The following is a 57,671-nucleotide window of genomic DNA, read 5'->3' as shown; positions in this document are numbered from 1 at the left end:
TATTGATATTGAGTGTAATGGCGAAGGCGTACTATTTTCTATTGGCTTAGTCGGAAAAGGCATTGATAAAGTCTTAATGATAGGGCGCCCAGAGCCAACGGCTCATCTAGATTATCAAATCAATTGGTGTGAAGATGAAATAGATCTTCTTACTCAGTTTGAAAATGAAATTCAGCGAATTGATCCTGATGTACTGATTGGTTGGAATGTTATTGAATTTGACTTCAGTGTGCTTCACGCAAGAGCTGAGGCGTTAGGTATATCTCTAAAGCTTGGTCGCAACAAAGAAATAATGCGCGTGCGCTCGGGAAACATTACTCGCATAACAATGCCTGGTCGCGTAGTTATTGATGGTATTGATACCTTAAAAAATGCCACTTATCACTACGACAGTTTCAGTCTTGCCAATGTAGCGAGTATCGAACTTGGTGAAGAGAAGCTGATCAGCACAGATAATCGTCTTGAAGAAATTATTCGCCAGTTTAATGAAGACAAACTGTCTCTTGCTAATTACAACAGGCAAGACTGTATTTTAGTTCTGCGGATTTTTGAGAAATTAAAATTACTCGATTTTGCAGTTGTAAGAAGCCAACTCACCGGACTTGAATTAGAACGAATGGGCGGCTCAGTTGCGGCTTTCACTAACCTTTATCTGCCGCTACTGCATAGAAGTGGCTATGTAGCCCCTAATTTAGGCGATCATGGGTTAAGTTTTGACAGCCCAGGTGGTTATGTTATGTCATCGCAGCCGGGCCTATATAAGAATATCTTGGTGCTTGATTACAAAAGCCTCTATCCATCAATAATGCGTACATTTTGTATAGACCCTCTGGGACTAATTGAAGGGTTAAAAAAGCCAGATGACGCAATCGAAGGCTTTAACCAAGCACAGTTTTCACGTACTGAGCACCATCTACCTGAGCTTATTCGTGAACTTGCAGCAACAAGGCAAATGGCCAAAGATAAAAACCAACCTATGCTCTCGCAGGCAATTAAAATCATCATGAATAGCTTATATGGTGTACTTGGCTCTAAAGGTTGTCGCTTTTATGACCCGAGATTGTCGAGTTCAATTACTTTGCGTGGCCATGAGATAATGCAAACAACTAAGCAATGGATAGAGGAGTGGGGCTACAACGTCATTTATGGTGATACAGATTCGACCTTTGTTAAGCTTGATGATGATCTAAATTCACTAAACTGTAATGAAATCGGTACGAAACTGGCGGAGAAAATTAACAAACGCTGGCAGCAGGTTTTGCAGAAAGACTATAAAATAGACAGCTTTTTAGAAATTGAGTACGAAACTCACTATAGCCCATTTTTTATGCCCACTATTAGAGGCAAAACAATGGGTTCAAAAAAGCGTTATGTAGGAAAAGTCGAAAAAAATGGTGCTTCAAAATTAGTTTTTAAAGGTATGGAAACCGTAAGGAGTGATTGGACAGAACTTGCTCATGAGTTTCAAACAGAATTATTTGAGATATTATTTGCTGAAAATTATAGCCAAGAATTAATTTTTCAAGCCTTTGATAGGTATGTTAAAAAACTATATGCAGGTGAGTTTGACGCTAAGTTAATCTATCGCAAACGCCTGGGTCAGCATTTAACTGATTACCAAAAAAACATCCCTCCCCACGTTAAAGCAGCGAAACAGTACTTAGCTGACAATCCTCATCTTGGATTTCAGCGTGGACAAATAATTAAATATGTTTACACCGCTAACGGCGCTGAGTACTACACAGGTCACCATAATTACGATTATGGCATTTATGTTAACAAACAATTGTTGCCAATAGCTGAAATGATTGTTGTTGATTTAGGTACTAAAGTTTCGTCACTAAGTGACCGTCAGATACAGCTTTTTTAGAAAAATTAACATTTTTTTGACTCTTTGTTGCGATGAATGATCGGTAAGCTCAGTTTAAACGCTTATTTGTGTGTTTTTTGTCCACAAAACAAGAAAAAGTAAACTTTTTGCTGCTTCATTAAAAAATTGTAAATAAAGGGCTGGATATTTTGTTTTATTTGTTTATTATTTGTTTGTCGCAGTCCTGATGCGATACAAATAATAAACAAGCTTATGCTAAATATAGCCACAATATAGTGGTCCAGGGAGAATCAAATGTTAAATAATAAAGTTTCAAAAGCAGTTCGCTTAGCGCTTGCTTTTGGTACAGCTTCAACAGCTGCGTTTTCTGTAAACTCTTATGCTGCTGAAGAAGAAGCAGTAGAAAAAGTTGAACGTATTGAAGTTACAGGTTCACGTATCAAACGTACTGATATCGAAACTGCAAGCCCAGTACAAGTTACAACAGCTGAAGAAATCGAAGTAGCTGGTTTCACTCGTGTTGAAGACATGATGAACAGCTTGCCTCAACTAGAAGCTTCAAGCACTGCATTCCAATCAAATGGTGCTTCTGGTACTGCTACTCTTGATTTACGTGGTATGGGTTCACAGCGTACTCTAGTACTTATCAACGGTCGTCGTATGCAAGCTGGTGGTATCTACAGCCAGTCTGCTGATATTAACCAAATTCCAGCTGCACTTATCAAACGCGTTGACGTTATGACAGGTGGTGGTTCATCAACTTACGGTGCTGACGCGGTAGCGGGTGTTGTAAACTTCGTGATGGACGATCAGTTCGAAGGTTTCGAAGTAAACCTTGGTTCAACAGCTTATCAACACGATAACGACAACGAGTACATCCAAGGTTTAATGGATGACCGTGATTTTGATTACCCTGATGGAAGCTCAGGCTTTGACGGTTCATCGTTTGATTTCTCTGCTACTTTAGGTGGTTCATTCGATAGCGGTAAAGGTCATGCTGTAGGTTATTTCACTTACAACAAACAAAACGAATTACGCCAAGGCGCACGTGATTACTCTTCATGTGCTCTTAATGCTGCAGGTACAGCGTGTGGTGGTTCTGGTAACGCGGTAGTTCCTAACTTCTATATCTCAGGTGTAACTGACACAGGCGCATTTGATTGGGATGATTACGATTACTGGACACTTGGTTCTGATAGCAGCTTCATTCCTTCAAGCGGTAACGTTTATAACTACGCACCAGTAAACCACTTTATGCGTCCGGATGAGCGCCACACAATGGGCTTATTCGCTAACTATGAAGTAAACGATAACTTCCACCCATTCATTGAAGCTATGTTCATGCGTGACCGTACTTCTGCACAAATCGCAGAATCGGGAACGTTCTTTAATGAAAACTACGTAATCGATTACGATAGCCCTCTTCTTACAGATGCACAGCGTCAAAACCTAACTGACCGTTTCGGTTTAACTTCTGGTGACCAATTTGCTACTTACATTGGTAAGCGTAACGTTGAAGGTGGCCCACGTGTTAACCAACTTGAGCACAGCTCATTCCGCTTAGTACTAGGTAGTAAAGGTGAAATCAGTGACCTTTGGTCATATGAAGCGTTCATGCAATATGGTTCAACTTCTTCATCTTCTGCATACGAAAATGACTTCTTCGGTCCACGTATCAGTACTGCGCTTTCTGCAAATGGTGAAGACTGTGCCGCAACTGATGGCTGTATCCCTTACGAAGTATTCACATACCAAGGTGTTTCTGCTGAATCAGCTGGCGCATTAACTGGTACTGCGATTCTTAACGGTGTTACTGAACAGTTCATCGTAAGTGGCTTCGTAACAGGTGAATTTGAATTTGGTCTTCCTTCTTCAGATTACCCACTTGCTGCAGTATTCGGTGCTGAGTACCGTGAAGAAACATTTGGCCGTACAGCGGATGAAGTTTACGCACAAGGTCTATTACTTGGTCAAGGTGGTCCTACTAAGAGCCTTAACGGTGAGTACGATGTAACTGAATTCTTCGGTGAGTTAAGTATTCCTATCGTTGAAGGTATCACTGGTGTTGAAAGTCTATTAATTGACTTAGGTTATCGTTGGTCTGATTACAGTACTTCAGGTTCAGAGCCTACTTATAAAGTAGCAATGAACTGGGACGTAACTGAGAACTGGAAAATCCGTTCAAGTTACAACCGTGCTGTACGTTCTGCAAACAACGGTGAGCTATTCGCTCAACAAAGCCAAGGTTTATGGGCAGGTGTAGATCCATGTGCGACTGCAACTCCAGAACTTAGCCAAGCAGCTTGTGCTAACACAGGTATTACAGCGTCTCAATACGGTAACGTAGGTAAGAGCCCTGCAGATCAGTATAACGGTTTCTTCGGTGGTAACCCTGATCTAAGCCCTGAAATCGCAGATACAATCACTCTAGGTGTTGTTGGTAACCCATTTGAGAGCTTTAACTTCTCAATCGATTACTGGGATATCGACCTTGAAGATGCAATCGGTGCAATTGACCCAGAGTTAATCGTTCGTCAGTGTGGTCTAACAGGCGATGCTCAATTCTGTGATAAGATTGAACGTACTCCTGGTAGCGGCAGCTTATGGATTGGTTCTGGTCAAGTTGTAGCAACAAACACTAACTTAGGTAACATTCATTTTGAAGGTGTTGATTTAAGTGCTAACTATGACATGGAAATCGGCGGTGGTACACTTTCTACAAGCCTAATCGGTACTTACATGATGACTAAAGAATATGAAGATATTCCAGGTGTAAGTGAACCGTATGACTGTGTTGATACACTAGACAATGGCTGTTTCCCACAACCAGAATGGCGTCATGTTCTAACTGCAAGCTACGACACAGGTAGCTGGTGGAAAGCTACTGCTAAATGGCGTTACTTCAGTGCAGTTAATGACTACACAGGTTCTGACACTTTAGTTCAAGACGGCATTGGTTCACAAAGCTACCTTGACCTTAAAGGTTCATTCACTATCAATGATTACACTCGCGTACTTGTTGGTGTGAACAACGTATTAGATAAAGAGCCACCACTAGTAGGCGGTACATTATCTACAAATGGTAACGCAGTTGCTGGTTACTACGACACTCTAGGTCGTTACTTCCACGCAAGCGTTTCATTAAAATTCTAATTTGAATTAATTAATGTATGATAAAGCGAGCTTCGGCTCGCTTTTTTTATGGGGAAGCTTTTATATGGGGAAACAATGACATCAGAACAACACGCGTTTACCCAAGCTGTTGCTTTACTTCAGCAAGGTAAAGTTAGCCAGGGGATAGAATTATTAAAACCGTTAACACATAACAATGAGTTTGCTGAAAAAGCGTTACAGATCCTTTTCAAAGTAGCTATGCGGCAACAAGATACTGAAACAGCCATTGCCTATTGCCAAAAACTGGTATCGATAGCTCCAAAAAAGTTTGATTATGTACTGACCTTAGTACAATTAAGTATAAGTTGTGGTGAGTTCAAAATTGCAAAAAGCGCGCTATTACCTTTATATGAGACAAATCCGCAGCAAGCTGATATTTGCTTTCAGCTAGGAAAAATAGAAGGAAAGCTTGATAACTACGATTCAGCGATGCGCTTCTTTGAACAAGCTCTAACATTATCTGAGCAGTTTAAAGCACCCGCTTTAATAGAAATTGCTTTTATGCATAATGAGCAATTACATCAACCCGATGATGCCGTACGTTACTTACAACAAGCGATTAGTCATGATGCAAATAATCTTCAAGCTCACTTTTCATTGGCAAATATTTACGAACAGCTTGGTGATAAAGAGAAAGCGAAAAAAGGCTTTCAACAGGTTTTAAAAATAGATGCATTTAATGCGATGGCTCAAGCAAGATTGGCCGATATTGAAACCTTCACTGAGCGCGATGCAATTGACTATGAACAAGCAAGCTTAGCCATTTTAAAGCGAGAGTCAGATGACATAGCATGTGCTGATATTTATTATGCACTTGGTAAAGTATTTAATGATTGTAAAAACTATCAGAAAGCTTGGCATTATTATGTAAAAGCTAATCATTACAATAAAAAGTATTTACCAGCCTATGATCGGCAATCTGCTGAGAAGATTACTGACTACACCTTAGCTCGTAATATTGCTCTGCAAGAAGCGAATAGTTCAATAACACCCATTATAATTTGTGGTATGTTTCGTTCTGGCTCAACACTAATTGAACAAATCATCAGCTCTAACGAGCAAATATCGGCAGGTGGTGAAATTGCCTATTTACATTCATCGTTATTCAATTTGATTGGCGATGAAAAGACACTTGTTAATAAGGCTAAAGAGCCTGAATTTATTGATGGTTATAAAGAACAATTAACTTTAAGAGCTGAAGGTGCGCTTTATGTAACAGATAAACGCCCTGAAAATTACCTTTACTTAGACATTATCAAGCAGCTCTATCCAAAAGCTAAGATTATATGGACAGAGCGAGATATTAAAGACAATAGCTTGTCAGCTTTTTTCCAGCATTTGGGTCCGAGCTTAAACTATGCTGTATCCCTAGGTGATACTCTACATCACTATGAGCAGCAGCAACGTATTAAGTCACATTGGCAGTCGTGTTTCAGTAATGATATTTTTACTCTGAATTACGATCAGCTCGTTTGCTCACCCGAGCAGATTTTAGAACAACTGTTTCGCTTTCTAGGGCTTGAATATACTGATGAAGCCCAGCGATTTCACAATAAATCTGGCACTGTAAGTACAGCGAGTGTATGGCAGGTTAGAAAGCCACTTTATAAGTCATCCTCAGGACGATTTGCAAATTACCTTGAACACATACAGGCCGATGAAAAATCCTACCAAGATGCCAAAGCGCTGTTAAATAAGTAATTGGTAATAAAAAAGACCATCATTTAGATGGTCTTTTTTATTATTTTAAGGGCATGATATCACACGGAATAGTTAGCCGAGGGCTAGTACTTTTTAGTTGGTATGTACCATGCCAAATATAGCTTGGAAATATAATAATTTGACCTTCCTCAGGGCATATTTCACGAGCTATAGACTCACGCTCACCTAAGTTAAGACTGGTTTCTCCTAGCTTAAGCCAGCCATTTTTAGTTTCATCATCTTTACTCATCTCATTAGGAATAGAAATATAGCTCGGCGCTGATAACCAACCTTGAGGGTGGATATGATTAGCATGAAAACCGCCTTCTTCTAGTTTCACCGACCAACTACCTCTGGCAACAAAGCGTTTATGATTACGCGCTAATAGAGGGTGGTTAGCATCCTCTGGTAGCTGCATCAGGTATTGATTAATGCATTCATTCATAGATGACTTAAATAAATCAATAAGTTGGTTTGAACGGTGTAACAAGTGACCTTGTGTTTGGCTGCCACTGCGCACACTTTGATCTAATGGTTGTAGTTTATTTGTGTGAAGGCTGATCATTAGCTCCTGCAACTGCTCATTAAAATCAGCAAAGGTCTTAAAGCCAGGCGGAGCAGGTAGCTCCATCACTTTAACGAATTTATCTAGGTCAGTTAACCAGTGATATTTATCATTATTTGATAGTCGCCAAGCAATACTTAAATATGCCCAAAGCTCTTGGTTGTGAGGATTAAATTTTACTGCGGTTTCTAAATGAGAGATCGCTGAGCTGTAATCGCCTTGTTGTATGTAAAAGTTTGCTAAATCAATACAGTAACGAGCATTTTGTGGGGCTGCTTTAACGAGTTGCTGAAGGAGTGAAAATGCTTTTTCTTCGTCACCTGTTCTATCTAGAATTATACTGTGTGCATGATGTAAATCTAAATTTTGTGGATGGTTTCGTGTTGCATCACTGCTTACTAATAATGCTTCTTCCAGCTTATCTAGTTGCAGTAGTTGGCCAATTTGAGAGTGGATCAGAACAGGGTTTGCATCATAATTTTTGAAAGTTTGAGCATATGAACTCATTAATTGGCTCTGCGAGTGCTCCCAGTAGAGCTTGTTAAGGCTTTCATGCGCTGGTACATAGTTAGGAGCAAGTTCTAAGCATGCCTTAAGGTGAGCTTGTGCTTGTTCATATTGCTGTAAATCATAGTATGTACAACCAACTATGTAGTGCAACTCGGCACTTGGTTGCTGTTTTAAAAGCATTTGCAAAAGCGCTAAGGCCTCGGCAAATTGACCTAAATTTCGATAATTACAAGCATGTTTATAAACGAAATGAAATTGCCCCTTTAATTGAGCTGGCAATTTTGTTTGAAAATACTCTTCGATACGTTGTAAGTCACCAAAGCGCTCGAAAAGTTCTAAAGTGAGCCAATGGTAACGAACGAATGTGTTCTGCGAGGGCGATGTTTTGCTCAATAAATGTTCGGCTTTTAATAATTCATCTTGATAAATTAGGCTTTCAATGTAATTAAGTCGTGGCTTTTCGAGTGATAAAGAAGCTGTGTTGTATTCACAAAACTGAATACACTCTGCATACTTTTTTTGTTTACAAAGTAGATTTGTGTAGTTGTCTAAAAGGCCAACATGATTGCTAAATTGGCTAAGGCCTTGTAGATAACACTGCTCTGCTTCAATAGTTTTGTTTACAGCTGATAAACATAAGCTATTTAATGTATACCAATCAGCGGTTTTATTTGTATGTAAAGAAAGGAGTTGTAATGCCTGCACATATTGTTGTTGATTGAATGCGTGCAAAGCTCTTTGCAATGAATTATTCACTCGTACACCCTGTTTTTGCTTTATGTTAACAGGGCGTACAGTAAAGTAAAATATTACTCTTGATTTACATCAAGGTCTTTGATTTCTACAGTACCTTTAATGCGTTCTCTTTGTTTATAAAGCTTGCGAATTTTCTTCCAAACTTGTGGTGGGTATCGACCAAATTGAGCTAGCCGCTTCGTTAAGGGATCGGTGATATAGCTTCCGTCAGCTGCACGATATCCATATGTCATTCCTCCTATCCCCTCTAGCGCGGCCCTGTTAATAGCAGAAGAGGCGCCATAGGCTCTATGCGTGCGATATAAATCCACGATATGCCAATCATCTATTGTAAGCTTAAACCCTTTAGAAGACTCTACAGCATCTTTTAAAGAGCCATTAGTATAGTGTTCAATATGAGACTTTAAATCTTGCTCAAAGTCGTCAAACAAGGCTTCTGTTTGCTGGTAATAGACGGATAGGTAAAGTCTATTTTTCCCTTTAATTTGCATACCTCGGTTAGAATTAACAAATTCCTCACCATTGTCTGCTAGTTGGTAATACACTTTGCTTCCTACATAGGCCTCTGGGCGAAGATTTGGGCTGCCTATATTTCCTTGGTGAAATCCATACATAACAATCGGTTTATTTTTACCAAACTTTTTAAAGACAATGTTGTGTTGTATGTCATTTAAAGACAGGCTATGTCCCATAACAGTGATAAACTCCTCATCAAGTAATGAATTATCACCAAATAATAAATCTTCAGTACTAAAGATAGGGTAGTGCTCAATGAGTTTCTCTAATAATGCTGTGGTATATAAATTTAGCCAATAAGCCAGTTGCTCAGATAAAACGAGCTCATTAAGTGGGATTTGTTCAGGAACTTGTTCAAGGCTCAGACGTATTTTTTTAAAACCAGTTTTCAGGTTTGCCTTTACAACTTCTTCATAATAAAAACGATTTGCTTCTAAAGCTGTATCGTTATTTTTATGTGCTCGGGTGCGTGTACCAATGCCTGATTGGCCTTTTCGAAAACCTCGGTCTGAGCGGCCTAAGTCAATAACTGTGATTTTAAGTAACTGATCTAAATCACCATAAGATATTGTTAAATCACTATCTAAGCCGAAATCGGCAAATTCTTCAGGTAAAGTGTCTAGTTTTGCTGACGAGTGTGCAGTAAAGAAAATTGCGGTTATTAATAAGAGTGGTTTAAGCATAGCGAACTCCCTGTTCATAAAAAAGCCACCCGTCACATTCTTTTGACGAGTGGCCCTCTTATTTTAATTGTTTGAATCAAGATCTTTAATCTCAACAGAGCCACTGTTGTCTTGGCGCTTTAAGTTAAGTTTTTTGATTTTCTCTAACATTTCAGGAGAAAAACGACCAAAATCCATGGTGCGCATCATAATTGAATCTGTAATATGACTCACATTAACCGCCCCAATACCCGCGCCACTACCTTCAGGGCCCATTGGTACAGCTGAGTTGCTTACTACAGCATTAAGCATTGCTGCAGGGTTAGTTGATGCCGATCCGCCATAGTCACGGTCGGTACCATACAAATCAGTAATACTCCAATCTTCGATATCAACTTTGAAGCGTTTGGCGTATTTAACATCGCTTTTCATTTGACCTTCAGCGTAGTCTTCTAAGTGCTCACGTAAGTCACTTTCGAAATCTGAAAATAAAGACTCGGCTTGCTCATAATATTTAGATACATAAAGGCGATTTTTACGCTTAATTTGCATGCCTCTATTTGAGTTTACAAATTCCTCGCCATTTTCAACAAGTTGATGGTAAACCTTGCTACCTTTATATGCTTCATCTCGAAGGTTTGGGCTGCCAATGTTACCTTGATAAAAGCCATACATAACTATCGGCTTTTTTTTACCAAATTTTTCAAAAACAATTTTATGTTGAATATCATTGAGTGAAAGTTTGTAACCGGCAACGGTTAAAAACTCATCTTCTAAAATCGAATCATCACCAAATAGAAGGTCTTCTGTGTCGCGAATAGGGTAGTGTTCAATTAATTTTTCGACCATGGCTGTATTATATAGGTTAAGCCAGTAAGCTAACTGCTCGTCTAGGCTTAAATCATTCAGCGACACTTCGCTAGGTACCTTCTCCAAGCTAACTCTAATCTTGTGAAAGCCATCCTTTATCTCAGACTTAGTAACACCTTCGAAGAAAAAACGATTGGCTTCAAGCGCAGTATCGTTGTTTCTGTGCGATTTCATGCGGGTGCCAATGGAGGATTGAGATTTGCGAGAGCTTCGGTCTGACATCCCCATGTCGATAACAGTCATTTCAAGTAAGTTATCAAGGTCCTCATACGAAATTTTAATATCTCGATTAAGGCTAAAGTCTGAAAATTCTTCTGGTAGTTCATTTATTTTTGCATACGAAGAAAGTGAGCAAAACGTAAATGCAATTAGTAATAATTGTTTAAACATGATTTTTCCTTGTTGTTTTAACAATCTTACTATCAGTGATTGTTACAGTTTTTTCAAGTTTATATGTACCGAATTCGTTCTAGTTTTACTTGTTTATCTTCAGAAAATATAAGGGGTTAAATGTTTTTCTACACTTTTCGTTAGTTATTGCTAGTTAATAGAATGTTCATTCTATTAACTTTTGCATCATTTTGTCCTTTTTCTACATGTATCAATCATTTTGACCATGTTTATTGTGGTTTCATCTTAATTGTAAGGTCTTAAAATTTTATTTTTTTATTTTTAAAGATAAAAAATGCCATTTATCAGCACTGGATTTTGTTGTGTAAATTGCAATTATTGGCGGGTTTTGCTTTAGTACCCATATTAATACTAAAAAATTAAATTCTTTTTGATCTTTGTAACCTGTTGTAAATGTTGCTGTGTCTATTGTATTTAAAGGGGTTTGAAGGTGTTAATTATGTTTTATTATTTTGGTTAGTGTTTTATTTATTGTTAAAAATTGAACTTTTGAGTTAGCGAAGTGTTGACCTTTAAGAGTGGCGAGTATTATTATCAAAGCTCAAAATTACTGCCTAATATGCATTTTTTTTGAATAACTATAAATATTCCATGAATAACATGGTCCAGGGAGAATCAAATGTTAAATAATAAAGTTTCAAAAGCTGTTCGCTTAGCGATCGCTTTTGGCGCAGCTTCTACAGCTGCATTTTCTGCAAGCACATTTGCTGCAGATGAAGAAAACGCAGAAAAAGTTGAGCGTATCCAAGTTACTGGTTCACGTATCAAGCAGGTAGATCTTGAGAACAGCTCTCCAGTTACCGTTTTATCAGCGGCAGAAATCAGCCTTTCAGGTGAGCCTACAGTTGCTGACGTTTTAAATAACCTTGCTTCTAACTCTTTCGGTTCTTGGAAAGGTGTATCTGGTTACGGTGCTGGTGGTGCAGCTTCTTCTAACATTAACTTACGTGGCCTTGGCTCTGACGCGACACTTGTATTATTAGATGGTCGTCGTATGCCTGGTACAAGTTCATCTTCTGGTTCATCGGCTGATACATCAATCATCCCAATGGCTGTTGTTGAGCGTGTTGAAATTCTTCGCGATGGCGCATCAGCTGTTTATGGTTCATCTGCAGTTGCTGGTGTAATCAATATCATCACTAAAAAAGACTTTGATGGCGTTAGCGTAAAATACGATTACGAAGTACCTAAAGTTGAAGGTGGCGAAAGCAAAACTTTCTCAATTACTTCAGGTTACACATCTGAAAAAGGTAACATCATCTTCACGTATGAAAACTCACGTGACAATGCAATCTTCGACAAAGAAATTTGGGCGATGGACGATCCAACTTACGGTGCGTACAGCGGTTATAGCCATGTTCCAAACTACCGAATCGGTGGTGCGGGTAGCTATATCTCTAACCCTGAGCTTTGTGACCAAACAGCTGACGTCGTAAATTCTATGGATGAGAACGGCGTTGGTGGTTGTTTATACAATTACGGTAACGTTACAAAATTCTACCCAGACGTAGAAAACAACTCATTCTTAACTAACTTTAACTATGAATTGACTGACAACATTCGCTTTGTTGGTCGTGCAATGGCAAGTTTCAACGAAACAAACTCTCGTTACGCAGGTACGCCAGTATCTACCGGTGCAGTTTGGATGGATGCTGACAACCAATATAACCCAGAAGATGAAGATATCCGTCTTTACATGCGTTCTGTGCCAATTGGTAACCGTGATACAAAAACAGAAGTTGTAACTACAGACATCGTATTAGGTCTTGAAGGCTTCACTGATATTGGTAATGGTTTTGATTGGGAAATCAACTATCAAAACAGCATCTCTAAAACAAATGTTTTTGGTAGCAACCTAGTTAATGACGTAATGTTACAAAGCGCAATTGACTCTGGTGAATATGATATTCTTAACACTACTGGCATGAGCTACGAAGAGTGGAATACTCAACTTACAGACTTATACCAATATGCAGCGCATACAGGTACTTATGAAGGTCGTTACGAAAGCCAACAAATTGATGGTTTAGTATCTACTACATTCGTTGATAACGGTGATTTCGTTATTGCTGGTGTTGTTGGTGCAGAATTTGAAGAAATTGATTTCACTCAAGTATCTGATCCTGAGTCTGCAAATGGTTTCATCTCAGGCGGTTCAGGCGGCGATGACGTATATGCAACTCGTGACCGTACTGCTGCATACATGGAAATTCAAGCAAGCTTACCTTACGAAATTGATGTAACTGTTGCTGGTCGTTATGAGAAATACGAACAGTCAGGTATGACTAACCTTGGTGAAAAGAGCACTACATTTGATAAGGTTGTTCCAAAAGTAGGTGTTACTTGGCGCCCAACTGACACATTATTAATCCGTGGTTCTTGGGGTGAGTCTTTCCGTGCTCCTAACATGGGCGAAATGTTCCAGTCTTATGCATTAAGCTTCCCAACTGTTCGTGATACAGCATGGTGTGATGCTAACCCTGGTCAATCATTAGAAGGTTATTGTTCTGACGCTGGTGAGCAAGTAGCGACATGGTTCGGTGGTAATGCAAACCTTACTGAAGAAACGGGTGACTCTACGACGCTTGGTTTCGTATGGGATATCGTTGATGGCTTAGCAGTAGAATTAACTTACTACGATATCAGCTACGAAAACCGTATCGATGACGTAAGCACAACTGAACTTCTACGTATTGAACAAGAAGAAGGTGGTTTAGGTTCTACACCAGATGCTATCGACCGTGCTAATGGTACTGGCCAAATTGATTACATCTACACAGGTTATATCAATAAAGCATCACTACAAACGTCTGGTTTCGATTTCTCAACTCGCTACAAGCATGAAACTAGCTTCGGTGACTTTGGCGTAATGCTAAACGTTTCAAAAGTTATGGAATTTGAAGAGAAAGCTGACAAAGATGCAGAACCGTTTGATTATGCTGGTCTTCAAGATTACCCAGATTGGAAAGCTGATTTAGGTGTTAGCTATTCTTATGAAGATTACAGTGCTTCTTGGACTATGTTCTACGTAGGCGCTCAAGAGTCAGGTAACGAAGAGTGGGGTGTTGATTACCTTGCTGACGTTCCTTCATACTTCAAGCATAATGCTCAGTTCACATACACTGCACCAACAAATACTAAAATTTCTGTAGGTGTTAACAACGTATTTGATAAGAAAGCACCTTCTTGGTATGACGGCTTCCGTGATTACCGTGATTCAAGCTGGTCATTATACGATCAAACAGGTCGTTCAATGTACCTTCGTTTAGAACAAAAATTCTAAGCTAAAATAATTAGTATAAGCTCTTAAAACCCTGCTGTAGCAGGGTTTTTTTATGTAAAGTACTAAGTTATAAATAACCCAAACATTTATCGTCATAATTAAAGGGAATATTAAAATGAAAATAATATGGTTTTTACTTTTGAGTAGTTTGCTCAGTTTATCTATGAGTGTCGGCTCCAAAACGCAAGACATCCCAATTGAGGACTTCTTTAAAACACCTAAATTTTCTAATTTGCAACTTTCTCCAAATGGTAAGTATCTTGCGGTTTTATCGCCAATTAACGAGCGTAGAAATATTGTTGTAATGGAAGTTGATGGCTTTAAAAATGCGAGGCCAATAACAAAGTTTGATGAGCAAGATATCAATAGTTTCTCTTGGGCGAATAATGATGACATTATTTTTACACTAGACAGTAATGGTAATGAAGCATTCAGTATTTATACAATTGATGCCCATAAGAAACGTGCGAAGGTCGTGCAGTTAGTCGGATCAAAAGTTGGCGCATCAGGTATCCGCTCTGCATCAGTTGTGCATTTATTACCAGATGATCCGAAGCATATTCTGGTGCAATATAACGGCCGAAACATTGTTGCTCCAGATTTATATAAACTGCCAATCGACAGCCGTTGGGATCGTAAACACGAACGTAATTACAAGATGGACTTACTTGCAAAGAACCCTGGTAACGTTCAGGGGTGGATGCTTGATCATGATGGTGAGGTACGTGGCGCTTTAACGATTGAAGGTTTAAAAGGTACTTTACTATATAAAGGAAAAGGCGAAGAAAAATTCAGAGTATTACGAGAGTACAATGCCGAAGAAGCAAATATTGAACCATTGGCATTTGATTTCGATAATAAAAGGTTGTTCGTCGCTTCTGATTTAGGTCGTGATACCAAAGCTGTTTTTTATTTCGATCCAGAAACGAATAAGTTAGGCGAACAAATTTTTGCCCATGATAACGTTGATGTTACATCGCTTAGCTTTTCGAGAAAGCGTAAAAAGCTTACTTCAATTAGTTTTTATGACAAATACCCTGAAGAAGTATACTTCGATGAACAGACTGCAAAAATGATGACCTCATTAAAGCAGACATTTCCCGATAAAGTTGTGACAATTACCAGTCGCTCTGATGATGAAGTGCTCAATATTGTCTATGCAGCGAGTGACACTGATCCCGGCCAATATTATTTATTCAATAAAAATGACAATAGCTTAAAAGCATTATTAAGCCCAATGTCATGGATAGATCCTAAAGCGATGTCGCCGATGCAGCCTATCGAATTCAAAAGTAGAGATGGTTTAACATTAAATGGTTATATCACAATTCCTAAAAACTCGTCGGGTAAACAGCTACCTCTTATCGTAAATCCACATGGTGGTCCCTTTGGAATTCGAGATTATTGGGGATTCAATCCTGAAGCCCAGTTTTTTGCAAGTAGAGGCTATGCCACAGTCCAAGTTAACTTTAGGGGGTCTGGCGGTTATGGTCGCAAATTCCAGCAAGCGGGCTATGGTGGTAAATGGGGCGCTGAAATGCAAAATGATATTACAGATACCGTTAAATATTTGGTTTCAGAAGGTATCGCAGATGCGAATAAGGTCTGTATTTATGGCGCGAGTTACGGTGGCTATGCCACAGTAGCAGGCCTTGCGTTTACACCTGAACTTTATAAATGCGGAATAGATTACGTTGGCGTAACAGATGTGTCTTTATTATTTGATACATTACCAAAGCATTGGGAGTCACAACGTGAAGTGCTTGAAATGCAGATTGGTGATCCATCTGATGAAGCCCTAATGAAACGAATGTCACCGTTGCAACATGTTGATAAAATTAAAGCGCCACTAATGATAGTGCAAGGTGCGAAAGACCCGCGCGTAGTTAAGCAACACGCAACTGATTTACGTGATGCACTGGCAAAAAAAGGAGTAATTTTGTCAGATGATGAATGGATAATGAAAGAAAATGAAGGTCATGGCTTTCAGAAGCAAGAAAATAAAGTTGAGCTTTACACAAAAATGGAAAATTTTTTGGCTAGATATTTGAAATAATAAATTATCAAAAAAATATAAAAAACCCAGAAATTAAGGCTCGAACCTTGTTCTGGGTTTTTTTATTGTTTCGAATATATAAACTAATGTGAAATATATGTAATCAAATTTTTCTTTAATCTTATATACACTTGAAACTTAAAATTTACATTGAAAAACAATGGTTAAAAAACTGTTGACCAAAAGTTGTCCCTAATATTAGTATTTAATTCCCTTATGGGGTACTAGTACCTTTTTAAGGGGTAAAATAAATTAATAAAGTCATAACATGGATATGACCAGGGAGAATCAAATGTTAAATAATCAAGTTTCAAAAGCAGTTCGCTTAGCGATTGCTTTTGGTGCAGCGTCAACTGCTGCATTTTCAGCTTCGTCTTTTGCTGCTGAAGAAGAAGGTGTAGAAAAAGTTGAGCGAATCGAAGTTACAGGTTCACGTATTAAACGAACTGACATTGAGGGTGCAAACCCTGTTGTTGTAATCGACCGTGCATCTTTAGATAATTCAGGTCAATTAAGTGTTGCAGACGTATTAAACCGTTCAACATTTAACTCATTTGGTTCGATTCAACCATCATCAGGTAGTACTGCGCAAAGTCAGGCAACAGTAAACTTACGTGGTTTAGGTTCTTCAAGAACACTTGTTTTAATTAACGGTAAGAAAATGCCAGGTTCACCTGTTATGGGTGGTGGTGCAGCTGACTTAAATACCATTCCTTTTGCTGCTGTAGAGCGCATTGAAGTTATGGGTGATGGCGCATCTGCGGTATATGGTTCTGATGCGATCGCCGGTGTAGTTAACATTATTTTAAGAAAAGATTTTGAAGGTGTTCAAGTTCAGGGTCGTATGGGTACTCCGAGCCGTGATGGCGGTGGTGATGAGTCATCATTCTCAATTATCACAGGTCTTAAATCAGAAAACTCTAACCTAGTATTCAGCTATGAGCATGATGAGCGTGATATTATTTTTGCTCGTGATCGTTGGTTCTCACGTGCAACAGACGATGGTTCAGGTACATTCGCTGGTACAACAGGTCAAAGCTGGTATGGCCGTAACATTCTAGATATGCAAACATTTGAGTTTAACCCAATGATCACTGGTCAAGACTGTTCGCAGTACGGTGATTCATTTGCTTATCATAATGATGCACCAGATTTCCCTGCTGACGACGGCTGTCACTATGATTATACTGCTGTTGCTGCTGACGCTGCTTCAACAAAGCGTGACTCAGTATTTGTTAACTTTGATTATGACATCAATGATGATTTAATCTTTAACTTCCGCTCATTACATTCGCGTAATGAAAGCTTTGGTCGTTTCGCACCTGCAGCAGGCTGGTTTACATTCCCTATTGCGCTTGCTGAAGACACAGAAAAAGGCTTAATGGCTGTTAATGAAGGCGACCGTGGTTATTACCGCTTTAATAACGTAGGTACTTCACGTGACACTTGGCAAGTTAGCAACATGGCTGATTGGAGTGCATCTCTAAATGGTATGGGTGAAGTGTTTGATTGGCATGTAGATGCACACTACAACCGTTATGAAATGAACGAGTGGGGTCAAGGCTATGTTCATCGCCCAAGCGTAGAAAATGCGATCATTGATGGTTGGGATCCACGTGACCCAGATCAATCTGCGTATGCTACTCAATTAGCTAATATCGCCGCAAATAGTAACCGTCGTTCTGGTAGTACATTACGTGAAGTAACTGCAGGCGTAAGCTTTAATGAGTTAGCTACTTTACCTGCAGGTGAACTAGGCCTATATGTTGGTGCTAGCTACCGTGAAACTGATTACTTTGACCAAGCGGAAGCTCAAAACGAAGCGAAAAACATCATTGGTACTGCTGGTGGTTCAGCGGCAGGTGACCGTACAGAATCAGCTGTTTTTGCTGAAATGTTAATCCCTGTAGTAGACACATTAGAGTTAAACTTAGCTGCTCGATATGATGATTACAGCGATGTAGGTTCATCATTTGTTCCTAAAGTTTCACTTAAATACCAGCCATTTGATGAGTTAGTTTTACGTGCTGCTTGGGGTGAAGGTTTCCGTGCTCCAACGCTGGAAGATCTATATAAAGCACCACAAGAGTCAGCTTCATCAGCTAAAGATGTTGTGGTATGTACATCAGCAGGTACATCACGTTCTGATTGTCGTACACAACAACATACAACTTACTTCATCGGTACTGATTCATTAAAACCTGAAGAATCAGAAAGTGTAAGTTTCGGTATGGTTTATAACATCACTGATAATATCGATATGTCAGTTGATTACTATGATATCGAAATCACTAACCAAGTTAGCTCGTTATCTACACAAGACGTATTTGACCTTGAGTTAGCTGGTCTTCTAGGTGACCCTGAAGATCCAAATGATAACGCTGCTGGTTATGACCAAGTATCTGTAGACCGTGGTGGTAATCCAACGGGTCGTTCGTTACTTGTTACTGCACCAATGGCTAACATTCCTGGTTTCTCTACAGATGGCTTAGATTTCAAACTTAACGCAGTATTTGACTTAGGTGGCGCAGGTCTACTTCGCTCTAAGTTTGCTTGGTCAGAAGTACTTAGCTATGAAGAGCCAGATATCATCGGTTACCCTAACGTTGATAAAATTGGCCGTGCTGGTTTACCAGAAAGAAGAATCAGCTGGGGCTTAACATGGGATATCGAAGCTCACATGTTAAACGTAAACTGGAACCACATTGCCTCAACAGCTGAAGAAACTGAAGATGCAAATGATGAAGGTACTAAGTTCAAAGCAGTTGGTGAGTTATCTTCGTATAACATTATCGATATTAACTATACTTACGCAACGCCTTGGAACCTTGATCTAACACTAGGTGTTAATAACTTAGCTGATAAAGATCCAGTATTGAACTCTGAATTAGACTACGACGACACTCTTTATAGTCAAGTTGGTCGTCTGTACTATGCAGGTTTCAAATTTAAGTTCTAAACGAACGATTTAAATACTTGTATATTAAAACCCTGCACTTGCAGGGTTTTTTATTTTATAAAAAAATTCACTACAGGTTTTACAATTATAAAATAATTAATTTTTAAGGCTTAATTATTTACTTAAGCTCTTGTGTAAGATTTATGTGCAGTTGTTTAAATCAATTTATGCTCTTATACTTAAAAAACCTTAATAAAAGCGATGTTTAAGTTGAGTTATTTCCATAAAATCATAGTGTTGTTTTTGACGCTGTGTCTTTCATTCGATGTCTTAGCCACACAACTCAAAGCGGGTATCGTTAACTATAATTTTTTTCCTTACCATACCCGTGATGCTGATGGGCAGTTTTCGGGTGTTATTGTTGGTTATAGTAATGAAATCGCTCGCTTGGCTGAAGCCGATCTTGAATACCGTGTTTACGACAGTTTAGATGAGTTGTTAGATGCGCTTAAAGTTGGTGAGATCGATTTTGCTGTAGGCCTAAATAAAACCGCACAACGCAAAAAGCATTATTTATTTTCAACACCCTTCATGGAAGCGCCAAGAGGTATTGTCGCAAATCAGTCTATTGCAAATGATGCTTTGAAAAACTTAGCGAGCTTACGTTGGATGTGCATAACGGGTAGTTCACATTGTGAATATTTAGTTGAAAATGGCGCGCTATTTATTAATCGTTTTATAAAACCCGAAGACGCCTTTAAAAAAGTAGCAGATGGCTCGTTTGATGCCTTTATGGGTGATTACTCAGTATTATCTCATCAACTAAAAAATCGCTCTCAAGAAAACCTGAAAGTTGTGAGCCCAGTTTGGTTATCGAGCGAAACCTTGCATGTAATGTTTAATAAAAATAAAACAGCATTACGCAATCAGGTTAACTCGGTATTAGCCGCTATTTCACCAACCACGAGACAATTATGGGAAAGTTCTGCTAGTGAAGAATATTTAGCCGCTAAAGCGTATAGTCAATTTAAGCGTGACTTTAACCGTATTGATAAAAAAGAAGAAAATAATTACTTACTGACATTCTCTTTTGTCGATGGTTTATATCCAATTCATGCGACAAGTAATTTAGGGGAAGCTAATGGCTATTTAAACGATACTCTTGAGCTTTTAGCGCAGCGCAGTGACTTTCAGTTTAAGTATATACCTGCGGCTAATTCGAAAGAGTTGGAACGACTATTTTTAGCCAATAAAATTGATTTAATTCCGACCATGAACCCTACTAAAATTGATGAGGGGGTGTTGATAGCACTGCCTGCTCACTACAGTTTAGAGATGGTGTTAATCTCTAAACGAGCAAGCCAAACTAAACGAATTGGTTATTTAGAAGCGTTTGCTGACCCTAAGCAAAAGCTTGTAACGAATGAACTCGTTGAAACGGTATCATTTGACTCAATTAAAACGCTATTTTATGCACTGAGAAATGACAACATTGATGCTGTGATATTGCCGCAAAGTATTGCGGCATACCAGTTAAACCAATTCTATATTGGTGAGTTTTATATTAATCCAAAATACCGTTATACCCAGCCTATTTATTTTTTAGTGAATAAGCACTTTTCAGAGTTTGCGACTTTGCTAGACAGCTTATTTAAAACACTGACCAGCAACGATTTTAGCTATGTTGTGAACCGTCATGGCATTTTTAGTATTGAACGTGGCTACGACCGTAAAACAGTGAATACCACGGCAATTCTTATTTTAATTTTAATCGCTGTGTCGGTGATTTATTTTATTAGCTGGCGGTTAACTATTAATCGCGAAATTGCAAAGCGTAAAGAAGCTGAAGAAGTGGCATTGATTAAGCTTAACTTTACCCAAAAACTCATTGATGACTTACCCACTATGGTGGTGATTCAAGATCAGCATCAAAAACGCGTTATGTGGAATCGTGCCTACAAAGAAAATTTTGCTCACTTATGGGATGAAAATAACCAATATCTGCGCGGCGACATTAAAGTTGTAAAAAAACTAATTTCACAAAATGAACAAAGTTTAAATTCAGGCAAAGTCATTAATCAGCATATTAATTACACTAACAAATCTGGCAAAGAACTGGAGTTGCTTTACACTAAAAAGCCGTATGTGGGGTTAGATGGTGAACTAGCAGGTATCATGACAGTGCTTACTGATGTTACTGAGCACCGCCATTTACAACGTGAGAATCAGTCAGTTCAACAGCTTCTACAAACCATCACAGATACCATACCCGGCGGCGTATTCCAGTATGAGTATTATGACAATGGTGAGGGGTGTTATACCTATATAAGTAAGGGCGCGCAGAGCTTATTAGGTGTCACTTCACGAATGATTAACCAGCGCGGTATGACGGGATGTATCTCGCCATTTATTGTTGATGAAGACCGCGTGCAAATCGCCAAGAGTTTTAAAGCAGCGACAAAATTTAACAAACTGATTGATATTGAGTTTCGGATAAATAATCTCGGCCAGCAAATTTGGTGTCGTTATATTGCTAATGCTGAAATTAATAAACGAGACGATAAGCAAGGTGTGCGTTGGAACGGGATCTTGCTGGACATCAGCTTACTTAAACGTCAACAAGCAGACTTAAGTAAAGCTACTCAGCTTGCACATCAAGCTGATCTAGCAAAAAGCCGCTTTATTGCCACTATGAGTCATGAATTAAGAACGCCAATGTCTGGGGTAAATGGCTTTATAGAGTTGTTAAAATCATCACCGCTTGATGAAGAGCAGCATTACCTAGTTGAGCACATTGACAGCTCTGTAACCAAGCTTCGCACATTAGTGGATGATATTTTATATTTTGCTAACACCACGACAGGCAATATTGAAGTTGAATTACGTGAGGTCGACCTAGAAGCACATTTATGTCGTGTTTTGCGTGCCCATGAATACCTAGCTAAGCAAAAAGGGCTTGAGTTTAACGTGATATGGCGCACAGCTGCTTATACCTTAGCTTCTGTTGACATAAGCCACTTGATGCAGGTTCTCTCTAATGTTTTAAATAACGCTGTGAAGTTTACTGAAAATGGTTCAATAAGCTGCGATGTGTTATTTGAGAAGCAGTCTTTAAAAATTGAAATATCAGATACAGGTAAAGGTATGACGGCTGAGCAGTTGGCGCATACATTTACCCCTTTTGAGCAAGCTGACAACTCAATTCAACGTCGCCATGGAGGTACAGGCTTAGGCTTGAGCTTGGCAAAGCAACTTGTTGAAGCAATGCAAGGTGAAATATCCATTTCAAGTACCTTTGGTAAAGGTACCAATGTTTACATTGCTGTGCCACTTAAAAGCGTCAGCAAACAAAAACTGCAGGCTGTATCAGTGAATTGGGCTGTGTGTTCTCAAGACCATCAGTTATTAAATAATCTAGCTAATATGGGTGTAAAGCATCATCAATTAGGTTGGCCAATAGATATAGAGGCATTTACACAGGAAGATAATATTCTTATTGATGAAAGCTATATTAAAACGTTGTGGGGCGCTAACTGGCTGCAATCAATCAGTACTGCAACCAACAACTACATTTTAGTCGCAAGTGCAAAAAAAGAGCATAGGCCGGCTAATTGTAGCTGTCATATTTTACCTATAGAGCCATTATATCCAGATACTCTAAGAGAGCTTTTAGATAATGTACATACCAGCAATGATGAGGGGGTGGCTGCGCAAAATGCTCAGTTACATGGGCAAATATTAATTGCTGAAGATAATAAAACAAATCAATTATTACTCGAAAAACAATGCCAGAAGCTCGGTATCAAAGCAGTGATGGTTGATGATGGTATTGCTGCACTCAGAGCACTTGAAACAGGACAGTTTGATTTATTACTAACCGATTGTCATATGCCTGACTTAGATGGGTTTAAATTAACGGAGCAATTACGTAATCAAGAAAAATTTAAACATTTGCCAATTATTGGCTTTACCGCTGATGATTCAAAAGAATGTTTTAACAAAGCATTAAAGTCAGGAATGAATAGTGTTTTATTTAAGCCTTATAAACTTAATGAATTATATAATCGTCTAGCTGAGTTTATAGATTTAAGCTCTAATGATTTGCCTAATAGCAGTGAAGGCGTTGATATCAGTTTACAAGGTATAAAAGATAAGCAGCATTGGTTAACTGTTTTTGGTAATGAGAGTGATGCAAAAATGCTTGCCGACGTATTTATTAACAGTTTGCAAAGTGATTTAAATACTCTACAAGAGCACTTGGAAGCTCAAAATTTAGAAAAGGTTTCTGCTGCAATACATAAACTTAAAGGCGCTATTGTTATGCTGCAATACCCACCTTTATCTGAGCTAATAGTGACAACAGAAAATACCTTTAATCAACAGCAAGATACATTAATAGTGGAACAATTAATTACTGAGTTAAGGGATGTAATAGATAAAATAAAGCTATGGCTATAATAAAAAGATAGGATAAAAAATAAACATGGAATAGATTATTTCATTAAATCCACATATACTAGCTACTGTTGAACATTTAACTTAACTTTTAATACTTAAGAGAGCTCTCAATGAAAGAAATCCGATCTTTTGTGAAATCTGCGTCATTATCTGAATTAGAAAAAGCAAAACAGCTAATTGACACAGCAATCGAGAAATATACTCAACAGCAAGAAGCTAAAAAAGAAGTACTCGATCTACTAAAAGAAAAAGGACTTACATTAGAAGATTTACAAGATGTTGCTTCAACAGATAAGCGTACTAAGGTAAAACCAAAGTACCGCATCGAATTTAATGGCGAAATTGTTGAATGGACAGGCCGTGGCAAACGTCCTAAAGCATTCCAAGGTGTCGATTTAACAAAACACCTCGCTTAATTTTTGCTTTAAAGAATATCAAGGGAAGCGTATGCTTCCCTTTTTTATGTCGATTATAGTCCGATAACATGAAGTACGTACTCAGACCCTACCAACAAGAGGCCGTAGCACGCACGGTTGCTCACTTTCGACAAACAGATGACGCCGCACTGATTGTTTTACCAACAGGGGCTGGAAAAAGCCTTGTTATTGCTGAACTTGCGCGCATTGCTAAACAAAAGATTATGGTGCTCGCGCATGTTAAAGAGTTAGTAGAGCAAAACGCCGAGAAATATATTAGCTTTGGTTTTAAGGCGAGTATTTTTTCTGCGGGGTTAAAGCAAAAGTCTTTAACAGAGCAAGTCACCTTTGCGAGTGTGCAATCACTGGCACGCAATACAGAAAAGCTCACTGATGCTTACTCTTTGTTGATCATTGATGAATGCCACCGTGTAAGCGGTGATGAACAAAGCCAGTACGGGCTGGTGATAGCGAGTCTAAAAAAACAAAATCCCAATCTTAAAGTACTTGGCTTAACCGCAACACCATTTCGTATGGGGATGGGTTGGGTTTACCATCATCACTATCATGGTTTTGTTAGAGGTGATAAAAATGCACCGTTTAAAAAGTGTATTTTTGAGTTACCACTGCGCTATATGATCAAGAACGGCTATTTAACGCCGCCCCATGAAGTCGATGCAGCCATTAGCCATTATGACTTTTCATCATTACCGAGTGATTCATTTGGTCGGTATAGTATTGAGAATATGAATGCGTTATTGAAAGATAATACACGCGCAACAAAAGCGATTATCAAGCAAGTTATAGAATACAGTGAACAGCGTCATGGCGTGATGATCTTCGCAGCAACCGTAATGCATGCCAAAGAAATTACCAGTTACTTACCTGAGGATAGTACGGCACTTATCACGGGTGATACTGATAATAACGAGCGTGACCAAATTATTAATCAATTTAAAGAAAAAAAAATTAAGTATTTAGTAAATGTATCTGTACTCACGACGGGTTTTGATGCGCCTCATGTCGATTATATTGCTATTCTACGTCCCACCGAGTCGGTCAGTTTATACCAACAGATTGTTGGTCGAGGCCTTCGTTTAAGCGAAGGAAAAAAAGACTGCTTAGTGATTGATTATGCAGGTAACGGCTTTGATTTGTTCTACCCTGAGGTCGGCAGTAAAAAAGCGCAAAGTGATAATGAGCCTGTTCAAGTGCTGTGTCCAGGCTGTGGATTTGCGAATATTTTTTGGGGTAAAACAGACAGCGAAGGCAAAGTGGTTGAGCATTTTGGTAGGCGCTGCCAAGGCTTGCTGGACGATGGTGAAGAACAAGTACAGTGCGATTATCGTTTTCGGTTTAAAGAATGTGAGCAGTGTGGTGAACAAAATGATATTGCTGCAAGGCAGTGTCAGTCCTGTGGTGCCATGATGGCAGACCCTGATGATAAACTACGAGAAGCACTAAATTTAAAAGATGCCTTGGTATTAAGGTGTAGTGGTTTGTCAGCTCAGGTGCTCGCAAAAGGGTTACTTAAAATTAGCTATTATGATGAAGATGGGGCCAGTTGTGATGAGGTATTTAACTTAGCAAATGACACCGGACGATTTATTTTTAATAAGCAGTTTGGTAAGCGAGCAGCACCAGGTTTTACCCCAATGGATTGGCAAAGCGCGGAGCAGGTTGTCAATTTACAACAGCAACTACTTGCCCCCGATTTTGTGATTGCGCGTAAAAATAAAAAATACGGTTGGAAAGTAGCTGAAAAGCTATTTGATTATCAGGGCAATTTTCGTAAGGCGAATCAATTAAATTGATCCCCTTACGAGATTGTGGGAATGGCTTATTCTTCTTCGGCCATCAACCCCCAACCATCACCATAACCATTATGGCTATTAGCAATGCTTTCTAAGTATTGTTCAGTTTGGCTAAGTAAGGTGTGATCTGGCACCATCTTCACACGAGTAATTACTTCCCACACCCCTGTATCTGGGCATTTGGCTAACTCTGTTGAAGGGGCAAGTTCATCACTTGTAATGGTTTCAGCAAATTTTTCTGCTTCAGGCTTTTGTTCAAAAAGAATATAGAAATCGATAGTTTGCATACTGGTTAAATCGACACCAGCGTCAGCAATTTCAGCTAATAATTGACCGTTTTCGTCATCAGGGAAGTGCATTTAGTCGCTCATTCATTATAAATCTAGGTATTATCCGCTATTGTAGCGAAAATAATTGTTTAACGCGTACTAATTTTAACATTTCAATTATGTCAGTGGCTATTGCACTGTGCTAGTATCTTTTTGTACTCATTTTAGATTATGACTCTTCCAAAAAAGTAAGGATATTTTTTGTATACTCGGCATTTCTTTTTTGTCTTTGTGTTTATCTGCTTTTCATACAGCCAGCACGCAATTAGTGCCTCAACTGTTATTAAAGATTATAAAATTCAAGGGATCAGTGATGATCTCGAAAAAAACGTTGAGCTTTACATTAAGCAACTGGTCGATGAAAAAACTTCTAAGGCATTAAGGCGTCACGCTAAAAGCCAAGTTGAAATGAGTTTAAAGGCGCTTGGTTATTATAAGCCGATAATCAAAATTAGTTTCGATGATGCTCAGCAGCTTTTAATTGTTGATGTTCAACGTGGTCCTGCTACCCGTATTGCAGATATTAACGTGACTATCACGGGTGCCGGTAAAGATGACGCTGAATTTATGTCTGCCGTCAACAGCATCAAAATCAAACAAGGTGACTTTTTAAATCACGGTAAATATGAGGCCGCAAGAAAACGTATTGAAAGCCAACTATTAGACTTAGGCTATTTTGATGCAAAATGGCATGAGCATAAATTGGCAGTTTCGCTAAAAAATAATAGCGCAAAAGTCATTTTCAATGTCGATACTGGGCCCCGTTATCAGTTTGGTGACATCACAATTGGTAGTGAGACTCCAGCCGAAAAATACATTCGTTCGCTGGCTGAATTTAAACAAGGTCAGCCTTATAAAGCGACCGAGGTTTCTGATTACAACTTAGCACTGTCGAGTACCCCTTACTTTGCGAGTGTTCGTGTGTATGCAGATATTGCAAAACGTAAAAATAACCAAGTGCCTGTCAACGTTGATGTATTACACAAACCTGCCAATAGTTATGAAGTGGGTGGCGGTTATAGCACTGACCTTGGACCAAAAGTCCGTTTCAAATGGACCAAGCCTTGGATCACTGAAGATGGTCACTATTTAGAAAGTAACCTTAATGTATCTGAGCGCCAGCAAGATATTTCACTTGGCTATACGGTGCCAGTTGACGACCCTAATGATGATCTTTGGCGCTTTTCTGTGGGTTACAAGCTCGAAGATGAATTAACCAATGATTTATACAGCCGTATATTCACGGGGCAGCTTCAGCGGCAGTGGCTCACTGATGACGATTGGGTACGTACTGCTTTTTTAAGACGCGATTACGAGACCTATCGAATAGGGGGTGAAGAACAAAGCGCAAAAATGCTGATGCCTGGTATTAGTTATGCCAAAAAAGACACCGAGGGGGGCACAACGCCTTATGAAGGCTATCAATGGATGATGTCAGTAGAGTTTGGTTTAAAAGATATGATGTCTTCAACCAATATTTTGCGCTTACAACTGCAAAATGCCTGGTTAACTACTTTTGCAGAACGCCATATGCTGTTTTTAAGAGCCAATCTAGGTGCCATGTTGGTCGATAATATAAATGATGTGCCGTTATCACTGCGTTTTTATGCCGGTGGTGATCAGAGTGTACGTGGTTTTGCCTATGAATCTATCTCCCCTGAAGATGGGGAAGGGCGCCTAATTGGTGGTAAATATTTAATGAGTGGCACTGTTGAATATAACTATCAATTTGCTGAACATTGGCGCGCAGCCTTATTTGTCGATAGTGGTACTGCGACTAATGATTTTAGTGATCGCGTCGAAGTTGGTGCCGGTTTTGGTTTTCGCTATTTAACACCGGTTGGCCCTGTACGTATCGACCATGCTTGGGGTTTAACAAAAGAAAGCAAAAGTACCCGATTAAGTATTACCATAGGGCCTGAAATCTAATGAAGATGTTAAAAAAGATAACCAAGGTTCTATCAATCACGTTGGCAAGTCTGCTAGTTATTGTGTTTTGTTTGCTATTCACCGCGCCCGGTAATCACTTTATTGCATACACAGCGAATAAGTTAGTTGATGGTTTAAAAATCAACCTGCCATCTGGGCGTTTTTTATATAACGATGCGTTTGATGTTCACTTTGAAAATCAAGGCATCAAGCTTGAGGCAAAGCAGCTAAAAATTGATTTATTCTGGTGGCGTTGTGATGGTATCTGCCTAGATAATTTAAGTGCCCAGTCGATTGATCTAAGCATTAAAAGCCAAGCTGTATCAACTGAGCAGAGCACTGAAGCAGAGCCTGAAGCTGAGCAAGCTGGTCAAATCAACTTACCAATGAAAGTTGCTGTTAAGCGAGTTGCAATTAATCGCTTTAATCTCGCGCACCCGAGTGCCGATGTAACAGTCAACAAATTAAACTTAAATGGTCGCGGCGAAGCATCGGATATTACAGTGGATTCACTGACCATTGCTGATGTTGATGTGTTATTACATCAAGCAAAAGAGCAGCCTAAATCAACGCCATTAACAGAGCTTCCAGCATTACCAGCACTTGATATTACGCTCCCGATTAATGTTGAGCTGAAGCAATTTCAAATCAGTAAAGTTGCTGTTACCCCTTATGGCGCAGAAGAGGCTCAGCTTATTGAAAATATCGAGTTGATTGCGTCAGCCAAAGGAAGCGATATTAATCTTGAAAAGCTTGCTGCAGGTTATCAGCAATGGCAATTGCACTCTAACTTAATGGCAGAGCTTTCGGGTGAAAATTCAATTGAGGGAGCAGTGTCTGTAAAAAGCACTGAGCATCAAGCTAGGTTATCGGTTTCAGGCCCGCTTGAGGATTTAACGTTAGAATTAGTAACGCAAGGAGCGTACCCAGCAGAGTTAAAAGGGGCTGTGAACCTAAAACAAACAAATTACCCATTTGATTTAACAGGCCAGATAGCAAAGTGGCAAATTACGACAGATACACAACAGCTGCAATTATCAGACTTTGATTTAAAAGCCAAAGGCCATGCCGATGCTTATGCTGTCGGTTTGAGCCTAGTAACGCAGTTAGACGCATTACCTGCAATGACTGTGAGATCGCAATTAAAGGGTAGTTTAACAAACGCAAAACTTGAGCAGTTAAGCCTCAATGCTAATGACAGTAAAGCAGACATTAACGCATCAGTTGATTGGTCGAACGGGGTAAAAAGCGAGTTTAAAGGGGTTTTAAGCCACTTAAAAGCCCAATACTTAACGGATGCATTAAGCAGTGATTTATCTGGTGAATTTAATGGTTCATTTAATTTACAGGCAGGTGAGTGGCAGCTTGCCTTAGATAACACCCAATTAAATGGTTCAGTTAATGAAGTGCCAGTGACCTTGTTGTCGGATTTTGAACTTGATAGCAGCTTGCATGCGAGTTTTAACAAACTTGAAGTGAAAAGCGGTAAAAATGAAATTGCGTTATCCGGACAAGTGGATGACGTATGGCGTGTAGACGGTAAATTGCGTCTAGATGCAAGTGGTCAAGATATCTTGCCTATGCAAGGCAAGGGCTTTGCTGATTTGAGCTTTCGTGGTGAGCGTCTTGCGCCAACGGTTGATTTAAATCTAGTCCTTAATACATTGAGCTATCAAGATATTCAGGTTGATGGTTTAACATTAAAAGGGCAATTTGATTACGCAGCAGATTGGCAAACGGATGTGTCACTGGTGCTTGATTCTGCATCGATTAGCGAACACAAAATTAATCAAATTGAGTTAGACGCCAGTGGCGATAAAACAGATCATCATTTAACTTTTTTACTCGATGCAGATCAAGGCAAGGCATCATTTGATGTAGACGGTAAATTTAATAAAGAGACCTGGCAAGGTGCGCTAAGCCAAATTCTTGTTACCGATAATCAAGTACGCTTTGGCACTGATAAACCGGTTAATATTCAAGTAAATACCAAAACCTTTGACTTTAATGTAGGCGCGCATTGCTGGCAAAGTGATAACTCAAAACTATGCTTTGAGACCTTGCAGCAAACTGAGCAATTAGGCCAGTTAAATGCACAGCTTGCAGCACTATCTATTGCTGAATTTAAACACTTCTTACCTGATAACTTGAAAGTAACAGGCGATGCAAATGGGGAGTTTGTTGCTAATTGGAATAATGGTGCATTGAAAACGATTCGTGCCAATATCAAAACCAACCAGCTTGAAGCATCTTTAATTGATGACGCAAATGTTTATAAGTTACCGATAGAGGTTTTAGATATCTCGGCAATGAGCGATGCGCAAACGGGTAAACTTAATGCCACTATTGATTCATCTGTATTAGGTAAAGTGACGTCAGAGCTCAACATTGATGATATTCAAAATCAACAGACCTTAGCGGGCGACTTGGTTATTGAGAAAATTGAGTTAACAAACTTACGACCCTTTATTGCATCACTTGAGCAACTAACAGGCGACATAAAAGGCCGGTTAGCAATCGCAGGTACTTTAAAAGAGCCATTACTCAATGGAGATTTTGATGTCGAAAAAATCAATCTAGAAGGGGCAACCTTGCCGGTGTCGCTGCAAAACTCTTATGTGAACATTGCCTTTAATAACCAAAGTGCAAAGCTCACTGGCGAGCTCAAAGACACCGAAGGGGGCGCGCTTAATTTATCTGGCGGTGTTGATTGGCAGCAAGATTTACCGGACGTTGACGTGAGATTAAACGGTAAAGAGTTTTTTGTGCGTGCTCAGCAAGATGTCACCTTTAAAGTGTCTCCAGATTTAACTATGTCGTTAAAAAATAATGCGTTTAATCTTGATGGCCAAGTCGTCGTGCCATGGGGACGTATTGCGATTGAAGAGCTACCAGAAGGTGCTGTGCAAGTCAGCGATGATGAAGTCATTGTTGATATTGAGCAGCAACAGTCAGAAAAAGTGCCCTTTGATTATGCTATTAACTTAAAGGTGTTGGTTGAAAATGATGTGCGCGTTGACTCGTTTGGCTTACAGTCGAAAGTTGAAGGTGACATAAACATCAGCATGGACCAAGTTACGCCGATGATAGCAACGGGTGAGTTGAACCTAGTTCAAGGTACCTATCGTGCTTTTGGTCAAGACTTGCAAATTCGTACCGGTCAGGTGGGCTTTAGTGGCTCAATTGATAAACCGTACTTGAACATTAAAGCAATTCGTAATCCAGACAACACCTCGAATGGCGTGATTGCGGGTATTACGTTAACTGGTAATGTTGAACAGCCTTCATTAAAAGTATTCTCAGAGCCTGCGATGGACCAAGCCCAAGCATTGGCTTATTTATTAAATGGGCAACCTCTTGATGAAGGAGATAGTTCAACAGATGCGATGCTCACCCAATTATTGCTTGCCCAAGGTGTAAACCGTAGTGAAGGTGTAGTATCTAAAATCGGTGAAAGCTTTGGTTTGTCTGATGTCAGCTTAAGTTCAAGCGGCAGCGGGGATGACACCAAAGTTGAAATATCTGGCTACGTTACACCGGGTATTCAAGTGAAATACAGTGTTGGCATTTTTGATTCACTAAGTGAAGTGGCCGTTCGTTATCAATTGTTGTCGCAATTGTATATTGAGGTCACCAGCGGCCTTTATCAAAATGTTGATATTCTTTATAAATTTGATTGGGACTAATACCTCTACTTGTGATCAAACATCGCTTTTACTTGCTTATTAGGGCATAAGTTAATAGGCTGAATTGTCAATTACTTAAAAGATAATAACAATGAAATTAAGTCTATTAACTCTGTGCCTTGGCGTAGTTTTAGCTGCACCAATTGCTGCAAAAGAAACAAGTCAAAAACGTTCTGCTGGCGAAATTATTAAAACCGCAAATAGTAGTGAGTGGCGAAAAGTCAGTGCCGAAAACGTCATTAAATTAACCTTACCTACGGGGGCTGCTTATATCGAACTAAACGATAAACTAGCGCCTATTCACGCAAATAACATGCGACAGCTTGCCAAAGAAGGGTTTTATCAAGGCCTAAGTGTATATCGCTTTGTTGAAGGATTTGTTGCGCAGGGCGGGGATGCCAGCGAAAGTAAACCTGTTAAAAATGCCAAAAAAGGGTTACCTGCTGAGTTTTATCTACGCACCGAGGCTCCTTTAGCGATTACAGAGCTTAAAGGGCCTGATGGCTATGCCGCTAAAACGGGCTTTTTAAATGGCTTTGCTGTGGCACAAAACCAAAGCCAAACCGAAACATGGCAAGTACATTGCCCAGGAATTTTTGCTATGGCCCGCGGTAATGATATTAATTCCGGTGGTACCGAGTTTTATGTCACCATCGGCAATAGCCAGCGCTATTTAGACCGTAATATCACCGTGTTTGGTCGTGTTTTAGAAGGCATGGAGCATTTTAATCTATTGCAGCGTAAAGCCACTGAAGGTCAGCCATTTAACCCCATCACAGATATGCAAGTATTAGCAGATATTAAAGATACTGATAACAGTGAATTTCGGGTGATGAAAACAGACTCAAATGCCTTTAAAGACCTCATCGAAGCACGTAAAAATCGAGTAGAAGCATGGTTTGTTGAAAGCCCTGATTACATCGATGTTTGTGCAATGCCAATCCCAACCGAACGGATTAAATAAAGCCATGACCACCTGATAGATTATTTGATACAATATCAGTCTATTGGTTAAGAAATATAAGGGTATCGGGTGGTTAACCTAGGTCCGCTGTTCGGCGAATTAAAAACGTGTTTACGCAAAGATCAATTCATCTTCAAAAAACGCCTTCATGGCATTAAAAAAATCAACGATGAAACTAAGCAAGCGAGCATAGCGCAAAAAATAGCAGAAGATATTAGCCGTTCGCAGCAATTGCGCGAGCAACGTTTGGCTGCCTTGCCTAAAGTGACCTACCCAGAACAACTTCCTGTTAGTCAAAAGAAAGATGACATTAAACAGGCGATCGCCAATAACCAAGTAGTGATCATCGCCGGTGAAACAGGCTCAGGTAAAACGACGCAGATCCCAAAAATGTGTTTAGAGCTTGGCCGCGGTGTTGATGGATACATTGGTCACACCCAGCCTCGCCGACTCGCGGCTCGAAGTGTCGCGAATCGTATTGCAGAAGAAATGCAATGCGAGCTAGGCCAACAAGTGGGTTTTAAAATTCGCTTTAGTGACCAAGTTTCTGACAATAGTTACATTAAATTGATGACAGACGGTATTCTGCTGGCTGAAATTCAACAAGACAGATACCTAAATCAGTACGATACCATCATCATCGATGAAGCCCACGAACGTAGTCTGAATATCGATTTCATCTTAGGCTATTTAAAAAATTTACTGCCAAAACGTCCTGACTTAAAAGTTATTATTACCTCAGCAACAATTGACCCAGAGCGTTTTTCTAAACATTTTGATGATGCACCTATCATCGAAGTATCCGGTCGAACTTTCCCAGTAGAGGTTCGTTATAGACCAACCACTGAAATCAACAAAGATGAGATGGAAGCGGATGGTGACCAATTACAGGGTATTTTTGATGCCGTTGATGAGCTGTGCGATGAAGGCCCAGGCGATATTCTGATTTTTATGAACGGTGAACGAGAAATTCGCGATACCGCTGATGCGTTATCAAAGCGAAACCTTAAAGGCACCGATGTTTTACCGCTATATTCGCGTTTATCAAACGCTGAACAGAACCGAATTTTTGCGCCGCACAGCCGTCGTCATATTATTTTAGCCACCAATGTGGCTGAAACGTCACTAACGGTGCCGGGTATTCGCTATGTTATCGACCCAGGTACCGCGCGCATCAGCCGTTATAGCTATCGTACCAAGGTACAACGATTACCGATTGAGCCAATTTCACAAGCCAGTGCCAATCAGCGAAAAGGCCGCTGTGGTCGTATTGAAGCGGGTATCTGTATTCGTTTGTATAGCGAAGAAGACTTTAATTCGCGCCCAGAGTTTACTGATCCTGAAATTTTACGCACCAACTTAGCCTCTGTTATTTTGCAAATGCTTGGTTTAGGGCTTGGCGACATGCAGCAGTTCCCGTTCGTGCAAGCGCCAGATAGTCGCAATATCAACGATGGTTTAACGCTACTTGAAGAACTCGAAGCAATTAAGCCTGCTAAACGTCATAAAAAGACTGAGCTTACTAAATCAGGAAGAAGTTTAAGCCGCTTACCTGTTGACCCGCGCCTAGCAAAAATGGTGCTCACGGCTGATGGCTTAGGCGCACTGCGTGAAGTGATTATTATTGTTGCGGCATTGTCGATTCAAGACCCAAGGGAGCGACCACAAGAAAAACGCGGTGCAGCGGATGAAAAGCATGGCCGTTTTGATGACCCTGATTCAGATTTTATCGCCTTTTTAAATCTGTGGAATTACCTTGAAGAGCAGCAATCTGAATTGAGCAATAGCCAGTTTAGAAAGTTATGCCAAAAGGACTTTTTAGCCTATATGCGTATTCGCGAATGGCAAGATATTGTTTATCAGCTATCAACGGTATGTAATGAAATGGGCATGAAGGCCACTACCAATGTTGCTGATAGCGAGCGAATTCATCAATCTTTATTAAGCGGTATGTTAAGTCATATTGGTTTTAAAGATGAAAAACAAATTTATAAAGGCGCTCGCAACAGCCAATTCCATATTTTCCCAGGTTCAGGATTATTTAAAAAGAGCCCAAAATGGATTATGTCGGCAGAGCTTGTTGAGACCAGTAAGCTTTATGCGCGGATCAACGCGCGCATAGACTTGAAATGGGTTGAAGGCTTTGCACAGCATTTAGTAAAGCGCAGCTACAGCGAACCGCATTGGGAGAAAAAGCCGGGTGCAGTTATCGCGTTTGAGCAGCAAACCTTGTATGGCCTATTAATTGTTAATAAGCGCCGCTGTGTATACAGCAATATTGATCCAAAAGTAAGTCGCGAGTTGTTTATTCGCACCGCTTTAGTAGAGCAAGAACTGGGTCAAAATGAAGGCTTTTTACAATATAACCAAGAGTTAATTGAAGATATTCAGGTTCTTGAAAATAAATCTCGCCGCCGTGATATTTTAGTTGATGAACAAACTCTATTTGAATTCTACGACAAGAAAATTCCACAAGATGTAAATAATCGTGCCGCGTTTAATAAGTGGTGGAAAGGGCAAAAGCAAAAAGATAAGCGCTTTTTGCACATGTCTCGAGAAGAATTAATGCAGCATGGTGCTGATCATGTTACCGAGTTTGATTACCCAGATACTTGGCAGCAAGAGAACTTATTATTACCACTGGCATATCACTTTGATCCAGGGCAAGCCGTTGATGGTGTTGCGGTACAAATTCCAGTTGCATTGTTAAACCAAGTACAAGAAACCGGTTTTGATTGGCATATTCCTGCATTTAGGCATGAGTTAATTTGTGCGCTTATCAAGTCGCTACCAAAAACAATTCGTCGTAACTTTGTGCCTGCGCCAAATTACGCCGATGCGGTACTTGCTGCAATCGAGCCAATGCAAGGCAACTTAATTGATGCAATTAGCACGCGCTTATTACGTATGACAGGTGTACGTGTTGAGCCAGATGCATGGGATTTATCAACCCTTGCTCCGCATTTACGCTTACAGTTTGAGGTACGCGATGAACACGATAAGTTACTCGCTCGCGGTTTAAATTTATCTAAACTAAAAGCCCAGTTACAAGGTAAGGTAACGGATACCTTATCGAAAGTAGCAGACAAGGGCATAGAGAAAGCTGATTTAACCGAGTGGAGTTTTGGTGAACTCCCAAGTTCTTACGTGAAAAAACAAGGTCAATATGAAATCAAGGCGTTTCCAGCGCTGGTGGATAAAAAAGACTCAGCCGCGGTTGAGCTATTTGATAATGAACACAAAGCACAGCAAGCGCACCAACAAGGTTTACGTCGCTTAGTGTTATTAAACGTGCCATCACCAATTAAGTATTTACAACAAAACTTACCAAACAAATCTAAATTAGGTTTGTACTTTAATCCGTTTGGTAAGGTCAATGACTTAATTGATGACTGTATCGCTGCAGCCGTCGATAGTTTATTAATTAAATATGGCAATATCCGCACTGCAGATGCGTTTGAAAAAGCGAAAGAGCAAATTCGCGGTGAGCTTGGTGATACGGTTGTTGAGATCGCTACCCAAGTAGAGCAAGTGTTGAGTATTGCTCATGGCTTAAATAAACGTATGAAAGGACGCGTTGATTTAACCATGATCACGGCGCACGGTGATATTAAATCACAGTTACAAAGCTTAGTGTTCAAAGGCTTTGTAAGCCAGCACGGCGCAGCAAAAATGACAGATTTAATACGTTACTTAAAAGCCATTGAACGCCGCTTAGAAAAGCTACCTGTTGATCCTAATCGTGATAGGTTGTGTGTGCTTGAGCTTGATAAAGTAGCTGAGCAATATCAAAAATTAGCGAGCAAAATCCCTAAGGGAATGCCAATTCCTGAAGAGATCAGTGCGATATTTTGGATGCAACAAGAGTTACGTGTTTCTTTATTTGCACAAACACTAGGGACGCCTTATCCTGTATCTGCTAAACGTGTTTTAAACGCAATTAAAGAATGTGAGTTATAATACTAAGGAATGAGGTTAGCGCCTCCTTGCTTTAAGTTACAAACACAGATGCTAAAAGGAGATTATGTGGGCATTGAAAAGGAAAGACCTATCTCAGTTTCTGAGCGTACGGTAAATCGGCCGCGACCAACTATTTTGGTCGTCGATGATGAATATTTTAATTTTGAAATGCTCAAAGCAAGCCTTGGGAATGAGTTTTCGTTAAGCTATGCAAACTCAGGCACATCGTGTTTAACATCGGCTATTGCTGAGCCGCCGGATGCTATACTACTCGATGTGTGTATGCCGGGCTTAGATGGTTATGATACCTGCCGATTACTAAAAAACACCCCAGAAACAGAGCAAATTCCTGTTGTCATGGTGTCTGGCCTTGAAACCGAGCTTGAACAAAAAGCAGGGTTTGATGCCGGGTGTGACGCCTATGTAGTGAAGCCTTTTTCTGTTAAAACATTAATAGAGAAAATAAAAACACTGGTATAGGAGGCCATATGTTTCATGAGGAGAAACGCGACTTTCGCCGCATGCAAATTCATACACCTGCAAAACTAATCCCATTAGATGTTGTTAATGGCGAAGAAATTCAGGCTATGTGTACTGATTTAAGTGCAACAGGGCTGGCAATTCACCTTGATGAAGTTTTAGAAATAGGCAGTCTGTATCGGGTGTTAATTGCTTCGACTAGCACGGCTATTACCTCATTTGATGCAACAGCCCGTGTGATACGAGCAACCAAGGAGCAAGATGGCTCCTTGAGTGCCGGTTTAGAAATTGTAAATTTTAACTAGTAAACTTTACAGATCAGGCCTTTAAGATAAAAGCCTTCTGGGTAGCTGCCAGCAATCGGGTGGTCGGCAGCTTGGTTTAATCGTTCCATGATCAACAAGTCTTTACCTGCATCAAGGGCTGCATCCGCAACCACTTTTTGAAATAAATTTTGTTCCATTAATCCAGAGCACGAGAAGGTAAGTAAAGTGCCACCTGGTTTTAAGATTTGCATCGCAATCATATTAATATCTTTATAACCACGGCAAGCACCGGTTAATTGCGCTTTGTTGTCAGCAAATTTTGGTGGATCCATAACGATAGTATCAAATTGCACACCTTCATCACGGTATTGGCGCAATAACTTAAAAACATCTTGTTTCACAAAATCAACTTTAGACAAATCAAGGTTGTTATGCTCAACGTTACGCTTAGCCGTATCAAGTGCTGGCTGCGATACATCGACGTTAGTAACGTGTTTACAACCGCCACGCAAAGCATAAAGCGAGAAAGTACCTGTGTAGCTAAAGCAGTTTAATACTGTTTTGTCTTTAACAAAGCGCTCAAGGGCTGCACGGCTATCACGTTGGTCTAAGTAAAAGCCAGTTTTGTGGCCTTCAAGAATGTCTACCTCGAGTTTTAAGCCATTTTCTTCAATGATGACTGGCTCAGTTGGTTCCTTGCCCCAAAGTAGGCCCTTGATTGGCTCAAGGCCTTCTTTGGTGCGAACATCAACATCTGAACGTTCATAAATATCGCAGCCTGGGAAAATAGTCATTAGTGCAGCAACAATTTCACCTTTATGACGCTCTGCACCGGCACTAAGCAGTTGGCACACCAATACATTATCAAATTTATCGATAGTGATGCCTGGCAAGTAGTCAGATTCTGCAGCGCTTAAACGAAAACCTGTTAAGCCGCCTTCGCTGATCACCTGTTCGCGCGCATCATAGGCTCGACGCAAACGCTTTTCAAAAAATGCTTGGTCAATTACTTCGTTTTGATCGAAGCTCCATACGCGAGCACGAATTTGCGACTGCGGGCTGTAAGCAGCAATCGCTAAAAATTTGCCGTCATTGTCATAGATAGTGACAGTATCACCTAGTCCTGGCTTACCTTTTACTTTTTTAATGGCTTTTGAGAACACCCACGGGTGTTTTCTTTTTAGTGATTTTTCTCGTCCAGCTTGCAGGTAAATAGCAGATGACATAGGGATTCTCGCGTCAAACAAAAGGGGGCATAGTTTAATGAAGCACTGGCAAACATACAATGAATGTTTTGAACAAATCCAGTAAGCACGCTAAAGTAAGCATAATTTCAATCAGTTAATGGTGATAGCCAGTATATGCAGCCAGAAATAGACTTTGCAGCGTTAGAAACTCAGTGTCGAGACTTTATTTTGTCTTTACTCCATGCCGATGTCGCACACGATATTAGTCATATTGAGCGAGTAGTGAGGGTTGCAAAACAATTATGTATTGCCGAGCAGGCAGAAATGGCTGTGGTGTTACCCTCAGCTTGGTTACATGATTGTGTTGCGGTTGCTAAAAACCACCCAGACAGGGCAAAAGCATCGACCATGGCTGCAGATAAGGCGTTAAGTTTTTTAGCCTCAATTAATTATCCTGAGCAGTATTTTAGTGCTATTCATCATGCTATTGCGGCACATAGCTTTAGTGCCAATATCAAAGTCCAAAGTGTCGAAGCGCAAATTGTGCAAGACGCTGATCGAATGGATGCATTAGGTGCAATTGGTGTGAGTCGCTGTATGAAAGTAGGGGGCTCAATTGGTCGCTATCTGTATCATAAAGACGACCCATTTTGCTTAAACCGCGAACCTGACGATACAAAATATACCCTAGATCATTTTTTCATTAAGCTGTTACACATTAGCGAGAGCATGAACACGCCATCAGCGAAAGATGAAGCCAAACGACGTACAGCTTACATGCTCGAATTTTTAGAGCAGTTAAAAACCGAAATTGGTGAGTAACATGGCTATTCCATCTTTATGTGGTGTTGATCATTGCCACTTAAATGTTGATGATTTAGCGGCTGCGCTAAAGTGGTATCAGCAAGTACTTGGTTTTAATGTGGTACCAGAACTCGCTTTTTGGGATGAAGGGAAAGGGCCTTTAACCTTAGAAGACCAAGCAAAGACAATTCGTTTAGCACTCTTTGAAGCTGACGGTAGAAGCAAAGGAATTGCCTTTGGCGCAAATGCAGCACAGTTTTTAGCATGGCTTGAGCATCTCGCTCAATTTGATGTTAAAACCCTTGTTGCCGACCACGGTGTTACTTATTCAATGTATTTTAAGGATTGTGCTGGAAACAGCCATGAAATTACTTCGCATGATTACGATGCAATTAAAAAAGGCCTCAAATGAGGCCTTTAATACGCTATTAGCGGGTATAAGTGTTTTTGATTTCTATGATGCTATCTATTTGGCCGATAAATAAATCAACTAGTTGCGGGTCAAAATGCTTACCAGCTTCGTCTTTCAATAAGTCGAGCGCTTCTTCAACCGACCAGGCTTTTTTATAAGGGCGTTTTGAGGTTAAAGCATCAAACACATCTGCAATGGTAACAATACGCCCTTCAATACTGATTTCTTCGCCTTTCAGGCCATACGGATAACCCGTACCATCCCATTTTTCATGGTGTTCAAGGGCAAGCTTATGAGCAAGCTGTAATAGCGGCGAAGTTGAGTTCTCTAAAATCTTCGCACCGATTAAGGCATGTTGTTTCATGTGCTCGTATTCGGTTTCGTTCAAGCGCCCAGGCTTTAATAGTACTGAATCAGGAATGCCTATCTTACCAACATCATGCATCGGCGCTGCCTGTTTAAGCTGCTCGGCCTCGTACTCGCTCATGCCATAGGCAAGGGCGAGTACTTTACTGTAGCGGCTCATTCTTGCAATGTGCTCACCGGTGTCCGTGTCTTTGTATTCTGCGGCGCGGCCTAAACGTTGGATCAAATCAATGTGGGCTAATTGCAGTTGCTCAGCTTGCACTAATGATAAATGATTTTTAACCCGCGCCCTGACAATCGCAGGGCTAATTGGTTTGGTAATATAATCGACAGCACCTAGAGCAAAGCCTTCAGACTCATCCTGCTCATGAGAAAGTGCGGTAACAAAGATAACAGGAATATGAGCAGTTTTAGGATTTGCTTTCAATACTTTACAAACTTCAAAGCCACTCATGTCGGGCATCATAATATCGAGCAAAATCAACTTAGGAGGTTCATTCTCAATAAGCTGAAGAGCAAGCTCGCCAGATTTTGCAAACGATAAGCGATAATCGTTAGCGAGTACTTCACGGATCACTTTTAAATTGGCTGGTTCATCATCGACGACCAAAATTCTTGCACGTTCTGAGATTTGCGTCATAGGTGTTCCTTAGCAGCTTGGAGAGTGTGCTTTAAAGCTGATAAAGCAGTGCTTGCTGCATCAAAGTCAAAGTTTTCAAAATGCGCACAAATTTCAACAACCTGATCTTGGTAGGTTGCAGGTGCTTGGGATTGCACTTGGCTTAATAAATCATCGTCTATCTCTGCATGCTCAGCTTGCGCTTGCAGTGCCTCAATTTGGCTAATAAATGCGCCCAACGACGTTTCGTGTATGGGTTGCTGTTGTGAACTAGACTGCGGCTGATCTGCAAGCAATGCAATCAGCGTTTGCCATTCCTGTTCGCACTCGGCAATGAGTGTAGGGAAGCTTTCCTTTTCACGTTCTTTCTCAGCGTTTGATAACAAGTATAATAATTTTGCGAGGGCTAAATTACCCGCGACTCCTTTAAGAGTATGCAAAATTGCTTTTTGTTCTTCTTCACTGAGCATTGGTTCCGTCAGTCGTAGAATACTCTGTTGATGATTGCTTAGGAATAAGCCAATTTCCGTATTTAATTTCTCTTTGCTTCCCCACATCAAAACACCTTTTTCGTAGTTGATGTGCTTTTTCTCATCACCGACTTTATTGTTAGTGATTTTATTTACTTCTAAACCAAGCACTTTCGCAATTTCATGGTTCAGCTGGTTAATATCAACGGGTTTATTTGCAAAGCCATTCATACCGGCTTGCTTTGTAGTAATTTTATCTTGTTGTAAAACACTCGCCGTCAACGCGATGATAGGTGTAATTTTTAAGCATCTGATTTTCTCTATTTCGCGAATTTCTTTACAGGCCATAATGCCGTCACATTCCGGCATATGAATATCCATTAAAATTACATCAAAGTTTTGCTGCTCGAATGCTGCAATGGCTTCAAGGCCATTTTGAGCCGTACTAATGGTGTGCCCAGCTTGCGATAATAAAATGTTCAGTAGCTCAACATTCTGCTCAATGTCATCAACCACTAATATGCGAAGTTTCGGTAAGTTTAATTGATTGCCAGGTAAGGTATCGACTTGGCTGATATCACCTTCTTGTAATGGTAGGGTAAAGTAAAAGCAGCTGCCTTTGCCTTCTTCACTGATAGCACCAATTGAACCACCCATTAATTCAACAAGCTGCTTACTAATAGTTGTGCCAAGACCTGTGCCACCAAATCGGCGTGTCATGGTGCCGTCGGCTTGTTCAAATGGCTGGAAAATAGCTTCTAAGCGGTGCTTGGCTATGCCAATACCGCTGTCTTGTACTTCGAAAAACAATTGTTTATTTTGAGTTTGACTCACAGTAATTGTTACAGACCCTTGCTCTGTAAATTTAATGGCATTACCGATGAGATTATTCATCACTTGGCGAATACGAGACTCATCGCCAATATAAATAGGCGCAACACTATCAGCGATAATCAAATCAAGCAGGATATCTTTGCGCTTCGCCTCAAGCCAAAAAGTCGAGACGATATTGTCGAGCAAGGCTTGTAAGTTAAAGTGCTCAGCCTGAATATCGAGTTTGCCTTTTTCTAACTTTGCAGAATCTAGTACTTCATTGAGCAAATGCAGCAGTGAGCGAGCTGATTTATTCACGGTAATAATATGTTTTTGTTGCTCTTTACTGAGTGGGCTGTCCATTAATATGTCGCTAAAGCCGATTATGGCATTCATTGGCGTGCGTATTTCATGGCTCATGTTTGCCATAAATGATTGTTTTGCTTGCGCTGCGGCTTCAGCTTCTTGTTTGGCCTTTTTGAGTGATTCTTCATATTCGTGACGAGCGGTGATATCGATAAGTACACCATCGATCCACTTTTGTTCAGAATCACTACTTTCATTAATTGTTCCTTGGTCTAAAACCCACACAACGTTTCCATTTCGATGGCGAATACGGTACTCAACCGCATATTGGTTTTTTTCAGCTATGGCTTTTTCCATAACTTCATCAATATGCGCTACATCATCGTTATTAATGATTTGAGCAAATGTAACTGTGCCATCGGTAAACTCTTCAGGGCTGTAACCAGTTAAGTCAGCAACACTGGGGCTTATAAATTTCATTGTCCAGTGCTCATCTAGCAAACAACGAAATACAGCGCCGGGAGTATTGTTCATTAAAGTACGATATTGCTTTTCTTTTTCTTCGAGACTTTGCTGCAGTGCACGTTGCTCAGTTAAATCGGTTATAAAGCCTACAAACAATGTTTCTGCGTTAGGTTGTTTTACTTCCCCAAGCCCAAGTCGAATCGGGAATAAATGACCATTTTTATGTTTTGCAAATACATTGCGGTTAACGCCAATCACTTTTTTAACTTCATGTCTGCTACTGTCAGCTAAGTAACCATCATGTTGCGCGGCTATATCGTCGTTCATTAATAGTTTTACGTTTTTACCTAACACTTCATCTTGTCGCCAACCAAAAATAGTTTCTGCGGATTTATTAAAGCTTAAAATAATGCCATGAATATTAATTGTTACGATGCCATCTATTGCGGTGCCTAAAATGGCATCTAAGCGCGACTCTTCTGCTGATTTTTCTGCCAGTAATAAGCGAAAACGTACCATGCCATTAATAATCCCAACCAGAGCGGTCAATAATACGGTAGCAAATGAAACGCTAATGGCGATAAAAGTAAGTTGCGACGTTTGAACGTTTTCAGATAACAAAGGCGAGGTTGCAACAAAGCGGGTGGCGGCCATTCCCATGTAATGCATGCCTGCCACGGCAAAGCCAAAGATAATGGCGCAAATGACACGGGTTTGAAACACAGTGAGTTTTTTAAAATACTCACCTAGGTGAAATCGCGCATATAAGCCGACAAAAGATAATGCAACAGCCATCACAATAGATGCTGCAAACCAAGCTGGGTCGTAGCGAAGCAGCGGACTCATTTGCATGGCTGCCATCCCCGAGTAGTGCATCGCACCAATGCCAGAGCCAAGTAATACAGAGCCAATGAGTAGCTTTATTGTTGTTGGTATTTGCTTTAAATCTTTGCGTTTCAAAAATGAAAATGCGGTATAGCAGGCTAAAAATGCAGGAATAAATGAAAAAAATGTCAGTGTAGGGTCGTACTCCACGGTGGTGCATAATGAAAAAGCTAGCATGCCGATAAAGTGCATACTCCAAATCCCACCTGACATCACCAAGGCACTTGTTGCACTGCCTAATTTACGGTACGAATCAAATTGTGTTCTATTTGCTAGATCAATGATATGGAGTGAAAAATAAGCAGCAAAAATAGCCGTAGCAATAGAAAGAGCAACTAAGCTTGGATCATAGACACCACTTACTATTAAGTTGGGGTCTTGATCGGTGATAAAAAATTTCGCGAGCATAATATTTTTTTGAAACGGCTTGTTATAGCAGTCTAATACAAATTGTTCTGAATTTAGAGAAAAACCTATCACTTAAGTACGTAGGATTCAAAACCTTGGCTATATTTAATTAAAAAGGAGTAGTTCGAGGTGCGTAGATGAGAAGAACCGAGCAAACATTAGTTGAGCAAATGCAGATTAATGATGTAGAAATCCAACACAGAATGAGCTTATTAGGGCTGACTTCAAATAGTCTGTCATCTCTTTTGAACTATAAACCTATAATCGAATCAGCCATCGAAAATGTAGTGAATGAGTTTTATAAAAAACAAACCGAAGTGGATGAAATTTCGTTATTAATTGGCGATGCAGATACTTTAACACGACTCAGAGATGCACAAAGGCAGTATATAATCGATTTATTTTGTGGTCGTTACGAGCATGAATATGTTAACAACCGTCTACGGATTGGTATGGTGCATAAGCGTATTGGGGTTGAGCCAAAGCTTTACTTATCGGCTGTGTGTACTTTAAAAGAACTGATTTTTAATGTGCTTCGCAACACAATAAGCGATCAAGATGAGTTAAATCATACCCTTACCATCATTGATAAATTGATTTACTTTGATACGACCTTGGTCTTTGATACTTATATCGACAGCTTAGTGGGCGAAATTGAAAATGCGAAACGCCGCACCGAAGTCTATGCGAAAGGCCTTGAAGAAAAAGTCGCTCAGCGTACTCAAGAACTTGAGAAACTCGCTAAACTCGACCCTCTCACTAACTTATATAATCGCCGTGTAATGCAAGAGTTACTACAACGTGACCTTGCCAGAGCCAGACGTCACAAATCACCATTAACGGTTGTTTATTTTGATCTTGATGACTTTAAGTCAGTGAATGACACACAAGGCCACTTAAAAGGTGACGAAGTCCTTAAATATATAGGCCAATACTTACTTGAAAATATTCGCGAAATTGATATACCGTGCCGTTATGGCGGCGATGAATTTTGCATCATCTTACCCGATTGCGAGTTAGATAGCGCCTTTACTATTTGTGAAAAACTTATAGCCGCATTTGAACAACAATACCCTGAGCTTCATCTAAGTTTTGGTCTTATTGCAGCGCCACTTGATAGCACGGTAGATGCTGAAGAGTTAATTAATCGAGCCGACAAAAAAATGTATCAGGCAAAAGAGCATAAGGGTTCATACATTATGCGTTAGCGAGTCATACGCTTTACAAAAACAACGACGAATAAAGCAAGCGAAAAGCTACCACAAAATGCTTCTATGGCTGCGATTAACCTCGAAAAACCTATTGGCGTAATGTCACCATAGCCAAGGGTTGTAAAAGTCACCACGCTGAAGTAAAAACTATTCAACAATGCCGACAAATTGCTTTGAAATGAGTTTTCAAAGCTCAGTTGCATCACAGAATCTTGATAACTTACCCCGAATAAGAAATAACAAAATGCACAGCAAATAATAAGTGACAGACTAAAGCGAATGACATTTTCGGGCTTTTCGCCATAACCACATAACATATCTATAAAGCTGGAAGTAATTTGCTTGGTTGAGCCTTTTCGGTATTGCGCATGACGCATTCTTAATTCTTTGTAGGTGAAGTTACCGGCGAGCTCAAAAAGCCCTTGATGTTCAGAGGCTTTTCTTAAATTGCGATATATTTCTTCAGATTGCTCAAATAAGTCTCTTGCTTCATCATGCTGTTTATTTTTACGTGCTTTAAATGCAGCCGCTTCTTGTAATAATTGGTTACCCAATTCGATGTTATCAATTCTGCTGTCGTTGAGCTTAATACCTAGTAAGTTGGTATTTTTTAAATCACAGTAATGCAAACTCGCGCTATGTAAATTAGCTTTCATTAATGAAGCATTGGCGATTTTATTATTAAATAGGTGAGCGCCCGTTAAATTCGCACGATAAAAATTACAATAGGAGAGATCATAACCTTCTTCGTCATCCTGCTTTATTAAGTTAAGTCCTGAAAGGTTCGCTCTTTGCAATTGCAGGCCTTCTAATAAGCCACCTTTTTTTGCATAGCGCTCTAATTTTTGGGTTAGATCTAGCCCTGATTTATCAAATTTACTATCATGCCAAAAGCAAAATCCAGAGCCCATATCTGTTTCTTGGCACTTGTTACCTGTTGGTGAGGTATAACTACAACATGGTTTGTCAGGCATAAAGGTGAAAACTTATTTGTGAGTCATCTTTATAGATTAGCAGCTATTTAGCAGGGTAAAATGGAATCTCTTATTTTTATTAATCGAATTGGCTGACCTTTGTTGGATTACACCCTAAAGCGCAGTAAACGCAGAACCACAGTGGCAATTAAAGTTGCCGAGCAGAAATTGACTGTTTATGCGCCTTTTTATGTTCCACAAACTGAGATTGATGCCTGGTTAAAGACCAAGCAAGATTGGGTCGCTGAACAAATAGCCAAACAATCCATTCATGCTGAGCGCCGTCAACTACCATTAGTAAACGCCACTATTAAGTTGTTTGGGCAAAACGTGCCGATAGTATTCGCTAAAGGCCCGAAAAGCATGTGGCAACAAGATGCACAGTCTCAGCTTACCTTATCAATATCATCACGTGTCAAACATCAAGAAGCTAACTACCTCGCTTTGCTGGAGCAGTTTTTACATGAAAAGCTTGAGAGCTATATCGAAATGCGTGTTCATGATTATTGTGTACAGATGTCTGAATCGCTCCCTACAAAGCTTAAAATTCAACATTATAAACGTCGTTGGGGCAGTTGTAATAAACGCCGCGAGCTGACTTTTAACTTACATTTAGCAAGTGCGCCAACCTGGGTGATTGATTATGTGGTTGTACATGAGCTTGCGCATCTTTTACATATGAACCATAGCGCTAAGTTCTGGCAACGTGTGAACCAGTTTTATCCAAATTATAAAAAAGCCGAGCAATGGTTAAAAGCAAATGGAAGTAGTTTGAGTTGGTAGCTTAAGTTAGCGAGAGTAAAGTTAGCGAGAGTAAAGTTAGCGAGAGTAAAGTTAGCGAGAGTAAAGTTAGCGAGAGTAAAGTTAGCGAGAGTAAAGTTAGCGAGAGTAAAGTTAGCGAGAGTAAAGTTAGCGAGAGTAAAGTTAGAAAGAGTAAAGTTAGAAAGAGTAAAGTTAGAAAGAGTAAAGTTAGAAAGAGTAAAGAGTGGTGGAGGGAGCTGGATTCGAACCAGCGAAGGCTGAGCCGTCAGATTTACAGTCTGATCCCTTTGGCCGCTCGGGAACCCCTCCACACAAATTTTTACTATTGCATTTGGCCCCACTTTTCTAAGAAGGAAAGTGGTGGAGGGAGCTGGATTCGAACCAGCGAAGGCTGAGCCGTCAGATTTACAGTCTGATCCCTTTGGCCGCTCGGGAACCCCTCCAATGCAACGGCGCTGATAATAGCAAACTTATTATTTAAGTAAAGAAAAAAACTAAAGAAAAATGCATAAATGCCGATAACTGGTTAATCAAGAAACTATTTGGCTAAAGACTATGCAAGTTGATGGTTTGTTGCTCACAGAGAGCCAACTCGATAATCGTCTAAATAAAAGTCTTCACGAGCACCGCTCTGGAGAATTTGCTTTATTACTAGCAATGCTTTCTCATGATGCGCTCGATTTTAGTCAGTTTCACCTGCCAAAAACTGAATTAAGCAATCCTGAAGTATCTGAATCTGCTTTGCGCACCGAGTTAGGTGCAGGCCCCACACAACCATTAGCTCCCGAACAGTTTGATATGCTGATTGGGCAAGAAAATGCACTTAGACTATTGCAAGGTGGTTTATCAGACATCAGATTACGTCATTGTTTAAACCCAGAGCCACTGAATGTTCGTGATGATAAGCAACATGTGCCGCTAGAAGTGATTGATAACTGTGAGCCTGCAGTTAGAAAACGCTTTTATGAAAAAAATAAACCCGTTGAGCGCCCACAAATCGATGCAGCTGCATTTTATGATAGCCTTACTGACGAGGCGATACATCAACCTCTTCATTTAGCTACAGCTTAGGTATAAGTGGCTTAATCGAAATGTCATAGACTTCGAATACACTAAGAATAAGCTAATAATAGACTTATATTTAAGTAAAACTGCAAAAAGTACAGCTAAATTAAGATGTGCTTGTTATAATAGCAGTCTATGGCTTAATGCCATTGTCATTGAACCAAGTTACTAGGACTATAATGAAGAAAACATTCACGCTAAACCACGAGAAAATTAAATATCCTCGTATGGTTGATGCAGCCAAGCACGAAGTAAAAAAATACTTAAAACGTGAGCGTAATAAAACACTCCCAGCAGGCGCCGACTATTGGGCGTTTGACTGTAAGTTTGGTGAATCACCGGATGAGGCCAATGTCGTTCACGTGGCAGAGATTAATAAATGTATTAGCGATATCGAAGCAAAACAGCTTACATCGTTTTACGTTGAAATCTTAGCGCGTCCTGCACAGCGTCAACATCAAGAGTTTGACGAAGAGTAATATCCATACTGTTCTGCAGTAATACTCTTTCAAAAAAAAGGGCCCTTCAGGCCCTTTTTTAGTTTTCGTAATTAATTATCGCGCAAATGGATCGGCATTAATTTTTTCAATGTACCACTTGCCTTTTTTACGCATCATTTTCACACTGCGCATATCATCAATTTTCTTACCATTAAAATAACCCGTAAAAATCAAATTGATGTTAGCTTTATCGCCATATTGTTCGCGTAGACTCATGTTAGTCATATCGACTTCAATCACCACTTCATCGTATTGCATATTAACCAGGTTACGAGCGAACTGCCCAGCGGTGCCATAAGATTTCATAATTCGCGCCATTTTAGGCGTGGCATATTCCATCGCAAGATTTAAATCGTTTTGGTTGTATAAAGCATCAAAATAGAGAGTCGCTACATTACCTGGGGTGTTTTTTTCGCCCTTTGGTGCGTCTTCAGAACCGCAACCGAAAAGAATGCTGCTACTTAGAAGGATAAAAGTTAAAAGTATATTTTTCATTGTTGTAGTTTTTCGAGTGAACTTAAAATTAAGTGTGTGACTAAATGAGCATGATGTAAAGTTAACTCGGTAAAATTATTGGTTTTATTTATTTTAGGTAATAAAAAAGGATGCATGCCTGCATCCTTTTTTAACAATTAAGTGATTCTTAGTGGTTACTGAACTAGCTCTTTATCGCTGAACTCTTCAGCAAATAATGGGCTAGATAAGTAACGCTCAGTCGCACTTGGTAAAATTACCACAATGTTCTTGTCTGCGTTCTCAGGTTTTTCAGCAAGGCGTTTTGCCGCAACTACTGCTGCACCAGAAGAAATACCCACTAAAATACCTTCGTTTTTCATCAGTTCATGAGCCATAGCAATCGCATCTTCATTTGATACTTGCTCTGCAGCGTCTACAACTTCTAAATCAAGGTTGCCAGGAATGAAGCCTGCACCGATACCTTGGATTTTATGAGGGCCTGGTTTAACTTCTTCACCAGCTAATGTTTGGCTAATAACTGGAGAGTTAGTTGGTTCAACAGCAACCGACTGTACATTTAAACCTTTTTCTAGTTTAAGGTAACGGCTAACACCCGTAATAGTACCACCAGTACCAACACCTGCTACGAAGATATCGATTTTACCGTCCATTGCTTCATAGATTTCAGGGCCCGTTGTTTCAAAGTGAATTTTCGGGTTAGCTGGGTTTTCGAACTGTTGTAAAAGAATGTATTTTTCAGGCTCACTGGCTTGAATTTCTTTTGCTTTTTCAATCGCTCCATTCATACCCTTAGCGCCATCAGTCAATACTAGGTTAGCACCTAAGGCTTTTAATAATTTACGACGCTCTAAGCTCATTGTGTTAGGCATAGTCAGGGTTAGCTTATAGCCACGAGAAGCTGCTACGAACGCAAGTGCGATACCTGTGTTACCTGAAGTCGGCTCGATTAACTCTTTTTCTTTGGTTAATACACCTGACTTTTCTGCTTCCCAGATCATTGAAGCGCCAATACGGCATTTAACACTGAAGCTTGGGTTACGTGATTCTACTTTAGCAAAAACATTACCTGAGGTTACGCGGTTAAGCTTTACAATTGGTGTATTACCAATCGTTAATGAATTATCTTCAAAAATGTTAGACATAGTGTTCCCTTGGAAGCAATTTATTCAATCGTTGATCAACTAGCTTAGGCTAGCGATCTGTAATAGTCACACTTTACTGTGGTGAAATAAAAACGAAAGTAAAGTTTGGCTATAACATATAGCGAATAGGCTTATAGCATTTAGTAATAAGGTGGGAAAAGAAGGGCGCGCACCAAAAGGTGCGCTAATAGGGTCTTAAAGCAACCAAGCGTAGCTAAACTTGGCAAATAACGTACGCTGCTCTTTAGTAATTGATGATAGCTCATCATCTTGATAGCCATTATCTGAGTAACCAGCAAAGAATACCGTTTGCGGGTTCAGCTTGTAAGAATACAACAGCTGAGTGGCTAGGTTTTTATATTGGCTATCTACATTATCAATGTAATTAGCCTGGTTGCGTTCTAAATCGGTATAAATGACTGCAAGGCGTAAAAAGCTATTCACGTTGAATTGGTAAGTAAAACGTACATCACTTAAGTTGGCGGTAAATACTTCACTGCCATCGGCTTCAAGCTGCTCATAAGTATGACGTAAACGCACTTCAAAATGCTTACCAAGGTTCATATTCAGCACAGGGCGTATATGGAACTTATCACCAACGCGGTTATTCGCTAAATCAACGGCATTACCTGTATACATATATAGAGAAGCAAATACTCCAGCTTTTGGTTTAAAGTCACTGTAAAAGCCAACGCCATTTTCGCTAAACAAGTCAGTGTTGCCGTCGATATCTAAACGTGATTTATCGTGGCGAAGGCCGGTGCGGTTACGGTGTTCAACAGAGACCTCAAAAAAGCTCTGTAACGGGCCGCTGACTGAAAAACTAGTTTGTGCTTCTTTTTCAAGAAGTTCGTTATTTTCGTTGTGGGTAATATCCCAATCGGCGTAAAGGTTAGCGCGATTCCACCAATTGCCTTTATCGCCATACCAGCGGTATTCGCCACCAGTCGTAAACTTTTTAAAATCAACTTGTGAGATAAAGCCCAAGTCAGCTCTTAAATCAGCATCACGGTAATTATAATCAGCGAAGGCACGCCAGTACTTCTCGTCGTGTTGATACTTTAGGTAGTAGCCAGTACCTGATTGCTGTTCTCTACTTAAAACACGAAGTACGCCTTCGTTATAGTCGCAGTCACTATTTAATTCACAGATTACTTGCTCGGGTTGTGAGCAGTTATCACCATCACATAACTCGTCGATAAAATCTTGGCTGTATTGCGTTTGTGACTTTAATACTTGCACTAAGAAAACATCGTTCACTGTTGGTTTGTATTTGCTATCAATACTATAAACCGTGTTTTTATAGTCATCACTTTGTCTGTGTGTTGCCGTTGAACCGAGTGATAATCCTGATTCAAAATCGTATCGATAACGCAGGGCACCGTTTTCACTTTTCTCGTCAAGGGCGACAAGCGATGAGCCTAAATTGCCCGGGATCAACACATTGGTTTGTGTATCATTGGCAATGAAGCCGGCAAATGTATGGCCATTTTTACTTCCGGTGATTTTCGTGCCGTAATCTGGCTGGGCGATATTACGGGTATGAATAAGGTTAAGTGTTGAGGCAAAGTAGTCAGCGTTATCTAAAAAGAAGGCACGCTTTTCTGGGAAGAATAAACTGAAATTATTGTTCACACTCAATTGTGCTACATCCGCTTCAACCTGAGAAAAATCAGGATTAATTGTCGCATTTAGAGTGATATCTGGGGTGATCCCCCATTTAACATCGAGGCTGGCTTCAGTATTGTTTTCTGTCTCCCAATCAGCCACTTGTGCGCCATCAATATCACGGGTCTCATTTTTGCCAAGCACCACAGATGGAATAATCGCCACATTATTGCCTTGCTTTGCTTGTTCAAAACCTTGGTAACTTGGCATTTGGCAAATCCAACAGTTGTTACCATGGTCAATTTGCATATTTGAGATACGTAACCGTTCACTGCGCGGTAAAAAGCGTAAAAACTCCATCGCCATAGTCTTACTTGCTACGCTGTCGTCAAAATTCAATACGCGTAATGGAATGGCAACTTCAACTGTGTAGCCTTTATCATGAATAACACCGACGCTATCCCAAATACCGTCCCATGATGAGCTTTCATGTTTAGTCAGTTCGTTTTCTATTGAATCTTGTTGTACGCCAAGTGGGTTAATAAAAAATTGATAGGCTAATTGAGAATTATTGTATGAATCAATTTTTAGCCCGACTAGGTCATCATCCCAGGCTGCGTCACGGTCACGGTAAAAAGCACGAATAAGCTCTGGGTTTGGATCATTCGCTTCAAAGCCAATAAAAAGTGTTTCGCCATCTTCATAAACATAAGCGTGGGTGGTAACTGGGCTTTTACTGTTTTCATAAGGCCAAGTAACATTGTCTATGGTAATTTTTTTGGCACGTTGCCAACTTGGCTCATTGAGCTGGCCGTCGATTGTTGCCTGCTCTGCAATAAAAGGAAGGGTGACGGGTTGGCTGGTGGCCAAGCTGGTAAAAGGCACGCTTAATAGAGCGGCACTTAACATTGATTTATACATAAGCACTATACGGGTATTCAAAACTGCGAGCATGTTATTAATTTGCAACTTTGTTAACAAATGCAACGCGACAGGGCGCATATATTTACGTTCAAATTAGATTCTAACAAGCTGTGGTGGTAATTTGCGCAGTTAAACGTTAATTTGGCTGTTTTATAACAAAAGTAAACTAAAACGTGGTAAAAGATTACCACCTAAAAATTGAAGTGATCGTTATGAATTTAATTCTAAAATTAATTGCTGGTATTGTTGCCGGTATTTTAGTGGGCTTATATGTGCCACTAACAGGTGTTGAACTCCTTTACACAGTAAAAGAAATAATAGGTCAGTTGATCACCTTTACCATCCCGTTAATTATTTTATTTTTTATCGCATCAGGTATTGCTGGTTTACCAAAAGGGTCAGGCCATTTGTTAGGAAAAACAGTTGGCTTTGCATATGGTTCAACCGTTATTGCTGGAACCTTAGCGTTTTTACTTGTCAGCGCTATGATCCCATTGTTTGATGGCGGTTTAACGTTTGAAGCAGAAGTTGCTACCGAAGTTGGCAGCTTTATTGATTTAGAAATTCCACCTCTAATGAGTGTAATGACAGCACTTGCTGCGGCATTCATTTTTGGTATTGGTATGAGCCAGTTACAGCTTGATACGTTAAAGAAAGTATCTGATCAGGGCCGTGATGTGATTGATGGCTTACTAGCAAAAGTAATTATTCCTGCGTTACCTTTCTACATTGCCGGTGTATTCGCGGAAATGACAGTTGCTGGCACCGTGGTTGATACGCTGCAAACATTTGGTATTGTTTTGCTAGCTGCATTAATTATGCATTGGCTATGGCTTACTGTTTTATATGTATCTACAGGCCTTTTACTAAAGCGTAATCCTTTAGAGCTTGTAAAAAATATGCTACCCGCTTATTTTACTGCTTTAGGTACAATGTCGAGTGCAGCAACAATTCCAGTTTCACTTCGCTCAAGCAAAGCAAATAACGTAAAAGAAGATGTTGCTAACTTTACAGTGCCTTTATGCGCAACTATCCATTTATCGGGCTCAACAATTACGATTGTGACATGTGCAATGGCTGTCATGTTCTTATCACCGAATATGGATGTACCATCGTTATTTGGTATGTTGCCATTTATTATGATGCTAGGCGTTGTAATGATTGCTGCCCCTGGCGCACCAGGTGGGGCAGTTATGTCGGCATTGGGTCTTTTAACAAGTATGCTTGGTTTTAATGAAGGTGCAGTTGCATTAATGATTGCACTTTATTTAGCACAAGATAGCTTTGGTACTGCCTGTAATGTAACAGGTGATGGTATCATTGCCCTATGGGTTGATCGTTTCAGCGAGAAAGCTTCAGCTTAAAATTAATTAGTGAAACGATATTTTGATTTATCGTTTCACTTTTTCTGTGCTAATGTGGCACATTAAATTGTGCGAAAGCAGCTATTTGGGTTATTTGAGGGTGTTCCATTGATTAATGTACTTTTAGTTGATGACCATGAACTTGTACGGACAGGGATCAGACGTATACTTGATGATGTTCGTGGTTTTAAAGTGGTGGGTGAAGCTAAAACCGGTGAAGAAGCGGTGCAATTTTGCCGTCAACATTCACCCGATATCGTGTTGATGGACATGAATATGCCAGGTATTGGCGGTTTAGAAGCGACAAAGAAAATCTGTCGTTATTGCCCAGATGTAAAAATTATTGTGCTTACAGTGCATTGTGAAGATCCATTCCCAAGCAAAGTAATGCAAATCGGTGCTCATGGTTATCTGACAAAAGGTGCCGGCTCTGATGAAATGGTTAATGCCATTCGTGCGGTTAATGCAGGGCAACGCTATATTGCGCCTGAAATTGCACAACAAATTGCCCTTGCTCAGGTAAGCGGTCGCACAGATGAAAACCCATTCCAGAGTTTGTCTGAGCGTGAGCTGCAAATCATGCTGATGATCACTAAAGGTGAGAAAGCGCAAGATATTGCGGATCGCTTGAACCTGAGTTCAAAAACAGTGAATAGCTATCGCTATCGCATGTTTGAAAAGCTAAATGTAGGGGGGGATGTTGAACTTACCCATTTAGCAATTCGTCATAAAATGATCGACATTGATAGCTCGCATTAATTTGCTCAATGTCTGATTTCGAACCAGCCCGTTTTCTAAAAACACTATCAAGTGAGCCCGGTGTCTACCGAATGCTTGATAGTGAAGGGCAAGTTATCTATGTTGGTAAGGCTAAAAATCTAAAAAAGCGCGTAAGTAGTTACTTCCGTAGCAATGTGACTGATAGCAAAACGCGTGTATTAGTAAGTAATATTTGCGGTATTGAAGTCACCCTGACCAACACTGAAACCGAAGCCTTATTACTCGAAAACAACCTAATTAAAAAATATCAGCCTCGTTACAATATTTTGCTGCGAGATGATAAGTCATATCCGTATATTCTTTTAACTGATCATAAGCACCCGCGACTTGCTTTTCATCGTGGTAGCCGAAAAATTAAAGGTGAATATTTTGGCCCATTCCCAAGTGCGGGAGCGGTATCTGAAAGTTTGCGTTTAATGCAAAAAATCTTTCCGGTTCGCCAATGTGAAGATGCGTATTACCGAGCTAGAAGCCGTCCATGTTTACAATATCAGTTAAAGCGCTGCTCAGCGCCGTGTGTGAATAAAATCTCCGATGAAGAATATCAACAAGAAGTTGATTTTGTTCGCAAGTTTTTGTTGGGCAAATCTCATGAAGTCATTGCCGATTTAGTTACTAAAATGGAGCAAGCAAGTAAAGAACTTAAATTTGAGCTTGCGGCCAAAGTGCGTGACCAAATCATGTTGCTTCGAAAAATGCAGGAGCAGCAATCTATTTCAGGTAACCATGCCGAAATGGATGTAGTGGGTTTTGCGCATTTAAATGGTTTAAATGCGGTTCACTTATTAATGATCCGCGACCACAAAGTGCTAGGCAGTAAAACTTATTTCCCTAAAGTGCCAAAAGACTCAGGTGAAGAAGAAATTCTAACTTCTTTTTTAGGACAATATTATCTAGCTCCCGGTGCAACAGGGCGTATTGCTAAAGAAATTATATTACCGTTTAGTATTGAAGAAAGTGAGCCATTAAGCGAAGCGCTTACGGCAATCTCTGAACGTAAAGTGAGTCTAAAAGTTGCTAATCGCGGTGAGCGGGCACAGTATTTAAAACTTGCTAATAAAAATGCACTTAACAGCATTAGTGTTAAGCAAAGCACGCAGGATTCAATCAACAAACGTTACGCACAATTAAAAGAAACATTACGCCTAGATGATATTAATCGCATGGAATGTTTTGATATCAGCCATACAATGGGTGAAAACACGGTAGCAAGTTGTGTGGTGTTTGATTCGCAAGGGCCTAATAATAAAGAATATCGTCGATTTAATGTTACTGGTATCACCGGCGGTGATGATTATGCTGCGATGGAATTTGCACTTAATAAACGCTACAACAAAGTAGTCGATGAAGAAAAAATTCCAGATGTCATCTTCATCGATGGTGGTAAAGGTCAATTATCTCGTGCTGAGCAATATTTTGAAAACTGGCCGCATAATAAAATGCCATTGCTGGTGGGTGTTGCAAAAGGTACTAGCCGAAAACCAGGTTTAGAAACGCTATTAATTGATGGTGGACGTAAAACAATACCACTTGATTCAGATGCGCCAGCGCTGCATTTAATTCAGCATATTCGTGATGAGTCGCACCGTTTTGCCATTGCAGGGCATCGTAATAAACGACAAAAACAACGCACACAATCATTGTTAGAAGAAATTACCGGCGTAGGACAAAAGCGCCGACAAGCATTATTAAAATATTTAGGGGGCATGCAAGGGGTAAAAGCTGCTAATATAGACCAATTAAAACAAGTTCCTGGGATCAGCCCTGAAATGGCTGAAAAGATATTTAATCATTTGCATGACAAGGCGTAGCCTTCGTGCGAATATAGTAAAAAAAGACATCTCCAAGTAGTTATGTGGAATATTCCAAACACACTCACAACCTTTAGACTTTTTCTTATCCCCATTTTTTTGGTGATATTTTATTTGCCTTTCTCATGGGCGTTTTTCGCAGCTGCGTTTGTTTTCTGGCTTGCGTCAATCACAGATATCCTTGATGGCTATCTAGCGCGTCGTTTAAATCAGTCAACGCCTTTTGGTGCGTTCTTAGATCCTGTCGCTGACAAAGTAATGGTGTGTGCAGCACTGGTTGCTTTATCAAGCCACTATCAAAGTTTGTATATGACTATTCCGGCATTAGTGATTATTAGCCGTGAAATTGTTATCTCTGCCTTACGCGAATGGATGGCAGAGCAGGGTAAACGTGACAACGTAGCTGTATCAAACATGGGCAAGTTTAAAACTGCGGCACAAATGCTAGCCATTATTGGTTTGATCTGGCAGTTTGATACATGGATGATCTACTTAAGTTATGGCCTTTTGTACGTCGCAACATTCTTAACGCTTAGTTCTATGTTGCAGTATTTAATGGCAGCATGGTCAGAATTGACCAAAAATTGATCCTAAACGTTTAATTACACACCGTTTTAGATAAAAAATAAGCAAACAGTTCAAAACTAGCATTTTTTATATTGACGCGTTTAATAATCTCTGTAGAATGCGTCCGTGTTGAGAGGGCATAGCCCCCAAGATAAAGAAAGCGGCACTAGCTCAGTTGGTAGAGCGCAACCTTGCCAAGGTTGAGGTCACGAGTT

At 40.0% G+C, this 57,671-nt stretch carries 37 protein-coding genes and 2 tRNA genes (1 of these 39 cut by a window edge); 25 read left to right on the top strand and 14 right to left on the bottom strand.

Annotation, left to right across the window (positions count from 1 at the left end; all coding sequences use genetic code 11):
• From PASHI_RS21590 to PASHI_RS21580, 3 genes are all read left to right on the top strand, one after another.
• On the top strand, positions 1–1,870 hold the 3' portion of the coding sequence (locus PASHI_RS21590) for a DNA polymerase II (RefSeq protein ID WP_062567010.1). 479 nt of this gene lie to the left of the window's left edge; 1,870 of the gene's 2,349 nt are visible here — the last part of the coding sequence; its start codon lies off the left edge, out of view; it ends in the stop codon at positions 1,868–1,870.
• 255 nt (positions 1,871–2,125) lie between these two features.
• A complete protein-coding gene (locus PASHI_RS21585; protein ID WP_058583752.1) occupies positions 2,126–4,984 on the top strand; it encodes a TonB-dependent receptor domain-containing protein in 2,859 nt (952 codons plus the stop codon).
• 75 nt (positions 4,985–5,059) lie between these two features.
• On the top strand, positions 5,060–6,706 hold the full coding sequence (locus PASHI_RS21580) for a tetratricopeptide repeat-containing sulfotransferase family protein (protein ID WP_062567009.1): 1,647 nt from the start codon (positions 5,060–5,062) through the stop codon (positions 6,704–6,706).
• Positions 6,707–6,746: 40 nt separating this feature from the next.
• On the opposite strand, the gene PASHI_RS21575 is transcribed toward PASHI_RS21580, so the two are convergent.
• From PASHI_RS21575 to PASHI_RS21565, 3 genes are all read right to left on the bottom strand, one after another.
• Positions 6,747–8,537 carry a 2OG-Fe(II) oxygenase family protein gene (locus tag PASHI_RS21575; protein WP_156426514.1) on the bottom strand — a complete coding sequence of 597 codons (1,791 nt, stop codon included), beginning with the start codon at positions 8,535–8,537 and terminating at the stop codon, positions 6,747–6,749.
• Positions 8,538–8,590: 53 nt separating this feature from the next.
• Positions 8,591–9,736 carry a DUF547 domain-containing protein gene (locus tag PASHI_RS21570; RefSeq protein WP_062567007.1) on the bottom strand — a complete coding sequence of 382 codons (1,146 nt, stop codon included), beginning with the start codon at positions 9,734–9,736 and terminating at the stop codon, positions 8,591–8,593.
• 63 nt (positions 9,737–9,799) lie between these two features.
• Positions 9,800–10,975 carry a DUF547 domain-containing protein gene (locus tag PASHI_RS21565; protein WP_062567006.1) on the bottom strand — a complete coding sequence of 392 codons (1,176 nt, stop codon included), beginning with the start codon at positions 10,973–10,975 and terminating at the stop codon, positions 9,800–9,802.
• 640 nt (positions 10,976–11,615) lie between these two features.
• On the opposite strand from PASHI_RS21565, the gene PASHI_RS21560 reads away from it, so the two are divergent.
• The 6 genes from PASHI_RS21560 to radD all read left to right on the top strand — a co-directional run bounded on the left by PASHI_RS21560 (position 11,616) and on the right by radD (position 25,922).
• Complete coding sequence (locus tag PASHI_RS21560; RefSeq protein WP_062567005.1) at positions 11,616–14,279, top strand: TonB-dependent receptor; 2,664 nt, start codon at positions 11,616–11,618, stop codon at positions 14,277–14,279.
• A gap of 115 nt (positions 14,280–14,394) precedes the next feature.
• Complete coding sequence (locus PASHI_RS21555) at positions 14,395–16,335, top strand: S9 family peptidase (RefSeq protein ID WP_062567004.1); 1,941 nt, start codon at positions 14,395–14,397, stop codon at positions 16,333–16,335.
• Positions 16,336–16,627: 292 nt separating this feature from the next.
• Entirely contained in the window at positions 16,628–19,294 is a 2,667-nt protein-coding gene (locus tag PASHI_RS21550; protein ID WP_054564038.1) for a TonB-dependent receptor plug domain-containing protein, read from the top strand.
• 243 nt (positions 19,295–19,537) lie between these two features.
• Positions 19,538–23,692, top strand: a complete 4,155-nt coding sequence (locus PASHI_RS21545) for an ATP-binding protein (RefSeq protein WP_062567003.1) — start codon at positions 19,538–19,540, stop codon at positions 23,690–23,692.
• 110 nt (positions 23,693–23,802) lie between these two features.
• On the top strand, positions 23,803–24,108 hold the full coding sequence (locus PASHI_RS21540; RefSeq protein WP_054564036.1) for an H-NS histone family protein: 306 nt from the start codon (positions 23,803–23,805) through the stop codon (positions 24,106–24,108).
• A 68-nt stretch (positions 24,109–24,176) separates the two neighbouring features.
• Positions 24,177–25,922 carry a DNA repair helicase RadD gene (gene radD / locus PASHI_RS21535; RefSeq protein WP_062567002.1) on the top strand — a complete coding sequence of 582 codons (1,746 nt, stop codon included), beginning with the start codon at positions 24,177–24,179 and terminating at the stop codon, positions 25,920–25,922.
• A 26-nt stretch (positions 25,923–25,948) separates the two neighbouring features.
• Here radD and PASHI_RS21530 read toward each other — a convergent pair whose 3' ends face one another.
• On the bottom strand, positions 25,949–26,281 hold the full coding sequence (locus tag PASHI_RS21530) for a ribonuclease E inhibitor RraB (RefSeq protein ID WP_062567001.1): 333 nt from the start codon (positions 26,279–26,281) through the stop codon (positions 25,949–25,951).
• Between the two features lie 171 nt (positions 26,282–26,452).
• Between PASHI_RS21530 and PASHI_RS21525 the strand changes: the two genes are divergently transcribed.
• From PASHI_RS21525 to PASHI_RS21500, 6 genes are all read left to right on the top strand, one after another.
• Positions 26,453–28,180 carry an autotransporter assembly complex protein TamA gene (locus tag PASHI_RS21525; protein ID WP_062567000.1) on the top strand — a complete coding sequence of 576 codons (1,728 nt, stop codon included), beginning with the start codon at positions 26,453–26,455 and terminating at the stop codon, positions 28,178–28,180.
• Complete coding sequence (gene tamB, locus PASHI_RS21520) at positions 28,180–31,866, top strand: autotransporter assembly complex protein TamB (RefSeq protein ID WP_062566999.1); 3,687 nt, start codon at positions 28,180–28,182, stop codon at positions 31,864–31,866. Before PASHI_RS21525 ends, tamB begins: the two co-directional genes overlap by 1 nt.
• A 91-nt stretch (positions 31,867–31,957) precedes the next feature.
• Entirely contained in the window at positions 31,958–32,830 is an 873-nt protein-coding gene (locus PASHI_RS21515; RefSeq protein WP_062566998.1) for a peptidylprolyl isomerase, read from the top strand.
• 69 nt (positions 32,831–32,899) lie between these two features.
• On the top strand, positions 32,900–36,790 hold the full coding sequence (gene hrpA / locus PASHI_RS21510) for an ATP-dependent RNA helicase HrpA (RefSeq protein WP_062566997.1): 3,891 nt from the start codon (positions 32,900–32,902) through the stop codon (positions 36,788–36,790).
• 72 nt (positions 36,791–36,862) lie between these two features.
• Positions 36,863–37,270 carry a response regulator gene (locus PASHI_RS21505; RefSeq protein ID WP_279625991.1) on the top strand — a complete coding sequence of 136 codons (408 nt, stop codon included), beginning with the start codon at positions 36,863–36,865 and terminating at the stop codon, positions 37,268–37,270.
• Between the two features lie 8 nt (positions 37,271–37,278).
• Complete coding sequence (locus tag PASHI_RS21500) at positions 37,279–37,575, top strand: PilZ domain-containing protein (protein ID WP_062566996.1); 297 nt, start codon at positions 37,279–37,281, stop codon at positions 37,573–37,575.
• Here PASHI_RS21500 and PASHI_RS21495 read toward each other — a convergent pair.
• Positions 37,572–38,762, bottom strand: coding sequence for a class I SAM-dependent methyltransferase (locus PASHI_RS21495; protein ID WP_062566995.1), 1,191 nt, complete (start codon positions 38,760–38,762; stop codon positions 37,572–37,574). The genes PASHI_RS21500 and PASHI_RS21495 overlap by 4 nt on opposite strands.
• A gap of 135 nt (positions 38,763–38,897) precedes the next feature.
• Here PASHI_RS21495 and PASHI_RS21490 point away from each other — a divergent pair, with 135 nt between their 5' ends.
• The gene (locus tag PASHI_RS21490; protein ID WP_062566994.1) at positions 38,898–39,545 is read left to right on the top strand and encodes an HD domain-containing protein; all 648 of its coding nucleotides are present in this window, start codon (positions 38,898–38,900) and stop codon (positions 39,543–39,545) included.
• Positions 39,538–39,939, top strand: a complete 402-nt coding sequence (locus tag PASHI_RS21485; RefSeq protein WP_208855503.1) for a VOC family protein — start codon at positions 39,538–39,540, stop codon at positions 39,937–39,939. Before PASHI_RS21490 ends, PASHI_RS21485 begins: the two co-directional genes overlap by 8 nt.
• Positions 39,940–39,955: 16 nt before the next feature.
• Here PASHI_RS21485 and PASHI_RS21480 read toward each other — a convergent pair whose 3' ends face one another.
• Together PASHI_RS21480 and PASHI_RS21475 are read right to left on the bottom strand one after the other, a co-directional pair.
• Positions 39,956–40,945, bottom strand: coding sequence for a response regulator (locus PASHI_RS21480; RefSeq protein ID WP_062566992.1), 990 nt, complete (start codon positions 40,943–40,945; stop codon positions 39,956–39,958).
• Entirely contained in the window at positions 40,942–44,271 is a 3,330-nt protein-coding gene (locus tag PASHI_RS21475) for a PAS domain S-box protein (protein WP_062567029.1), read from the bottom strand. Before PASHI_RS21475 ends, PASHI_RS21480 begins: the two co-directional genes overlap by 4 nt.
• A 137-nt stretch (positions 44,272–44,408) precedes the next feature.
• Between PASHI_RS21475 and PASHI_RS21470 the strand changes: the two genes are divergently transcribed.
• Positions 44,409–45,479, top strand: coding sequence for a GGDEF domain-containing protein (locus PASHI_RS21470; RefSeq protein WP_062566991.1), 1,071 nt, complete (start codon positions 44,409–44,411; stop codon positions 45,477–45,479).
• Here PASHI_RS21470 and PASHI_RS21465 read toward each other — a convergent pair.
• Positions 45,476–46,456: an ion channel gene (locus PASHI_RS21465; RefSeq protein ID WP_062566990.1), complete on the bottom strand. Its 981-nt coding sequence runs from the start codon at positions 46,454–46,456 to the stop codon at positions 45,476–45,478. The two genes, PASHI_RS21470 and PASHI_RS21465, sit on opposite strands and share 4 nt — an antisense overlap.
• Before the next feature lie 102 nt (positions 46,457–46,558).
• Here PASHI_RS21465 and PASHI_RS21460 point away from each other — a divergent pair, with 102 nt between their 5' ends.
• Positions 46,559–47,239 (top strand): M48 family metallopeptidase, encoded by a 681-nt coding sequence (locus PASHI_RS21460; RefSeq protein ID WP_062566989.1) that lies wholly within the window; start codon positions 46,559–46,561, stop codon positions 47,237–47,239.
• On the opposite strand, the gene PASHI_RS22470 is transcribed toward PASHI_RS21460, so the two are convergent.
• From PASHI_RS22470 to PASHI_RS21450, 3 genes are all read right to left on the bottom strand, one after another.
• Positions 47,185–47,460, bottom strand: a complete 276-nt coding sequence (locus PASHI_RS22470) for a pentapeptide repeat-containing protein (RefSeq protein WP_482811859.1) — start codon at positions 47,458–47,460, stop codon at positions 47,185–47,187. The genes PASHI_RS21460 and PASHI_RS22470 overlap by 55 nt on opposite strands.
• Positions 47,443–47,527: transfer RNA gene (locus PASHI_RS21455), tRNA-Tyr, on the bottom strand. The genes PASHI_RS22470 and PASHI_RS21455 overlap by 18 nt, the downstream gene beginning before the upstream one ends.
• Before the next feature lie 49 nt (positions 47,528–47,576).
• A tRNA-Tyr gene (locus tag PASHI_RS21450) sits at positions 47,577–47,661 on the bottom strand.
• Between the two features lie 112 nt (positions 47,662–47,773).
• Here PASHI_RS21450 and PASHI_RS21445 point away from each other — a divergent pair.
• On the top strand, positions 47,774–48,289 hold the full coding sequence (locus PASHI_RS21445) for a VC2046/SO_2500 family protein (protein WP_062566988.1): 516 nt from the start codon (positions 47,774–47,776) through the stop codon (positions 48,287–48,289).
• A gap of 173 nt (positions 48,290–48,462) precedes the next feature.
• Positions 48,463–48,762 (top strand): DUF6172 family protein, encoded by a 300-nt coding sequence (locus PASHI_RS21440; RefSeq protein ID WP_062566987.1) that lies wholly within the window; start codon positions 48,463–48,465, stop codon positions 48,760–48,762.
• Between the two features lie 75 nt (positions 48,763–48,837).
• Here the strand turns inward: PASHI_RS21440 and PASHI_RS21435 are convergent, their stop codons facing one another.
• The 3 genes from PASHI_RS21435 to PASHI_RS21425 all read right to left on the bottom strand — a co-directional run bounded on the left by PASHI_RS21435 (position 48,838) and on the right by PASHI_RS21425 (position 52,931).
• Positions 48,838–49,278 (bottom strand): hypothetical protein, encoded by a 441-nt coding sequence (locus PASHI_RS21435; RefSeq protein WP_054564020.1) that lies wholly within the window; start codon positions 49,276–49,278, stop codon positions 48,838–48,840.
• Between the two features lie 155 nt (positions 49,279–49,433).
• Positions 49,434–50,402 carry a cysteine synthase A gene (cysK, locus tag PASHI_RS21430; protein WP_058583732.1) on the bottom strand — a complete coding sequence of 323 codons (969 nt, stop codon included), beginning with the start codon at positions 50,400–50,402 and terminating at the stop codon, positions 49,434–49,436.
• A gap of 195 nt (positions 50,403–50,597) precedes the next feature.
• Positions 50,598–52,931 (bottom strand): carbohydrate binding family 9 domain-containing protein, encoded by a 2,334-nt coding sequence (locus PASHI_RS21425; protein ID WP_156426513.1) that lies wholly within the window; start codon positions 52,929–52,931, stop codon positions 50,598–50,600.
• Positions 52,932–53,146: 215 nt separating this feature from the next.
• Here PASHI_RS21425 and PASHI_RS21420 point away from each other — a divergent pair, with 215 nt between their 5' ends.
• The 4 genes from PASHI_RS21420 to pgsA all read left to right on the top strand — a co-directional run bounded on the left by PASHI_RS21420 (position 53,147) and on the right by pgsA (position 57,477).
• The gene (locus PASHI_RS21420) at positions 53,147–54,298 is read left to right on the top strand and encodes a dicarboxylate/amino acid:cation symporter (RefSeq protein WP_054553767.1); all 1,152 of its coding nucleotides are present in this window, start codon (positions 53,147–53,149) and stop codon (positions 54,296–54,298) included.
• 108 nt (positions 54,299–54,406) lie between these two features.
• Positions 54,407–55,057, top strand: coding sequence for a UvrY/SirA/GacA family response regulator transcription factor (gene uvrY, locus PASHI_RS21415; RefSeq protein ID WP_054564041.1), 651 nt, complete (start codon positions 54,407–54,409; stop codon positions 55,055–55,057).
• 8 nt (positions 55,058–55,065) lie between these two features.
• Entirely contained in the window at positions 55,066–56,889 is a 1,824-nt protein-coding gene (uvrC, locus tag PASHI_RS21410) for an excinuclease ABC subunit UvrC (RefSeq protein ID WP_054553646.1), read from the top strand.
• Between the two features lie 42 nt (positions 56,890–56,931).
• The gene (gene pgsA, locus PASHI_RS21405) at positions 56,932–57,477 is read left to right on the top strand and encodes a CDP-diacylglycerol--glycerol-3-phosphate 3-phosphatidyltransferase (protein WP_062566986.1); all 546 of its coding nucleotides are present in this window, start codon (positions 56,932–56,934) and stop codon (positions 57,475–57,477) included.
• Positions 57,478–57,671: the final 194 nt, after the last annotated feature.

Origin of the sequence: Pseudoalteromonas shioyasakiensis, assembly GCF_001550135.1 — a bacterium.
GTDB classification, from domain to species: domain Bacteria; phylum Pseudomonadota; class Gammaproteobacteria; order Enterobacterales; family Alteromonadaceae; genus Pseudoalteromonas; species Pseudoalteromonas shioyasakiensis.
Note: the sequence above shows the minus strand (reverse complement) of the source record. Positions and strands in the feature narration are given on the sequence as shown.

Coding starts and splice junctions, on each gene's coding strand:
- PASHI_RS21570 (WP_062567007.1), bottom strand. CDS start 9,736: ATGCTTAAACCACTCTTATTAATAACCGCAATTTTCTTTACTGCACAC.
- PASHI_RS21530 (WP_062567001.1), bottom strand. CDS start 26,281: ATGCACTTCCCTGATGACGAAAACGGTCAATTATTAGCTGAAATTGCT.
- radD (WP_062567002.1), top strand. CDS start 24,177: ATGAAGTACGTACTCAGACCCTACCAACAAGAGGCCGTAGCACGCACG.
- PASHI_RS21540 (WP_054564036.1), top strand. CDS start 23,803: ATGAAAGAAATCCGATCTTTTGTGAAATCTGCGTCATTATCTGAATTA.
- uvrC (WP_054553646.1), top strand. CDS start 55,066: ATGTCTGATTTCGAACCAGCCCGTTTTCTAAAAACACTATCAAGTGAG.
- PASHI_RS21440 (WP_062566987.1), top strand. CDS start 48,463: ATGAAGAAAACATTCACGCTAAACCACGAGAAAATTAAATATCCTCGT.
- pgsA (WP_062566986.1), top strand. CDS start 56,932: ATGTGGAATATTCCAAACACACTCACAACCTTTAGACTTTTTCTTATC.
- PASHI_RS21580 (WP_062567009.1), top strand. CDS start 5,060: ATGACATCAGAACAACACGCGTTTACCCAAGCTGTTGCTTTACTTCAG.
- PASHI_RS21435 (WP_054564020.1), bottom strand. CDS start 49,278: ATGAAAAATATACTTTTAACTTTTATCCTTCTAAGTAGCAGCATTCTT.
- PASHI_RS21585 (WP_058583752.1), top strand. CDS start 2,126: ATGTTAAATAATAAAGTTTCAAAAGCAGTTCGCTTAGCGCTTGCTTTT.
- PASHI_RS21480 (WP_062566992.1), bottom strand. CDS start 40,945: ATGACGCAAATCTCAGAACGTGCAAGAATTTTGGTCGTCGATGATGAA.
- PASHI_RS21470 (WP_062566991.1), top strand. CDS start 44,409: ATGAGAAGAACCGAGCAAACATTAGTTGAGCAAATGCAGATTAATGAT.
- PASHI_RS21565 (WP_062567006.1), bottom strand. CDS start 10,975: ATGTTTAAACAATTATTACTAATTGCATTTACGTTTTGCTCACTTTCT.
- tamB (WP_062566999.1), top strand. CDS start 28,180: ATGAAGATGTTAAAAAAGATAACCAAGGTTCTATCAATCACGTTGGCA.
- PASHI_RS21475 (WP_062567029.1), bottom strand. CDS start 44,271: ATGCTCGCGAAATTTTTTATCACCGATCAAGACCCCAACTTAATAGTA.
- PASHI_RS21445 (WP_062566988.1), top strand. CDS start 47,774: ATGCAAGTTGATGGTTTGTTGCTCACAGAGAGCCAACTCGATAATCGT.
- PASHI_RS21515 (WP_062566998.1), top strand. CDS start 31,958: ATGAAATTAAGTCTATTAACTCTGTGCCTTGGCGTAGTTTTAGCTGCA.
- cysK (WP_058583732.1), bottom strand. CDS start 50,402: ATGTCTAACATTTTTGAAGATAATTCATTAACGATTGGTAATACACCA.
- PASHI_RS21550 (WP_054564038.1), top strand. CDS start 16,628: ATGTTAAATAATCAAGTTTCAAAAGCAGTTCGCTTAGCGATTGCTTTT.
- PASHI_RS21420 (WP_054553767.1), top strand. CDS start 53,147: ATGAATTTAATTCTAAAATTAATTGCTGGTATTGTTGCCGGTATTTTA.
- PASHI_RS21425 (WP_156426513.1), bottom strand. CDS start 52,931: ATGTATAAATCAATGTTAAGTGCCGCTCTATTAAGCGTGCCTTTTACC.
- PASHI_RS21555 (WP_062567004.1), top strand. CDS start 14,395: ATGAAAATAATATGGTTTTTACTTTTGAGTAGTTTGCTCAGTTTATCT.
- PASHI_RS21490 (WP_062566994.1), top strand. CDS start 38,898: ATGCAGCCAGAAATAGACTTTGCAGCGTTAGAAACTCAGTGTCGAGAC.
- PASHI_RS21500 (WP_062566996.1), top strand. CDS start 37,279: ATGTTTCATGAGGAGAAACGCGACTTTCGCCGCATGCAAATTCATACA.
- PASHI_RS21495 (WP_062566995.1), bottom strand. CDS start 38,762: ATGTCATCTGCTATTTACCTGCAAGCTGGACGAGAAAAATCACTAAAA.
- PASHI_RS21560 (WP_062567005.1), top strand. CDS start 11,616: ATGTTAAATAATAAAGTTTCAAAAGCTGTTCGCTTAGCGATCGCTTTT.
- PASHI_RS21465 (WP_062566990.1), bottom strand. CDS start 46,456: ATGCCTGACAAACCATGTTGTAGTTATACCTCACCAACAGGTAACAAG.